We start from the raw sequence: 55,573 nt of genomic DNA, 5'->3' as shown, positions 1-55,573 counted from the left end.
AGCATCGATTTCCACGCATAGGCGCCCGCCAACCGGTTCGGTCCAAGCCTCGCCTCGGCCATCGTCCGGTCGCTGGTTTCGTGCGTCGGCTGCATCGACGCGATCGTGCCGAACTTGCCGAAGCGCGGCAGATCCTCGGGCGCGACGATCTGTGCATGCTCGATCCGCCAGCGACGATCGCCGGTGTACGTTTCACTCTCGACCTGGATCGCGTCGAGCACCATCTGATTGGCCCTGTCGCCGATCGCGTGGACCGCGACCTGATAACCGTCCATCGCCGCACGGCTCATCTGGTTCTGCAACTGGTCGTCGGTCAGGAAACCGAGCCCCGACTGGCCGGGCGCATCGGTATAGGGCTTGAGCAACCACGCACCGCGCGAGCCGAGTGCACCATCGGCATACAATTTCACGCCACCCATCCGGAGGTGGTCGCTGTACAGCCACGGCGTCGGCCCCTTGCCGCCGATCCGGCTCGCGGTCTCGACGCCCATCGCATAGCTCATGATGCGGACGCGAAGCCCGCCGATGTCCGCCATCCGGCGATAGGTGAGCCAGTCGTCGAGCGTCGTGCCCATGTCGGCGACCGCGGTCACGCCGTAGCCAAGCAGGATACGTTGCGCCGTCAGGAACGCGGCATCGCGCTCTTTGGGCAGTGGCTGCGGCACGACCTTCTCGATCAGTCCTTGCGCGCCGTCGACGAACACACCCGCGGGCGCGCCGCCGGTCTTCTCGATCCGCCCGCCCGCCGGAGATACGGTCGAGCTGGTGACCCCGGCCTCGCGCATCGCCTCGCGGTTCGCCCAGCCAGCGTGCCCGTCCGCGCGCGACAGCCAGATTGGGTGGCCGCCGGAGACGGACTCCAGGTCGGCGGCGGTCGGGAAACGACCCAGCCCCCACGCCTCCTGGTTCCAGCCGCGGCCCAGGACCCATTTGCGATCGGGATTGCCGGCAATGTAGGCGGCGATCCGCGACTTCGCCTCGTCGAGCGACTTGGTCATCGACAGATCGAGCGACAGCGCGCCAAAGCCCATCTCGATCACATGGCCATGCGCGTCGACGAAGCCCGGCAACACGGTCTTGCCGCCCATGTCGACGCGCCAGTCGTACAGCGGCTTGCCGGCGTTTTTCTTAAGTTCCTTGCGGCTTAGCTTCGGTGCTTCCTCGCCGGGAGGGACGAGACGCGTGACGCGACCATCCTTGTCGACCAGGATCGCCTTGAAGTGGATCACGCGTCCGCCGTCCGTAATGGTGACACCGTTGACGTTGTCGACGATCCCGTCGGCAAGCGCGGCGGTCGGGAGCAGCGCGACGACCGCTGCGGAGATCAGGTAACGCTTCACTTCGGCAATCTCCGTACCAGCGCGCTCGTATCCTGGCGGGCGCCGCCCATTGCCTGAACATCGGCGTAGAATTGATCGACCAGAGCCGCGACCGGCATTACAGCGCCGTTGCGCCGCGCCTCGTCTAGGGCCAGCCCGAGATCCTTGCGCATCCAGTCTACCGCGAAACCGAAGTCGAACTCGTCCTTCGCCATCGTCGGCCAGCGATTGACCATCTGCCAGCTCTGCGCCGCACCGCCCGAGATCGCCTCGAACACCTTGTCGAGATCGAGGCCGGAATTCTGCGCGAACCGCAGCGATTCGGCGACGCCCTGAATCACGCCGGCGATCGCGATCTGGTTGCACATCTTGGTGGTCTGGCCCGCGCCCGCCTCGCCGACGTGGACGATGCGCGCTGCATAGGCCTGCATGAAGAGTTCGGCCTTCGCCATCGCTTCGGCCGAACCGCCGCACATGATCGAGAGCTTGCCGTTCTCCGCGCCAGCCTGTCCGCCCGATACCGGTGCGTCGACTACCAGCGCACGCTCACCCGCGAGGCGCCGCGCGATCGAGGCCGAGACGGTGGTGTGATCGACGAACACGGCGTCGTCGCGCATCGCCGCGAACGCGCCGTCCTCGCCTAAAGTGACCGAGGCCAGATCGTCGTCGTTGCCGACGCACGTGAACACCGCTTCGGCGTCCTTCGCTGCGGCGGCCGGCGTGTCGGCAACCTTGCCGCCATATTTATCGGCCCATGCCAACGCCTTGGCCTCAGTCCGATTATAGACGGTGACGTCGTGCCCTGCCGCGGCGAGGTGTCCCGCCATCGGCGCGCCCATGACGCCGGTTCCGATGAATGCCAGTTTTGCCATAGCGTCCGCGCATAAGCGGTGTTTCCCATGCGCGCCAGATGGTCTAGCGGGTCGGGCATGGCTACCCACGCTGCCGTAGCGGCACCCACCCTCCCCGTCTCGATCGACGACGTCCGCGTCGCGCATGAGCGAATCCGCGACTCGATCGTCCGCACCCCGACGCTGGTCAGCAAGACGCTGAGCAAGATGACTGGCGCGACGGTGTATCTGAAGTTCGAGAACCTTCAGTTCACCGCGGCGTACAAGGAGCGGGGCGCGCTCAACACGCTGTTGCAGCTGTCGGCCGAAGCGCGCGCCAAGGGCGTCATCGCTGCGTCGGCGGGCAATCACGCGCAGGGCCTCGCCTATCATGCTAACCGGCTCGGCATTCCGACGACGATCGTGATGCCGACCAACACGCCGACCGTGAAGGTCATGCAGACCGAAGGGCACGGTGCCAACGTCGTGCTGCACGGCGAGACGTTCGACGCAGCCTATGCGCACGCCCGTATCCTGGAGGGCGAGTGCGGCTTCACCTTCGTCCACCCGTTCGACGATCCGCGCGTCATTGCTGGGCAAGGCACCGTCGCGATCGAGATGTTGGAGGACGTGCCGCAGCTCGATACTCTAGTCATCCCGATCGGTGGCGGCGGGCTGATCTCGGGCATGTCGACGGTAGCGCGCGCGTTGAGCGAAGCGCCGGGCGGACACCCGATCGAGGTCGTCGGCGTACAGGCCGAGCTGTTCCCGTCGATGTACAACCGCATCAACGGCACGGACATGGCGTGCGCCGGCGATACGCTGGCCGAGGGCATCGCGGTCAAGGAGCCGGGCGCGATCACCTCGAAGATCGTTGCCGAGCTGGTCGATGACATCGTTCTTGTCAGCGAGCGCAGCCTGGAAGAGTCCGTCAGCCTGTTGCTCCAGATCGAGAAGACGGTCGTCGAGGGTGCGGGTGCCGCCGGGCTCGCCGCGCTGCTGTCGCATCCCGAGCGGTTCGCGGGGAAGACCGTCGGGATCGTTCTGTGCGGCGGCAATATCGATACGCGGTTGCTCGCCAACGTGTTGCTGCGCGATCTGGCGCGGTCGGGGCGGCTCGCGCGGTTGCGGATCCGGTTGCAGGACAAGCCGGGTGCGCTGTTCCATGTCGCGCGGATCTTCGACCAGGAACGCGTCAACATCATCGAGATCTATCACCAGCGCGTCTTCACGACGTTGCCGGCAAAGGGGCTCATCACCGACATCGAATGCGAGCTTCGCGACCGAGCGCATCTCGATCGGCTGGTGGGGGCACTGCGGGCTGGCGGGTACGAAACGTCGACCGTCGAGCTGGCATAATCCCATTCTGATACGGTGATTTACCGCGTTAACCGACATTCGTGGTAAACCGATTGCACGTCGCCACAGGGCGGCCATATACGGGGCGACGCGGCTGATCGCGCCTGCCTGAAGGACTTTTCGCTCGGTGACCGCGCCTTTCCGTTTCCCGCGCTTTTTCGTCACCAGCCCTGCGCCGTGCCCGTATCTGCCGGATCGGCAGGAGCGAAAGGTGTTCACCGAACTAACCGGTCCGCATGCGAACGAGCTGAACGATGCGCTTGGGCGGATCGGCTTTCGTCGCAGCCAGGGCGTGGCGTATCGGCCGTCGTGCGCGGGGTGCATCGCCTGCGTTTCGGTCCGCGTGGTGACCGACGAGTTCGTCCCCAACGCGACGCAGCGCAAATTGCTGAAGCGGCTAGGCGATATCGAGGTTACCGCGTGCAAGGCGTGGGCGACCGACGAGCAGTTCCAGCTTCTGCGCCGTTACCTCGGGACGCGTCATCCGGGCGGCGGCATGGCGGGCATGGACGAGGACGACTATGCCGACATGATCGAGCACTCGCCGGTCAATTCGGTGATCGTCGAGTATCGCGAGCCGTCGGTCGACGGCGTTCAGGGCGCGCTGATCGGTGCATGCCTAACCGATCGCCAGGCGGATGGGCTGTCGATGGTCTACAGCTTCTTCGCGGCCGACGACGCGGCACGGCCGGGGTTCGGCAACTTCATCATCATGGACCACATCCTGCGCGCGCGCGATGCCGGGCTGCCGTATGTGTATCTCGGATATTGGGTGAAGGGCTCGCCGCGAATGGAATACAAGACGCGGTACCGGCCGCTTGAGGTGCTGGGGCCGGCGGGGTGGCGGCGGCTGGAGGATGCTGATCTGGTGACGCCGCCGGCGCGGGTTGCGGCGTTGGTTTAACCTTCTTGTTCTCCCGCGAAGGCGGGGGCCCAGTCTGGGTCCCCGCCTTCGCGGAAGAACAAATCTCAGTCCTCGCGCTGGACGACAACGTCGACGTCGAGTTCCTCGCCACCCTCGCCCAGTCGCGACCCCGCCACCGGCGCCGCGCCCGCCGCATCCAGCGCCATCGCCACGCGGACGTAATGCTCCTCGGGCGACATCCCCGTGCACGGATCGAACCCGACCCAGCCGAGCCCGTCGACGAATGCCTCCGCCCAGCCGTGCGGCGTCGGCAGATGTACGACTTCGTGATCGTTGTGATGATACCCCGACACGTACCGCGCAGGTGCGCCGAGCGAGCGCGCGGCGACGGCGAACATCTGCGCCATGTCCCGCGGCGTAGCGCTGTCCATGCGAAATGCCGCGGCGGCCGTCCGACCGGGTTCGGGACGTCCGGCGTCGAACGCAAACCGCTTATGGAACGCTCGGTTCAAACGATGCAACGCGCCGATCCGGTCGCGTGCGCCCTCCGCGGCATTGACCGCGAACTTGGCGATGGCCGTGTCGAGGACGGTCGCCTCGGTTGACCGGAGGAACAGCGCGGGCGGGAGCGTTTCGTGGACGCCATGCAGGACGCCGTCCGAATGGCTGGTCAGCACCTCGCCCTTGACGGTGATCTCGATCCCGTCGACCGGCCCTTCGGCATACAACATCGTCACCGCGTTGCCGAAGCCGTCGCGACCGGGTCGCAGCCGTGCGTCGCAATCGACGTCGATCCGCCACGACGCGACCGTCTGGTCATGCGTGTTCTCGGGCGTGAGGCGGAGCATCTGCACCAGCCGGCCCTGCGGCTGCGCGAAGCGGTAGATCGTGTGGTGGTCGATCGACAGCCGCATCAGAGGAACTTGAACTGACGGCCGATCGCGCCGTGCAGCAGCGCGTTCTCGGCGATGAATGCTTGCAGATACTGGTGCAGCCCGGAGGCAATGACCTCGCCCGATCGTGTCTTCGCCATCCGCGACGCGCGCATCCGGGCCATACGATCGGCCTCGCCGTGGTTGCCCGTCCGCTTGGCGAGCAGGTTGAGCACGTCGACCGTCTCCTCAACCGACGCGGCCAGACTACGCGGCAGTTCGGACCGTGCAAGGAGCAGGTCGATGACGTCGGCGGGACGCAAGCCGTCATTATAGAGCCAGCGATAGGCGGTGACGGCGGACACGGTCTGGAGGATCGTCGTCCACTGATCGCGGTCGATCGCGCCGCCCAGCCGTTCGCCCTCGGGCAGCAGGATGTGGTATTTGACGTCGAGCAGCCGCGCGGTGTTGTCCGCCCGCTCGACAGCCTGGCCGAGCCGGATGAACCATGTCGTCTGGTTACGGAGCATGCGGTGGACCGCGCCTTCGAAGCCGCGTGTCTCGTTTTTGACCGCCTCGACGAGGTTCAACTGCGAGGTCGTGCTGCCGGGCGTGGCGCGGTTCTCGAACAGCAACCATGCGCGATTGATCGCGGTCCACGCCTCGCGGGTCAGCGCGGTGCGCACCGCCTTGGCATTGTTGCGCGCCATGTCGAGACAGCGGACGATCGATCCCGGATGGCTCGAATCGAGCGTCAGGAACCGCACGACGTCGCGCTGGCCGATCTCCACGCCCGTCGCGGCGAAGGCCTCGTCGGTCTCGGTGACGGCCAAGGCGGATGCCCAGGCGGCGTCGCCCGAGGGTTGCGACGAGAGCACGTCGAGGCGGACGGTGGCTTCGACCAGCCGGGCGATGAAGTCGGCGCGCTCGAAATAGCGGCCGAGCCAGTAGAGCGAGGATGCGGTGCGCGAGAGCATCAGGAATTCCCGCCGGACGTCTGTGCACCGAGCGTCTGCGTCATGCCGCCCATCGTCTGCGTCATCCCGCCGGCGTTCATCCGCTGCGACTGGTCGGCCATGAGGACGAAGCTGTCCTTGGTGCCGCCGCCCTGGCTGGAATTGACCACCAGCGATCCCTCCTTGAGCGCCACGCGGGTGAGTCCGCCGGGGACGACCTGCACGCCCTTCGCGCCGCTCAGGACGAAGGGGCGGAAGTCGACATGCCGTGGGCTGAGGCCGCCTTGCGCCATCGTCGGGACGGTCGACAGCGCAAGCGTGGGCTGCGCGATGTAGCGATGTGGTTCGGCAATCAGCGCGGCGCGGAAGTCCTCGATCTCCTGCTTCGACGCGGTCGGGCCGACGAGCATGCCGTAGCCGCCCGAACCGTCGACCAGCTTGACGACGACGTCTTCGAGATTGTCGAGTACGAACTTGAGCGCCTGCGGTTCGCGGCAGCGCCATGTCTCGACGTTGCGCAGCTTGCACTCGCCGCCCGAGTAAAACTTCACGATGTCGGGCATGTAGCTGTAAATCGCCTTGTCGTCGGCGATGCCGTTGCCTGGCGCGTTCATGATCGCGACGTTGCCGGCGGCGTAGGCTGCGATCAGCCCGGGCACACCGAGCGCGGAGTCCGGACGGAACACGAGCGGATCGAGATAATCATCGTCGATCCGGCGGTAGATCACGTCGACCTTCACCCGCCCCGCGATCGTCCGCATCCAGACGATGTCGTCGTCGACCACCAGATCGGCCGCTTCAACAAGCTCGATGCCCATCGAATCCGCGAGGAAGCTGTGCTCGTAATAGGCGGAGTTGTAGTGGCCAGGGGTCAGCAGCACGCAGGTCGGGTTGGAGCCAGTTCCATGCGGCGCGACCGACTTCATCGTCTCGAGCAGCAGGTCGGGATAGCTGTCGACCGCGGCAACGCGGAACTCGCGGAACAGTTCGGGACAGAGCCGGAGCATCGCCTCGCGGTTTTCCAGCATGTAGCTCACGCCGGACGGCGTGCGCGCATTGTCCTCCAGCACGAAGAAATCGTCGGGGCCTGTGCGGACAAGATCGATCCCGCAGATATGCGCCCATACGCCGTGCGGTGGGCGGATACCGGCGATCTCGGGCCGGAACTGCGCGTTGCCGAGCACGAGGTCTTCGGGGAGGATGCCCTCCTTCAGGATCCGTCGTTCGCCGTAGATGTCGTCGAGGAACGCGTTGATCGCCTCGACCCGCTGAACGAGCCCTTCGGACAGTCGGGTCCACTCGTCGTGCAGGAATACGCGCGGGACGATGTCGAATGGGATGATCCGCTCGGCGGCCTCGTTTTCGCCGTAGACCGCAAAGGTAATGCCGAGCTGCCGGAACGTCGTCTCGGCGGCTTCCTGCCGGCGTCGCAGTTCGGCGTCGGGCGTGTCCTCGATCCACTTGCCGAGAGCCGCCAGTTCGGGCCGGGCGGTCGTGTCGCCCGGTGTGCCCATGATCTCGTCAAACGCTTGTTTCCCCATCGAAACGGTCAATTCCCCATCAAGCGTTGCGGTTCCATGCTGCAACGCATCGCTGCGCTGCACAAGTCCTTGTGTGTAAGCATTAGTAAGCTGACGGCCGTTCAATCCTCCCCCGCAAGGGGGGAGGTGGCACCGCAGGTGACGGAGGGGGCGGACACGGAACAGTGGTTTCGCTTTCCTCCCCCTCCGTCTGGCAAGTGCCAGCCACCTCCCCCTGGCGGGGGAGGATCGTGGGTTAAGCTCCCAACCCTTCGAGCAGACCTGGGGTCAGGACCTGTGGGAGGACCGTGGGTTCGGCCGCACCTGGGGCGTAGTATAGGTACAGCGGCACGCCGGCGCGGTTGTGAGCTTGGATGAAGCGGCCCATTACCGGGTCGCCGTCGGTCCAGTCGCCGATCAAGGCCGCGACCTTGTGCTTGGCGAAGGCGTCGCGGACGCCGTTCGTGTCGATCGCCGCCTTCTCGTTGACCTTGCACGTCAGGCACCAGTCGGCGGTGAAATAGACGAACACCGGACGCTTTTCGGCGCGCAGCGAGGTGAGCTTGGCCTCGGTAAACGCCTCGTCACCCGCGGTCGCTGCTTTCGCGGACACTGGTGGCGCGCGCGAGATCAGCACCGCGCTCCCGACGAACACGACGAGCAAGAGCACCTGCGCGACCACGCCGAACGACTTGCCCTTGCGCTGGCGCGAGCCACCGATCCACAGCACTGCGCCGACCGCCAGCACCGCGACCAGTGCAAGCGTCAGCGTGTCCACGCCGGTCTGGCGTCCGAGCACCCAGCCGAGCGCGATCGCGGTGAGGAACATCGGCACCGACAGGATGTGGCGGAACGTCTCCATCCATGCGCCGGGCTTCGGCAGCCACCGCCGCCACGACGGGATGAACCCGATCGCGAGGAACGGCAGCGACAAGCCGATCCCGAGCCCGCCGAACACGGCGAGCGCCGCCGGCCACGGCAGCACCAGCGCCGCGCCGAGCGCCGCACCCATGAACGGGCCGGTGCACGGCGTCGCGATGAACGCAGCGAGTGCGCCGGTCGCGAATGCACCGCTCGCACCGCTTTCGCCGGCAAAGCGCGGAGTCGGGACCTCGAACAGCCCGGCGAGGTTGAACGCGATCGCGGTGCTCAGCAGGAGCAGTGCGACGATCGCGCCGGGATGCTGCAACTGGAACGCCCAGCCGACCGCGGATCCGCCTGCACGCAAGGCCAGGATCGCGCCGCCGAGACCGAGGCACACCAGCACGACGCCCGCGGTGTAGGCCAAGGCCTCGCCCCGCGCGTCCTTCTCACTCGCGCCGCCGCGGGCGAGACTGAGCGCCTTGAGGCTGAGGATCGGGAAGACGCACGGCATGATGTTGAGGATCAGCCCGCCGAGCACTGCGCCGGCGAACGCGATCAGCGCAGTCAGCCAGAGGCTTTCGTCGCTGGCGCTGGCTGCGTCGTCGCCAGCCGCTTCGGCCACCGCGCCGGGCGTCGCCTTGACGCCGAGTCCCTGCCCGTCACCGATCCGGAGCACGCCCTCGATCGGTCCGCCGGTCTTGGCGTTGGTGGCGACCTTGGTGCTTATCGTCAGCCGGTCGCCGTCGCGCGCGATCGTCTGCGCCGCGCCATTCTCGATCGCGCCGGTGGTGACCGGGAAGAAATACGCCTTGTCGATCTTCGCGCCTGCGGGGAACGGCACCGCGATCCGCATCGTCCCGTTGCTCGCCGCGTAGGTCGCGCCGGTATCGAGTGGCTTGGGGATCGCCTGACGCCAGCCTGCGAACGCGGCCGCCTGCGATGGCGCGCCGTCACCGATCGTGAGGTCGAGCGACAACGCCTTCTCTTCGGGGACGCAGATCGTCGCCGAGCAGACGAGATAGCTTGTCTTCAGGCGGATCGGGAATTTCGACCCGGCCGCGAGCCCCGCAGGAACCTGGATCGTCACGAGCGGCGCATAGGGCGCCTCGTAGACATAATTCATCAGGCCAGCGATCAGCAGCGTCGTCGGCACCGGCCATTCGGGCTCGCCCGCCTTCGCGCCCGTCGGCAAGGTCCAGTCGAAGGTTGCCGGAAAGCCCGCATCGCCGGGGTTGCGCCAATAGCCGTGCCAGCCTGTCTCGGGCGTCGTCGCGAGCGCGATCGTCAGCGGCGCGCCGGCCTTCGGGTGATCGCTTTCGGCGACCAGCTTCATCATTAGATGCTGGCTGGAGCCGTTCAGCGATTCCGCAAGCGCGGGCGCACTCGCCAGCCCGCAGATGGCCAGCAAGACCGTCATGAGGACGCAACGTAATCCGCGCATGGCCATCCTTGTTTCGTTCATCGCGCAAAGCCATAGCGGTGACCTTGTCGTATTGCACTTCAAAGCGACGGCCTCGCTCGAGGGATGTCGCTGGCTAAAGGACTGTTCGTGAAAGCACTTATCGCCGCGCTTCTGCTGACCTCGGCCGTTTCGGTCTCTGCCCAGACGGCGGCGCCCCCCGCGGCGACCCCCACGACTCCACCGAAACTGATCGTCGCGATCTCGGTCGACCAGTTCGCCGCCGACCTGTTCCAGCAATATCGCAATCACTATACCGGCGGCTTCACGCGCCTGCTGAACGGCGCGGTGTTTCCGAGCGGGTATCAGAGCCATGCCGCGACCGAGACGTGCCCGGGCCACTCGACGATCCTGACCGGCATGCGGCCTGCGCATACCGGGATCATCGCCAACAACTGGATCGACCAGCGCGCCGGACGGCCCGACAAGGTCGTCTACTGCTCGGAGGACGAGCGCGTCACCGGCAGCACGCACGACAGCTACACCGTGTCCGACATGCACCTGAAGGTACCGACGCTCGGCGAGATGATGAAGGCGCGCGATCCACGGACGCGCTCGGTTTCGGTCGCGGGGAAGGATCGCGCGGCGGTGATGATGGGCGGCCACAAGGTCGACGAGCTCTGGTGGTGGGACGGCAAGACGTACGTTTCGTATGCGGGTCGCGCGGTGCCGCCGGCGGTGCAGCGGACGCGCGACGCGGTCGTCGCGCTCATCGCCAAGCCGCAGGCGGCGCTCCCCCTGCCCGGCTATTGCGCGGGCGTGAACCATCCGATCGTGATCGCGGGCAAGACGTACGGCCAGGGGCGCTTCGAGCGCGAGGCGGGCGATGCGAAGGGCTTCCGGGTTTCGCCCGCGTCCGACGCTGCGGTGTTCGCGATGGCGGCGGCGCTGGTGCAGGACATGAAGCTCGGCAAGGGTCCGCAGACAGACATCATCGACATCGGCGCTTCGGCGACCGATTACATCGGGCACACCTACGGCACGCAGGGGTCGGAAATGTGCATCCAGATGGCGCAGCTCGACAAGACGCTCGGCGATTTCTTTGCGGTGATGGATGGGACCGGGGTCGATTACGAGGTCGTACTGACCGCGGACCACGGCGCGCATGACGCGACCGAGCGCCAGCAGCAGCGTGCGATGCCGATGGAGGCGCACATGGACGAGAACGTGCTCGCCAAGCAGGTCGGCACTGCGATCGCCAAGGACATGGGGCTGCCGGGGAGCGTCCTGCTCGGGACCGAGGGCGACGTGTATATCGACGACACGCTGCCGGCGAAGACGCAGGCGAAGGTGCTTGCGGAGGCGTTGCGTCGGTATCGGGCGATGCCGCAGATCGCGGGGGCCTACTCGGAAGCAGAAATCATGGCGACGCCGATGGCGAAGTCCCCGCCCGAGACCTGGACGCTGATCGAGCGGGCGCGAGCGTCGTTCTATCCGGAGCGGTCGGGGCAGATGGTGGTGCTGCTCAAGCCGCGCGTGACGACGATCGTCTCCCCGGCAGGAGGGTATGTGGAGACGCACGGGTCGCCGTGGGATTACGATCGCCGCGTGCCGATCCTGTTCTGGCGCAAGGGGATGACCGGGTTCGAGCAGCCGCTGTCGGTGGAGACGGTGGATATCGTGCCGACCTTGGCGGCGACGATCGGGTTGCCGGTGAGCGGGCTGGATGGGCGGTGCCTGGATCTCGATCCGGGGGCTGCGAGCACCTGCGCTAACTGAGCGCTGCGCACCTTCACTGCAAAGCTTGTTCTCCCGCGAAGGCGGGAGAACATACTAGACGAGTATGGCGCCCCCTCGCCCGTTACTCTGGATCCTGACTTTCGTCAGGATAACGGAGGCGGGGTGGCGAGGGTATGATCGCTCACCGCGTCTCGAACGCCCGCAACCCGGTGCCAAGCCGGTTTGCCCCCAGCGCTAGCTTGTCGTGGCTGTAGTCCGCGAGGAACGCCGGGCTGCTGCCATCCCCCGGCGACAGACGTGCGTCGTTCCCCTCGACCCGTAGCCCGGTCGAGCGATACGTCTGCGCCTCTGCCGCGACCACGATCAGGCCGGTGTGGTTCTCCTTGTTGCGCCCCTGCACGAAGGTGTTGCGCGCGATCAGGCCGGTCGCGCCTTCGGGGAGGTCGATCATGTAGTTGGTCTTCTTGCCCGCGGTGTCGTCGAAACTGTTGTCGGTGATCGACACGTTGGGCACGCGCAGTTTGACGTAATGGCCGCCCGTACCGCGCTCGAACCGCGAGTTGATGATCGTCACGCTGCCCTTGTTGGCGAGGTAGATCGCATGCGAACAGCCGGGCGATTCGTCGCACTGGCCGAGCCCGGCGAAGGTGGAATGGTCGATCAGGATTTTCTGACCGGTCGGTTCGCCGCCGAGGATACCCTCCTGGCTGTCGAGGAACATCGCGTTGGTCACGGTCAGGTCGCCCATCTCGGTGCGGATGCCGGCGCCGTTGCCGTCCGACACGCGGTAACCGCGGAAGACGAGGCCGTCGACGACCGAGCCCTGGCCGCGCAGGACCAGCGCTGCCTTGTCCTCGCACGCGACTTTCTCGAAGATCGCGGTGCCGGGCTTGACCGCCTTGAAGGTGATGTGGCCGCCGGCCTGCACCGCGCATTGCCGGTAGGTGCCGGGCGCGATCAGGATCGTCGCGGTGCCGAGCCGGATCGACGAGACCGCCTCCTGCAACGTCGCGAACCCCTGCCCGTTGACCGTGAACGGTGCGGAACCTTGCGCGAACGCGGGAGCGGCGAACAGCGCGAGGGCGAGCAACGATCGTTTCATCCGAGATCCTCTTCGTTCCGCAGCGGCAGCCCGCCGGCGATAGCGGTTACGTGATCGCACGGAACGTCGCGCTTCGACCAGTCCGTCCGCCGCGCTTTGACGACGCCTGTCCCGTTATGAAGCATTGGAAAGAATGAACCGTGCTGGGTCGATCCCAGCGTCCGCATATTGCCGTGCCTGCGTCGACCGCATAATACCGCTACCGTAACAAAGCCGGCGGGGGGAACCGACCGGCGCGGGGGATCCAGATGCACGCCATGACGCCGACGGAGGTTTTCCTCCTCGCGATACTCATCATCTTCACCGGGCCGTACCTGGTGTGGCGGCTCGGGCGGACCGATTACTGGGCGCCGCTGGTGGTGGTGCAGATCTTTGGCGGCATCCTGCTCGGGCCGGGCGTGCTCGGCGCGGCGTATCCCGACTATTATGCGACGGTCTTCACGCCCGCGACGCTAGGGTCGCTCAACGGTATCGCGTGGTGGGCGGTGATGATGTTCGTGTGGGTCGCCGGTATCGAACTCGACCTCGGCGAGGCGTGGAAACGGCGCGGCGAGACTGGCGTCACCGCAGGGCTCGCGCTCGCAGCGCCGCTGGTGACCGGCAGCATCGCAGCGGTGATGATGTTGCGCTACCCAGGCTGGCGCGGGCCGGACGGCGCGACGTGGCAGGTGGTGCTCGGGATCGGCATGGCCTGCGCTGTCACCGCGCTGCCGATTCTGGTGCTGTTCCTCGAAAAGCTCGACGTGCTCCGCCAGCCGATCGGTCAGCGAATTCTGCGTTATGCGAGCCTTGACGACATCGCGATCTGGGGCGTGCTGGCGCTGATCCTGCTCGATTGGGAGCGCGTCGGGCGGCAGGGCGGCTTCCTGGTCGGGTTCGCGGTCGCGACGCTGATCGTGCGCAAACTGATGGCGCGGATCGAGGAGCGGGATCGCTGGTATGTCAGCCTGATCTGGCTTGCCGGCTGCGGGTTCGCGGCGGATTGGGCGGGGCTGCACTTCATGGTCGGCGCGTTCCTGTCGGGCGCGGTGCTCGATTCGAAGTGGTTCACGACCGCGAAGATGGACCAGTTCCGCCACTTCGTGCTGCTCGCGGTGATGCCGGTGTTCTTCCTGTCGACCGGGCTGAAGACGCAGTGGGCGGTCGGCGGCTATGCGGTGTTCGGTGCGGCGGCGTTGCTGCTGGTCGCGTCGGTCGGCGGCAAGCTCGCCGGGGTTCACGCCGCCGGGCGGATCCTGAAATGGCGCCCGGGCGAGGCGTCGGCGATCGGCTGGCTGCTCCAGACCAAGGCGCTGATCATGATTATCTTCGTCAACATCCTGCTGGATAAGAAGATCATTACGAATGAGACGTTCACGGCGCTGCTGCTGATGGCGCTGGCGAGCACGATGCTGACAGTACCGATCGTCGCGCCGAAGTTGAAGAGGCTGGTGGGGTTGGTGGGGAAGAGCGGGTGACGAAACACCTACGATCCTCCCCCGCAAGGGGGAGGTGGCGCCGAAGGTGACGGAGGGGGAGGCACGCGAAACCTCTGCGCCGTGTCCTCCCCCTCCGTCTGGCAAGAGCCAGCCACCTCCCCCTGGCGGGGAAGGATTACGTTAAGCGCCGGCGTTGAGGAGGTCGTGGCGTTTCAGGGCGTGGCGGAGTTGGTCGTAGCTCAGGCCTAGCGCTTCGGCGGTGGCGCGTTGGTTGAAGCGGTGCTCTGACAGCGCGCGGGAGAGCAGGTCGCGTTCGAAGCGGGATACGCGGGACTTGAAGTCCGAGGGGCCTTCTTCGCACGCGACTACCGGGTCCTCGCCTTCGTCCGGTTCGGCGGCGCGCGAGGCCACAACCATAGGTTTAGGCGCCATCGAGGCACCCGGCCGGTGCGGCGACTGGAACGGGTCGATCTCGATCGCATCGATCGGCCCCGCCTGTTCCCAGCGATACACCGCACGCTCGACGACGTTGCGCAGTTCGCGGACGTTGCCGGGCCAGCGATACGCGATCAGCGCGTCCATCGCCGCCGGGCCGAAGCCTTCCCAGCGTTCGCGCCCCAGTTCCGACGCCATGCGCCGGCCGAAATGCTCTGCCAGCACCACGACATCCCCGGTGCGCGCGCGCAGCGGCGGCAACGTCACCACCTCGAACGACAACCGGTCGAGCAGATCGGCGCGAAACTCGTGGCGATCGACCTTGTCGGGGAGATGCTCGTTGGTCGCGGCGACGATCCGCACGTCGACGCGCATCGGTCGCGACGATCCGATCCGCGTGATCTCGCCATATTCGACCGCGCGTAGCAGCCGGTCCTGCGCCGCCATCGACAGCGTACCGAGTTCGTCGAGGAACAACGTGCCACCATCGGCCTCCTCGAACCGCCCTACCCGCGCCTTGGTCGCGCCGGTGAACGCGCCTGCCTCATGCCCGAACAACTCCGCCTCGATCAGCGTCTCGGGCAGCGCCGCGCAATTCATGATCACCAGCGGCTGATCCCACCGCGGCGACAGGCGGTGGAGGCGTTCGGCCACCAGTTCCTTGCCCGTGCCGCGCTCGCCGATCACCAGTACCGGTCGATCTAGTGCCGCCGCCCGCGATGCGCGTTCGAGCGCGGCCATAAACGTGCCGGACTCACCGATGACCTGGGTTGTTCGCTCCATGGCGAAGATGTGGCGCGAATTCCCAACTCTTGGCAAGCTTCCGGTACCGACCCAGCGGCCAGAATCGCGCAAACCCCTGCAATTCCGCCATTTTCGAAACTGGCACGACAGATGCAATGCTTCAGGTAACCCGCCGAATAGCGGAACCAACCAGTCTTAAAGGGGACCCACCATGTTCAACACCAATATCGCCCGCACCGTCGCCGCCACCCTCTGCACCATCGTCGTCAGCGCAACCTGCGTCCTCGGCGCAGTCGGGCCCGCCATCGCAACCACCACAACGCCCATCGCGGTCCATACCGCAATCGTGGCATAAGACTCCCGACGGACTCGCTGAGAGCCTCGGGCCGACCCCTAGAGTAGGATTTACATGGGCATCTTTTCCCGCACCCGCGACATCGTCGCCGCCAACTTCGCCGATCTCATCGAGAAGGCCGAAGATCCGTCGAAGATGATCCGCATGATCATCCTCGAGATGGAGGAAACGTTGGTCGAGGTTCGCGCCTCCGCCGCGCGCACCATCGCCGACCAGAAGGAGATGCGCCGCCATATCTCGAAGCTGGAGCAGCTCCAGGACAACTGGACCGAGAAGGCCGAGCTGGCGCTGAGCAAGGACCGCGAGGATCTTGCCAAGGCTGCCTTGGTCGAGCGCCAGAAGGCATTCGACATGGCCGAGCAGTTGAAGGCCGAGGTCGGCGTGCTCGACGATGCGCTCCGAGCGTCGGAAGAGGACATCGCCAAGCTCCAGACCAAGCTCCGCGAGGCGCGCACCAAGCAGAACGCGGTGCAGACCCGACTGGAGAGCGCGAACAACCGCACCCGACTGCGCGAGATGTACAACGGGCCGAAGACGCACGAGGCGTTCAGCCGCTTCGACATCCTCGACCGCCGCGTCGACGAGGCCGAGGGCCGCGCGGATGCGATGGGGCTCGGGGTCGTCAAGACGCTCGAGGAGGAAATCGCCGAGCTGCGCAGCAACGACAAGGTCGATGCCCAGCTCGCCGCGCTGAAGGCGCGCATGAAGAAGGACGACTGAGATGGATGACTTTATTTCCGTCGGCGTGCCCGTCGTCTCGATCTTCATCGGCCTGCCGTGGGTGATCCTGCACTACATCACCAAGTGGAAGCAGGCGCCGCGGATCACCGAAGAGGACGAACGGCTGCTTGATGACATGCAACTGCTCGCACGCCGGCTCGAAGACCGCGTGATGACCGTCGAACGGATTATCGCCGCCGACAACCCCGACTGGAAGCCGGGTCTTGGCACCACTCAATCGCCGTATCTGTCGGACCGCCAGCCTGGTCGCCCGCTTGACCGCCCAATCGATCGGAGGAACTGAAGATGTCCGCCAGCCGCACCCAGTTTTATCTCGATAAACAGAATGCCAAGTGGAAAGGAGTCTGCGCGGGGATCGCCGACTATACCGGGATCGACGCTCTCTGGGTCCGGATCGCCGCGGTGCTCGTGACGATCACCGGTCCAGGCTTCCCGATCGTGCCTATCGCCTACATGCTGATTGCCTGGATGGCGCACACCAAGCCGTTCGGCCTCTACGAGACACCCGACGACGCGAAGTTCTGGCAGGGCGTCCGCTCGAACCCGAAGCGCTCGACCGCCGAGGTCCGCAGCAAGTTCCGCGACATCGACCGCCGCCTCGCGGACATCGAGACGCACTATACCAGCCGCTCAAGCAACAGCCTCGCGGCAGAGATCGACAGCCTGCGCTGAGACGCGGCGTCGATTCAAAAGGGGGAAATACCATGCCACCGGAAGCAGCACTCACACTGGGTATCATACTGGGCGCGCTGGCGACGCTGACGATCCAGGCCTTTGGTCGCCGCAAGGCGCGGATCGCGATCAAGGCCGCGAACCGGGATGCGGAACGCAGCATCGCGCTGCTCGACAGCGAGAATGCACGCCGCACCGGCCAGATCGACCGCTTGCAGGAGCGGATCCAGGTCCTCGAACGGATCACCACCGATCCCGCCGAGCGCACCGCCCGCGAAATCGAGGCGCTTCGCCTCCACGCGAACTGAAGGAATACGGCAATGGATTGGGGTTTGATCATACCGATCGTGGCGATTTCGATCGGACCGGTTGCCTGGGTTGCGAACAACTGGGTCCGCGCAAAGCATGGCTTCGAGCCAGAAGCGCGCCGCCGCAGGCGCGGGCGGGACGGCGATGTCGACGGCGAGCGCCAGGTATTGCTGCTCAGCAACGAGAACGAGCGCCTGACCGGGCAGGTTTCCCGCCTCGAGGAACGGATCGCGGTCCTCGAGCGCATCGCCACCGATCCCGCCGAGCGCACCGCTCGCGAGATCGAAGCACTCCGCGATCGCTGAGGACATCGATCATGGACGGATTTACGGTTTTCATGCTCGCGATCGTCTGCGTCGGCGCCCCCATCACGCTCGGGATCGGCAGCGAGATGTTCAAGAGCTGGTTGCGGCACAAGGAGACGATGGCCACCGCGCTGAACGCGCAGACCGCGGAGAAGGCGGCGCAATATGCCGCCCACACCGAACGTCTCGAACAGCGCGTCCGCGTGCTGGAACGGATCGCCACCGATCGCGGCATCAGCGTCGCCGACGAGATTGAACGGCTCCGGGTCGAACCAACCCCATCCCAGGCGGTACTGTCACCCGCATCCCCACCGATCGCGCTGACGGCCCGACACCCGAGCCTCGTTGAAGGAGAAACACGATGAACCCCTTTTCGATGGTCGTCTGCATCGTGCTGATCGTGATGGCCGCCAAGGTGCTGACCGCGCGCTACCGCGCGATGGGCGACGCCCCGGCCAAGCCGGCCGACAGCATCGATACGCTGCGGCTGCGCGACGAGGTGCTGCAGATGAAGGAGCGCATCCAGGTGCTGGAGCGCGTGATCACCGACAACCACAAGAGCGTCGATCTCGACCGAGAGATCGAACGGCTCCGCGACCGCTAGGAGGCGGACATGATCGAACCGAACGTCTATATCACCCTGGCGCTGGCGAGCCTTGCGGGGCTGGCGATGATCGTCGCAGGCGGATTGGCCGGATGGCGCGGATGGCTTTCGCTGCGGCGGATGGAGCTGGATCACATGCAGGACGGCCGAATGCCGGTCGCGGTGTCGACCGGGTCGCGGATCGAGATCGCAGACTTGAAGGAGCGGATCAAGAAGCTCGAGGCGATCGCTGCCGGGGTGGATCTTTAGGGCTCTTGACTGGAGGGCGGACCCCCCGGCGGAGGCCGGGGCCCAGCTGGAGAGGTGGCAGTAACGGAGGACCGCACCTCACCATCGCCGTCCCCCAACCGGGCCCCGGCCTTCGCCGGGGTGGTGGTATTCAACGATACGCGCTTTGGTTTTGGGCCCGGGTGTTGAAGCGCTACGGCCGACCCGCTACCCGACAGGAATGGCCACTCTCACCGACATTCGCGAGGAATATGACTTCCTCGAACCCGACGACCGCTATCGGCTGCTGATCGATCTCGGCAAAGAGCTCGAACCGATGCCGGATGCGCTCAAGACCGATGCGACGTTGGTGCGCGGATGTTCGGCTTCGGTTTGGGTGTATCCGACCACGACCGACGATGGTCGACTGCACTTCCTGGCGGATTCGAATGCGGCGATCACCAAGGGGATCATCGCTCTGGTATTGCTGACGGTGCAAGATCAGGTGCCGGATGCGATCGTCGCGACAGATATCAAGGCGGAACTGGCGCCGTTCGACCTGAGCAAGCAGCTGAGCTCGAACCGGACTCAGGGTATCCCGAACATGATCGCTTTGATTCGCGAGACGGCGGAGCGGTACGCCGGCTGAACCTTTCGATCCTCCCCCGCAAGGGGGAGGTGTCGCCGAAGGTGACGGAGGGGGAGGAACACCTAACGGAGGTTACCCCTCCCTCCCCCTCCGTCTGGCAAGGGCCAGCCACCTCCCCTGGCGGGGGAGGATCGTCAGGTTGCTGCGTATTCGGTGAGGTTCGCAACGACCTCGGTCACGTCCGCACCGGCCGGGACGAGCATCCACCGATCCGGCCGAGCGCCGTCGACCATCACCACCGCGTTCTTCGGGCACACGCCAAGACACTTCACCTCGACCACGCCGCGATCCGACTTGCGGTCCTTCTTGACGCCAAGTGCCTGACGCAACAGCTTCACCAGCGGCGTCCGGCCCTTTTCGCCAAACCCACCATCGAGCTTCTTCGAACACTTGCCGCAGACCAGAACGCTTCCCTGCCAGCGACTGGCGAGGACCCGGATCACGCCGGTTTCCACGTCCGCTGGTCTTCGGCCATCTTCAGAACCTCGTACGCTGCCTGCACGCCCTGGAACCGCTTCGCCGCGTCCTTATCGTTCGGGCGCACATCCGGATGATTCGCCTTCGCCATCCGCCGCCACGCCGCGCGGACGTCCTCGAACGTCGCGTCGGGCTCCAGATCGAGCACTTCCAGCGCGCGCATCTCGTCGCGCGATCGGCTGCCGTCGCCAGAGCCGGCCCAGGCGTAATGTTTGGGATCGGTATAGCCGTCCGCGGTGCGCGTCTCAGCCGCTTCGCGCTCGGCCGCTTCCTCGGCGCTCAGGCCTTCGAAATAATTCCAGCCGCGATTATATTCGCCGGCATGGTTCATGCAGAAATACCAGCGGTCGGGGCTGTTCGGCGATTTCGGCGCCGGGCAGTTGCCGGGCTCGTTGCAGCCATGCCGATCGCACAGCCGGACGGTCACCGCCTCGGTGCTCGCGCCATATTCGCGCCAGCGCGGAAAACCCCAGTCTGAAGATCGTGTCGTGCTTCGAGCCATAGCGGTCCGAGATAGGCGTCCCCACGGACAACGCAACCGCACGTAGCGGTCGCGACGTAAACTTGCCCGATCCGACAATCTTCCGCGTCGCAACATTCCAACTTGAGTCAGACACCGTTCATCGATTACTGAACATGAACTATTTGTCATGTGGCATGGATAGATGCGTCCGGTGCGGACGTATTCCCGGCCGACACCTTAAGGACAGGAGCCCTGGTGCCGACTCTCATTCCAAAGCTTACCACATGGCGCGCGGATCTTCCCGCCTCCATCGTCGTCGCGCTGGTCGCGCTTCCCCTCTGTCTCGGCGTGGCGCTTGCGTCGGGTGCGCCGCTGTTCGCCGGCATCATCTCCGGAATCGTCGGCGGTATCGCCGTCGGCCTGTTCTCGAAATCCCCGCTATCCGTCAGCGGCCCCGCCGCCGGCCTGACCGTGATCGTGCTGACCGCTATCGAGAGCATGCCGAGCTACCAGATGTTCCTGATGGCAGTCGTGCTGTCGGGCGTACTCCAGATCTGTTTCTCGCTCACTCGGGCGGGCATCCTCAGCGAGTTCGTACCGTCGTCGGTCATCACCGGCATGCTCGCTGCGATCGGCCTGATCCTGATCCTCAAGCAGATCCCGCACGCCGTCGGCTTCGACCGCGAGGCCGAGGGCATCTTCGAATTCACCACCGCGAACGGCATCAATACTTTCTCGCGGATCCTCGACAGCCTCAGCGCCGCGGTGACACCGGGTGCGATCCTGATCGCGTCGGTCAGCCTCGCTTTCCTGTTCTGGTGGGATGGCGCGAAGCCGAAGGACGGCCCGTTGCGCTTCGTCCCCGGCCCGCTGGTGGTCGTGTTGATCGGTATTTTCGGCAACATGCTGCTCGGTGCCGTGAAGCCCGACTGGCAGCTCCAGGCGACGCATCTGGTGCAGGTGCCGATCACGCAGACATTGTCGCAGTTCCCGTCGCTGTTCACCTTTCCCGATTTCTCCGGGATCACGATGGGGATCGTCTGGACCAGCGCTGTCACGCTGGCGATCGTCGCCAGCCTCGAATCGCTGCTGAGCGTCAAGGCGGTCGATGAGATCGATCCGCGCCGTCGTTCGACCGACAAGAACTGGGAGCTGATGGCGCAGGGCGGCGGCAACATCCTGTCCGGCCTGATCGGCGGCCTGCCCGTCACCTCGGTGATCGTCCGCTCGTCGGCGAACGTCGATGCGAAGGCCGAGAGCAAGCTGTCGACAATCCTGCACGGCTTCTGGCTGCTGGTCAGCGTTGCGCTGATCCCCGCGGTGCTGAACCTGATCCCGCTCTCGGCGCTCGCCGCGGTGCTGATCGCGACCGGCTACAAGCTGACCAAGCCCAAGCTCTATACCGAGCGCTTCAAGCAGGGCTGGACGCAGTTCATTCCGTTCGTCGTCACGGTGGCTGCGATCCTGTTCACCGACCTGCTCGAAGGCATCGTGATCGGCCTTGCGGTCGGCTTCGTGTTCGTCGTCGCGCGCAACTTCCGCACCGCGATCACCTTTGCCTGCGACGACGAGGATTGCCTCGTTCGCGCCCGGAGGAACCTGTACTTCATCCACAAATACGAGTTGCAGAAGTCGCTGGCCAAGGTGCCGGACAATGCAAACCTGCTGATCGACCTGTCGTCGACCAGCTACGTCGATCTCGACAATGTCGACATCATCAACGCGTTCATCAAGGGCGCCGCGTACCGTGGCATCACCGTGCTCATCCGCGGCGATCTCGCGCTGCGCACGGTCAAGCTGATCAACGCCCCCCAGACCGAGGTCCGTTTCGCATGAGGCAGTACAAGCAGCTCCTGCTCGCCAACAAGGCTTGGGCGGCCGAGATCATCGAGGAGAGCGCCGACTTCTTCCAGCGCCAGCTAGTCGGCCAGAACCCGGAGTTCCTGTGGATCGGCTGTTCGGACAGCCGCGTCGGTCCGGAGCAGATGACGATGACCCCACCCGGCAACATGTTCATCCACCGCAACATCGCCAACCTCGTCAACGACGACGACATGAACCTGATGTCAGTGTTGCAATATGCGATCGACGTGCTCGGCGTGCGGCACATCATCATCTGCGGGCATTATGCGTGCGGCGGGATCCGCGCGACGCTCGACGGCGGCACTACCGGGCCGGTCGACGACTGGCTCTCCACCGCGCGCTGCGTCTTGCACGACCATGCCGACGAGATCGACGCGCAGCCCGACCGCGAGCAAAAGGTCAACCGGCTGGTCGAGGTCAACGTCCGCGACCAGCTCGTCCGGCTCGCGCGCACCAAGACGATCCAGGGGGCGTTTGCGCGCGGCCAGGAAGTGCTGCTCCACGGCTGGGTCTACGACATCCGCGACGGGCTGATCAAACCGATGATGGAGATCGATTCGACGACCGTGCTCGAAGAGGTCGGTCGGCCGGACAAGGTGTTGGTGTAACGCGAGCAGGCCACTGCCACGTGACGAACCTACACCGGGGAAGGATCGTCGGGCGGCGGCTCACCCCGGCATCTTGAATCGCACTTGCTGCGACAGGCCGCCGCAACCCACGCCGCCATCGGGTCGGAAAGTCTTGCTCCAGCGCGCGCCCGCGACCGTTTGTACACCAGCCTTGGTGAACACGAACGGGGGATAACTCAGAACAGCGCGCTGGTTCAGCACCCGGCCATCGGCGTCGACATCGAACTGCGTCCTGGTCCAGCCTTCGAAACCCCACGCCATCGCTTCGTTCGGAAACACGCCCCCCGCCGACAGGAACCGCGGCGGTGCATCCAGGATAGCGCATTGATTGGCCGCGAGACCCGATCGGTCGAATGTCGCGCGCGCGGCCGCCGTATCCCCCGCCTGTTGCTGGAGTGACGCGAGCCGGATCAGCGCCCCCACCCGCAACGGATCGTTTGCGACGAGACGCTTGTCGTCCGCGACCTCCTGCAACAGCGGCAGCCGGCGCGTACGCGAGCGCGTCGCCTCCGCGATCATCAGCAGGATCGCAGCATGCGCCCTGGCATCGTCCGCATAGACCGGCATCGAGAGAAGCGGCGTCATCGCCCGCGCATAGCCACCCGACCGCCAGGTATCCGCGCTGGCCGTCGCGCGCGCGCTGATATCGAGCGGCAGCCTTGCGGAGGGCGGTGCGCCCTGCGCCTCGGCAATCGCCAGCGCGCGACGCGCGAACATGTTGGTCTCCTCGCGCCCGACCACCACATTATTCACCAGTTGATACAGCGGCGGCAGCGTGGCCAATCCATTCGGTCCGGACTTCGCCTCGGCCGCAGCGAGCGCCGCACGCTGCTGGACGACCGCAACTGCATCTGCCCCGCGCTCCTTGATCGGCAACGCCAAGCCCTTTGTTTCGAGCCACGTCGCCATGTCCGCGTCGAGGAATTTCATGATCGACGGGCGCTCGAACTCGGTCGAACAGCGCATCTCGATGCGCACGTTGTAGCGAAAGAATGCCGGTAGCGCCTTCGCTTGTTCGGGCGTCCACGACCAGTCGCGGACCGCACGTGCAAACTCCAGCGCGACCGCACCACCGCCCGCCGCGTAGATCGGCGCCACGTTCCGGACGACACCGTCGTCGCCGATCGAAAACTCCACGACGGCCATATCCGCCGGGCGTAGGTCGGCCTCGCCGCCACAGGGGGGCACATCCATCTGCACGGCTGGATCGAACTCGCCCTTACTCAGTCGCCCTGCGCCGGTCATCGCCATATACTCGCGCGCCTTGTCCGGCTTGCCCGCCAGCAGCGAGGCGATCGCCGCGTCCGACCGCGCAGAGACGTCGTTCGTATCGGTCTGCGACGTCAGGCCCCCGAGTTGCTTGACGGCATCGACCGCGTAGACCCGCGCCGGCTCATATGCGCCGCGATTGAGCAACAGGATCGCGTGGCGACGCGCGACCATCGCCTTAAGGTTGGCATCTGCCTTCGCCGACTTGACGAGGGCATCGACGCGCGCGAGCGCCGCATCTGCCGCCGCGGGATCGGTGAACGTCCTGGTTTCCGCCACCGCCAGTATCGAGGTCGCTTTGGTCGACGGGGTATCGGCAGCGCCCTCCGCGCTGGCATAGGCTTCGCTGGCGCCGGCGTAATCGAGCGCGTTCTGCGCGATGCGTCCCAGGTTGTAATATGCGCGCCACCGGTCCTCGGCCAATGTCGGGTCCGTCGCCGGCAACAGTGCGAGTCCGCCACGCGCGGCAACCACCGCATCGTCGGAACGATCGAGCTTGAACAGCGCAGCACTTTTGCGGACTAGCGCAACGCCGCGGCTGCGCGATCCGGGCTTGGTACGGGCTTCGAGCTTTTCCCACGCCGCCAGCGCCGCGACGGTGTCGCCCTTCGTATCGATTGCCGCGGCCGCGTCGAAATCTTGCTGGATCGTTGTTGCGGGAGCCTGCGCGGCTAGCGGGGCCGCTACCTGAACCGTCGCAGCGACGATCGCCGCCATGCTTGCGCCGAAAACCCCAACCCTGTCGAACCGCATCGCATCCCCCACGCGCCATTTGCGCGCAGTCTGCAATGGTTCGGGATAGGATGCCAGAGGGTCTGTAAGCCGGGTTCTGTCCATTTCCGATCCTTCGATACGGAAGTTAGGCGACCATTCCTCTAGGACGACGGTTGCCCGTCGCCTCAAGCAATCAACCCGGGTGACGAGCTGAAACGAAGCCCATGTGCCACCCCTATTCGATCTTGCTCCCGGTGGGGTTTGCCGTGCCGCCCCTGTTACCAGGCGCGCGGTGCGCTCTTACCGCACCCTTTCACTCTGACCGCCCCGACCGAAGCCGAGGGTTGGCCGTCTGCTCTCTGTGGCACTTTCCCTGAGGTCACCCTCGCCGGGCGTTACCCGGCACCGTCGTTTCGCGGAGCCCGGACTTTCCTCGCGTGTCTTGAAACACCCGCGGCCGCCCGACCCTCTGGCGAGGCGAGCCCTAGCGCGGGTATGGGCGATGCACCACCGTTTTTAGCGAGGGCGCCAATCCTCCCTGCCAGGGGGAGGTGGCTGGCGCTTGCCAGACGGAGGGGGAGGCAAGGGGCAACCTCTGTTCCGTGTCCTCCCCCTCCGTCACCTTCGGTGCCACCTCCCCCTGGCGGGGGAGGATGAGGATTAGTCGTCGCCCATCGGCTTGGGCAGCAACAACGCCAGCAGGATGCATCTGCATTCGGCATCGACTTCGCCGTCGACCAGTTCCGGTCGGAAGCGCCGCTGGAACGCCATCGTCGCCGCCATCCGGTTCTCGACGTCATAGCCGAAGCGCTCGAGCGCGAGGCAGAAGCCGCCTTCGGTCCAGCCCGGGTCCATCAAATTCTTGGTTGGTCGCGGCAATGCCAGCCGGCGCCGCGCCAGTTCGTGCCACGGGAATAGCTCGCCCGGATCGCGCTTGCGCACAGGGGCGATGTCCGAATGGCCGACGATGTTGCCGCGGGTGATCTCGTGGCGATCCTTGATCTCGGCGACCAGTTGCACGACGGAGGCGATCTGCTCGGGCGGGAACGGGCGATACCCGAACTCATGGCCTGGATTGACGATCTCGATGCCAACGCTCGCCGAGTTGACGTCGTCGACGTCGCGCCAGTGCGATTTGCCCGCGTGCCAGGCGCGCTTTTCCTCCGCGACCATTCGCAGGACGGTGCCGTCCTCCTCGACTAGGTAATGCGACGACACCTTCGCCTCGGGATCCCGCAACCGGGCGATCGCCGACGCGCCGTCCTTCATGCCGGTATAATGCAACACGATCATCGTGATGGGTAGCGAACGATCGTCGAAGTTGGGTGACGGGGTCTCGATGAACTTCAAGCCAGCTTCCCTTTTAGCCAACGGGCCAGCACCGATGGCGCAGTCTCGATCGCGGCGATCGTGACGCTGCATTGTGACGTCACCGCTCGACTGCATCAATAGCCTACGCGCGTAAGCAGACGCTTCGTGCGGGAGTTGGGCAACGAGCAGATACGCGATTCGGTTCGTCCCTCTTGCCGTCTGCTCGCATCCGGGCGAAAGCCGCTCGCGAAAAGGGAGTTGCCATGTCCGTGATGTCCGACCGCTGGATCCGCGAGCGCGCGCTGGGCGATGCGATGATCGAACCGTTCCACGAAGCGCAGCGCCGCGACGGGTGCATCTCGTACGGGCTGTCGTCCTACGGCTACGACGCGCGCGTTGCCGACGAGTTCAAGATCTTCACCAACGTCGACAGCGCAATCGTCGACCCGAAGGATTTTGCGGCAAACAGCTTCGTCGATCGCAAGACTGACGTCTGCATCATCCCGCCGAACAGTTTCGCGCTGGCCCGCACCGTCGAATATTTCCGCGTCCCGCGGGACGTGCTGGTGATCTGCCTCGGCAAGTCGACCTATGCGCGCTGCGGGATCATCGTCAACGTGACGCCGCTGGAACCGGAATGGGAGGGGCATGTAACGCTGGAATTCTCCAACACCACGCCGCTGCCGGCCAAGATCTATGCGAACGAGGGCGCGTGCCAGTTCCTGTTCCTCAAGGGGAACGAGCCTTGCGAGGTGAGTTATGCGGATCGTGCGGGGAAATATATGGGGCAGCGGGGGGTGACGCTGCCGCGGCTTTAGGGCTTGGGCTCGGGGATCGGGCGAGACCACCGCAGACGGTTGCTCAGCGTTAAACCTGATTTAATTGCTCCATGTCGCCGAACTGCGCGATTCCGCCGCGATGCTCCCTGCAACTTGGCAGGCACTTGTAGGCAGTGGGTAAACGGCGTGCCCTTCCAGCCAACCTCCCCGGCGGAGGCCGGGGTCCAAATGGTGAGGTCTCGGTGATGACGCTCACCGCTCAGTTGGCAGCGGCTCCCAACCGTGCCCCGGCCTTCGCCCAGCTAGTGAGATGCTTGTCGTCGTTGACGGGGTTTCCGGCAGCTAACAACCGTGAGGCCGCAAGCGGACAGAGCACGACACGTCGTCGGGCTGCCGCCTAATCGCAGTTCCTTCCCACCGCCGTCGTGGCGATCCGATCAAACGGTAAGGGACCTTACAGCTGATAGCTGTTCGCCGCTGTGCACATGCGATCAACCGCCTCCTCAGCTTGTTTCCCCGCGGAGGCGGGGAAACAAGCTGGGCTCCCGCCTTCGCGGGAGAACCAAATAGTACGCGACCTTCTCGGACGGCGCGCGTCAGTCGTCAGCGAGTCGCGATCTGCTGCGATTGTCGCGCCAGCGCACGGCTGGCCAGATCGTGAGACGACACCACCGCACCCGATGGCAGGTCCATTGCGACCGCTGGGCGATCCAGCACCGCCGCATACAACGCGCGTGCCTCCGACTCGCGGCCGGTACGGTGATAGACCGTTGCTAGGTTGAGCATCAGTTCAGGCCGCTGCGGAAAAATCTTTCGCTCGGCAACGATGCGCTGTTCCGCCGTCGTCAGGTCGCCGGCCGCGATCGCGATGTAGCCGGTGCGATCGGTTGTCGCGGACTGGCCCGCCAACGCCGGCGTCGCGGCACCCAAGGTTGCTAGAACGAACAGGACGGTCTTGCGCATCATCCATCTCCACTGACCTTCGCGTATCGGAAGGTTTCATTTTTGTGACAACGGTGTGTCACTTCGATGACTGTCATACAAGTACATTGATCAAGTTCGCCCAAGCGTGCTGATACTCGTCCGTCGCCAACCCTCCGCACGCGTTGCCGGTTCGCTCCAGCCGCCCGCAGGTCCCGAGCGCATAACGAAAAAGGGCGGCCCCGGAGGACCGCCCTTTGGACGTTCGAAACTGTAACCAGACGATCTAGAAGTCGTTGCGATACTGTTCGTTGCCGATGAAGCCGAGCTTGGTGATCGCGGACCGCTTGATAACGGCCAGCGTGCGATCGACCACTTCATACTTCGACTGCGGATCGGGCTGGAAGTGGAGCTCAGGCTCGGGCGACATGCCAGCGGACTGATCCAGATACTGGCGCAGCGTGACCTCGTCGACCGGCGAACCGTTCCACGCGACCGTCCCTGCGGCATCGATCGAAATCTTGTTCTTTTGGGGATCGACCGGATTCTGCGGCTGGTTCTTGCTGTTGACCGGAAGGTCGACCTTCACCGCGTGCGTCTGGATCGGGATCGTGATGATGAACATGATGAGGAGAACGAGCAGGACGTCGATCAACGGCGTCATGTTCATTTCCATCATCGGCGCGCCGTCTTCTTTGCCGCCGCTCATTGCCATTTTATGCTACTCCTAAATACGTCCGAGCGACCGTCAGCGTTCGGCATCAGCGTTCGCCATCAACGTTCAGTGGTGCCGCCGGGAGGCGGTTCGGAGATGAAGCCGACGCGGGCGAACCCGGCCTGCTGCATCGTGTAGATCGTCGCGCCGATACAGCGATACGGTGCATTCACGTCGCCGCGGATATGCGCCTCGGGCAGCTCCAGGCCAGCAGCGTTGACACCGCCCTGACGTGCGATCTCAGCTTTCAGCTTATCGACGGCGCGTTGCAGCAGCTCTTCATGCGTTACCGGCGAAAGACCCCAGTATACCTGGCACTGGCCGCCGGCCGACGTCACCGACAGCGAGACGTTCTCAGGCTTGGTCATCGTCGGATCGAAGCGAACGTCCGGCAGCTTCAGTTGCACCGCCTGGACCGCGACGGTCGTCGTTACCAGGAAGATGATCAGGAGCACGAGCATGACGTCGACCAGCGGCGTCGTATTGATGTCCGATATCGAACTCTCGGTGGAATCGCCACCAACACTCATCGCCATGTGCGAACTATCCTATCCATGTAATCGCCACCGGAACCGCCGGCGGCAATGAAGCGGGGCCGCCGCGAACAGCAGCCCCGCCTTTCGCGTCTTAGTTGGCGCGCGGTACGCCACCGGTCTGGCCGGCAGTCGTGGTCGTCGTGGCAGGCTTGGCCGGAACCGGCTTGGCAGTACCAGCGACCGACGGACGGACGGCGCCGTTCGAAGCCAGGAAGCCGAGCACGTCGTTCGAGAAGGCCGACAGGTCCTCTGCGATCGACTTGTTGCGGCGCTGCAGCCAGTTGTACGAAAGAACGGCGGGAACCGCGACGACCAGACCGAGCGCGGTCATGATCAGGGCTTCACCGACCGGCCCTGCGACCTTGTCGATCGATGCCTGACCCGATGCACCGATCTTCACGAGCGCGCGGTAGATGCCGATAACCGTACCGAACAGACCGATGAACGGCGAGACCGAACCGACCGTCGCGAGGAAGGCGAGACCGCCACCCAGCTTCGAGTTGATCGCGGCTTCCGAACGCGCCAGCGAACCGTGCAGCCAGTCATGCGCCTCGACCGGATCGGTCAGTCGCGAATGCTGCTCCTGAGCGGCCAGACCGTCGTCGACGATCTGCTTGTAGGCCGAGTTCTTCTCGAGCTTGGCCGAACCTTCGCGAAGGCTGTTCGACGACCAGAAAGCCTGACGGACGCGCTTGCCCTGGCCGATGATCTTCTGCTGCTCGAACAGCTTCGAGAACAGGATGTAGAACGAGACGACCGACATCAACACAAGGATGCCGAACACGGTCTGCGAGATCAGACCGCCTTCGCGAAGTGCGGCTTGCAGGCCGTACGGGTTGGCGTCGGCTGCGGCGGGCGCTGCCGCTGCAAGAATGGTGGTGATCATGTTCGCTTAGTCCTCTGACTGAATTTTATCTGGTGCGGTTGACGTAAGGTAGATCACTCTTGGGGCAGGACCCACCTGATGTTCAGCTGGTACGACGACGCTACGGCGTTGCCATTCTCGTCCTTGGCCGGCGTGAAACGCACCCTCGCCTTGGAGATCCGGCAGGTCGCATCATCCAGCGTCGTATTGCCGCTTGAGGACGTCACCGAACAGTCGGTCACGCGACCATCCGTACCGATGGTCAACTTCGCGGAAACGCGACCCTGAGCACCCTCGCGCTGTGCCGACGGCGGATAATTGTCCGCGCCGAAATACTGCCCTGGGTTACCCTTGAGACCAGCAGCCTGCGAGACACGTGGCGCTGCTGGCGGAGCCGGCGGTGCTGGTGGCGCGGGCGGCGACGGCGGTGCCGTCGGCTGGAACCGGGGAATGATGCTCGACGTCGTCAGCGCAGGCGCTGGTTGCGGCGTAACCACGACCGGCGGCGGCGTCACGACCGTGGTCGGTGGCGGCGGCAGGTTTGGCTGGTCAGGCGGCGGCGGCGGGGGCTCGTCGGGCGGAGGCGGCGGCGGTGGCGGCTCCACGTCGAACGTATTAAGCTTTTCTTGGGCCTTTTTCACGTACTGGTACGCGAGGCCGGTGACGAAAGCATAGCCCAAGGCCGCATGAATCAGCGCGACGATAACAATCGCGACGATTTTGCCTGAGGACATCTTCTGGTCAACATAGGCCATTCAGCAACGACACTCCCTTAATCTGCCTGCTCCGTACACATATGTCCGTACTGGGTACGCGACACATGCGTCTGCCGTTGGCCGGAATAACCACGGGGCAGTGCCCAAGTCCTATCGCCACGTTCTGCGACACGCAAACGCTTTGTCAGACGCAACAAACGTACAACCCTACGATGGCAGAATTATTTCTGTATCGTTCAGCTCGGGTGGCGTAGCTAGAACGCATGAATCGTCTCCTTCACGTTACGGCTTCGGCCCTCTCCATCATCGTCGCTACGACACCTATCAGCGCTGTGCATGCCACGGCCGCACCCCAGGTTTCCGCCGATAATGCGAGGCTTTCTCCCGGTGCAGCGCCGCGTAATGTGATTGGCGGCATTGGATATTCCGACATCGCCGACCTGGTTCTTGCCGCCCCCGTGATCGCCGACGCGACCGTCCGGTCGACGACCAAGATCAAGCCGGCCGAGGCACCGAATCTCGCTTCAGGTCATGTCAGACTATATGTCGAGGTCGATGTCACCGCGCTGATCCGCGGCGCCGATGGGTTGCCGCCGCGAATCGGGTACCTGCTCGACGTGATGCCCGATGCCGCTGGCCGCGTGCCCAAATTCAAGAAGGCGCGCGTACTGGTCTTCGCCCGACCGGTGCCCGGCGCGGTAAATCAGGTCCAGCTGGTCGCGCCCGACGCGCAGCTGGATTGGACGCCGACCGCAGATGCACGCGCACGGAAGATCGCCCGCGATGCACTGGCGAGCGATGCGCCGCCGGTTATCACCGGCATCGGCAACGCGTTTCACGTGCCGGGCGCGCTACCCGGTGAAGGCGAGACCCAGATCTTCCTGACGACCGCGGACCAACGCCCGGTGTCGCTGTCGGTGCTACGTCGACCTGGGGAACAGCCACGCTGGGCGGTTGCGCTGAGCGAGATCGTGGACGAATCGGCCGCGCCCCCTGCCCCGGAGACGCTGCTATGGTATCGGCTGAGCTGCGCCTTGCCGCAGACCTTGCCAGAGCGGAGCACGGGCTCGCTGGAGGCCGCCGACGCGACGATCGCGCGCGAAGATTATGCGTTCGTCCTGGCCGCGCTGGGCCCATGCGGACGGACTCGGACGAGCTGAGCCGCCCGCCAGGCACGCAGGCTAGCCGACGACCAGCAACTGTCCGGTGGTGGAGCGCGCCTGCTCGAGAAACGCGACCGCGGCGTCGACATCGGCGTGTTGCGCGTGCTCAGTGGGCGCGACTGCATTCACCCGCACCGCCGGCGCCAGTTCGATCGCAAGCGGGCCGATCGCCGCCCTCGCCTGTGCCATCGCCAGCGGATCTAGAGTCGCCGGGATCACCACGATCCGCGATTCGCCGAGCGCGCCGCGCACGAGCGCCGCAATATCCCCGCCCGGCTCCAGTTTCAGAAGCACGCGCTCAGCGGCGATGGCGGACGAGCGTGACGCCGATCGCCTCGTCGGCCTCGGCGATCGCGAGCTTCACGATCTTGACCTTCACCCGCAGCACGCGCGCATCCTGCAGGAATAACGTCTCGCAGATATGATCCGCGACGCCTTCGATCAGCGTGAAATGCACGCCGGGCGGCAGCGCGGTGGTCGCGGCGTTCTTGAGGTCGAGATAATTCTTCGAGGCCGACAACGGCGTGTCCGGCGCGAATCGTTTCGGGCAGACCATATCGACGGTCAGCGAAATCCGCAGCGGTTGCGGCAGGTGCGTCTCCTCCGAATAGATGCCGGTGAGAACCTGCACTTCGAGATCGTGGACTTCGAGTTGAAGACTGTCTTCCATCTGCGCGCCTCTAGCAGACGCACGGCGAGATGAAAGTCGGGTCTTCGGACGGACGACAGCGAAACACCGCTCCTCTCGATCCTCCCCCGCCAAGGGCAGGATCGTTAAGATGTCGTCCTCCATCACCCGGAGTATTCGTTGCCCAGGCAATCGCATCAGGATTACTCCGGTTATCCTTGCGTTCAGCGTCGCCACGGCTAAAGCGCGCTGCCCTTCGCGTCTATCCGGCGCTCTTGGGGCAGGAGATGCCGTTGATCACTCTCGTCCCCCTCGCCAACATCAATCCGACTGCAGTCGAGATGCTGCTCGATGCCGCTTTTGGTCCCGATCGGTTCACGCGCACGGCCTACACGATCCGTGGCGGCGCCAAGCCGGTCGCGGAGCTTAGTTTCGCGGCAATCGAGGACGGTGTGCTGGTCGGCTCGATCCAGTGCTGGCCGATCGCGCTGATAGACGAGGACAGCATGCTGCCCCTCATCATGCTCGGCCCGGTCGCCGTCACACCCGATCATCAGGGCGACGGCATCGGTCGCCGCCTGATGACCCACGCGCTTGATGCCGCGGTAGCGGAAGGCCTCGAGGATGCGCTCATGCTGATCGGCGACCCGGAATATTACGGCCGCTTCTTCGGCTTCTCCGCTGAGCGCACGGCACGCTGGGCGGCTCCCGGCCCGGTCGAGCGCCACCGCCTGCTCGCCCGCGGTGCTTCCGTCCCGGACACCGCTGGCATGCTCGGGCCGCGCGTCCCAGTCACCGCATCCGCGTAAGCGACCGCTTTACCTCCGCCCCCTGCCCGCCTAGTCCGCCGCCATGCCCATGGATCCCGTTCCCGATATCGCCTCGCTAAGCCTCGCCGAGATCGCCAAGCTCGTCGAGGAGGCCAAGCTGCCCCCCGTCGAGAAATGGAATCCGACGCATTGCGGCGACAGCGAGATGCGGATCGCGCGCGACGGGACCTGGTATCACCAAGGCTCGCCGATCGGGCGCCCGGCGATGGTCCGGCTGTTCTCGACGATCCTGCGGCGCGAGCCCGACGGCAGTCATGTCCTGGTCACCCCGGTCGAAAAGCTCGATATCGAGGTCGAGGATGCACCGTTCATCGCGGTGGAGATGAAGGCCGAGGGCAGCGGTCGCGATTCGAAGCTCGCCTTCCGACTCAATACCGGCGACCTCGTTACTGCAGGCCCCGAGCATCCGCTGCGCTTCGTCGAGGACACGACCGACGGAGATGGCGGCCCACGCCCCTACCTCGCCGTCCGTGGCGGGATGGAGGCGCTCGTCGTCCGCTCGGTCTATTACGAACTCGCTGAGCGCGCGATCGCCGACGATGCGACGCCGGCCGGCCTGTGGAGCGACGGTGCGTTCTTCCCGCTGGAGCCCGCTGCATGAGCCTGACGGAACGGATGACTACGGCGCTGGCAAAGGGCGCCGGGTCGCACATGATCCTGCTCACCGGCGACCAGCATGACGGCGATCTCACGGCTGCCGACACGCTGCTCCCCGCCGCGGTGCTGATCGCGGTGACCGACCGCGCCGATCCCGGCGTGATCCTGACTCAGCGTACCGACACGATGAGCCGCCACCCCGGCCAGATCGCGTTCCCCGGCGGTCGGATCGATCCCGGCGAAGACGTCGTCACCGCCGCGCTGCGCGAGGCTGAGGAGGAGATCGCCCTCCCTCGCGACAAGGTCCGGGTGATCGGCGAGGCCGACAGCTACCGCACCGTCACCGGTTTTCAGGTAACGCCCGTGATCGGGATCATCCCGCCCGACCTGGTCTTCACCCCGAGCGAGGCGGAAGTCGCCAGCGTGTTCGAAGTCCCGCTCGCGTTCCTGCTCGACGAGGCGAACCATGTCGAGGCGACGCTCGAATGGCAGGGTCACGACCGGCATTATTACGAGATCATGTGGAACGAGCGCCGCATCTGGGGTGCGACCGCAGCGATGATCGTCAACCTTGCCCGCCGCCTGAGGTGGTCTTGATACTCCCGGCGGCGCTATGGCGCGACCGTGACGGTCTCGGAGCACTGACCAAGGTTCTCGGCGCGGCGGAGGGCGAGTCGCGCTTCGTCGGGGGCGCAGTACGCGACACGCTGCTCGGGATCGACGTCGCCGATGTCGATATCGCCACCCGCCTGCCGCCGCAGGAGGTGATCGAGCGACTGCAGGATGCGCAGATCAAGGCGGTCCCGACCGGCCTCGCGCACGGTACGATCACCGCCGTCACCCCGGCGGGTCCGGTCGAAGTCACGACATTGCGCCGTGACGTCTCGACCGACGGCCGCCACGCGATCATCGCCTATACCGACGACTGGCGCGAAGACGCGGCGCGCCGCGATTTCACGATGAACGCGCTCTACGCCGATCCCGCGACCGGAGAGATCTTCGATTATTTCGGCGGCCTCGACGATCTGGCGGCGCGGCGCGTGCGCTTCATCGGCGACCCGTTACAGCGGATCGCCGAGGATCATTTGCGTATCCTCCGCTTCTTCCGCTTCCACGCGCGGTTCGGCACCGCGATCGACGAGGCGGGCCTCGACGCCTGTATTGCGCGCGCCAACGACCTGATGGCGCTGTCCCGTGAACGCGTGGCGAGCGAAGTCCTGAAACTGCTGGTCGCCGCCAACGCCGTGCCGGTCGTCGCCCTGATGGTCGAACGCGGCATCTTCCGGGCGGTATTGCCCGAGATAGACACCGAAGGGGCAGCACGTCTGGCGCTGCTCGCCGACCGCGAAACGGCGGCAGGCATCGTGCCGGATCCGATCCGCCGGCTTGCCGTGGCGATCATGCCTGCCGCCGCCGAGGCGGTCGGGGCGCGGCTGAAGCTGTCGAACGTCGATCGCAAGCGCCTGATGGCCGCCACTGCAGGACCCGGTGAGGAAGGTCCGCTAGCCTTGGCCTATCGTGTCGGCGTCGCCGGTGCGATCGACCGTCTTCTCGTTGCCGGCGACGACATAGCCGCGATCAGGGACTGGACGCCGCCTGCGTTTCCGTTCTCCGGCGGTGCACTGGTCGAACGCGGCCTCCGCAAGGGTCCCGATGTCGCGGCCATGCTTCGCCGGGTCGAGACTCAGTGGATCGCGGAAGGGTTTCCCGACGCGGGACGCCTAGCGGTCATCGCCGACGAGATGGTAGCGGACGTCTCCGCCTAGTTCGGGGCAGCGACGGACTGGATCATCGCATACGCCGCATCCGCCTCCAGCGGCCGCGCATAGAAATACCCCTGCCCGTAGGTGCAGCCCAATGCGGCCAGCGTCTGCGCGAGCTCGTTCGTTTCGATACCCTCGGCCGTCGTCCGCATCCCCAGCGCCTGCGCGAGGCTGAGGATCGCGCGGACGATCGACACGTTGTCGCGGTCGGCCAGCATCCCGGTCACGAAACTGCGGTCGATCTTGAGGATGTCGATCGGCAGTTTCTGGAGCGAGGCGAGGTTTGAATAGCCTGTCCCGAAGTCGTCCATCGCCAGGTTCGTACCAAGTGCCTTCAGCGCGTGCATCGTGACGGCGATCCGGTCCGGATCGGAGACGATCGCGCTTTCGGTAAGCTCCAGCGTGAACCGATCCCCGGTCAGCCCGGTCGAATCGAGAGCGGCCTGCAGCACCGGCGCGATCGCATCGCGCTGCAACTGGATCGCGGACAGGTTCACGGCCAGCCTGACACCGCACGGCCCGCCATTGGCCGCATCCCAGCGCGCCAGCGTCTGCGCTGCCTCCTCGATCGCCCATCGTCCCAGCGGTACGATCAGTCCGGATTCCTCGGCGACCGCGATGAACTCGGTCGGCGAATGCTCATTCCCATCCTGGTCGGTCCACCGCGCCAAGGCTTCGAACGACACGGTCCGCCCCGTCGCCAGATCGCAGATCGGCTGATACGCCAGGCGCAGATCGCGCTGTTCGATCGCGCGTCGAAGCGCGGTCTCCATGCCGAACTGCGCGCGCGCGATCGCAAAGTCCTGGACCTGGTAGAATTCCGCGCGACCGCTGACCTTGGCGCGTTTCACGGCGAACTGCGCGTGGCGGACGAGCTCGACGCTGTCGCCGGATTCGTCGGCACCATAGGCGATGCCGACCGAGCATTCGACGCTGATCTCGTAGTCGGTCAACCGGAACGGCGTCAGCAGCGTTCGGTGGATTCGCTCTGCAAGCGCCTGCGCCTCCTCGCGATCATTGTCGATCGACATCAGGATACCGAATTGATCGCCGCCGATCCGCGCCAGCGTGTCCCGCGCGCGCAACGCGCCCTTGATCCGACGCGCCACGGTAATCAGCAGTTCGTCGCCCGCCAGCGAGCCGAGGCACGAGTTGAGCCGGCCGAACCGATCGATGTCGATCGCCAGCACCGCGCTCGCTGTATGGTCTTCGAGGTCCTCGATCAGGTCCGCAAATCCTTCGCGGTTCAACAGTCCCGTAAGGCTGTCGGTCGTCATTTCGCGACGCAGACTCCGCTCGGTCTGCACCTGCGACGTCAGATCGATGAAACTGATGGTACAGCGATCGCGGAACACCGGGTCGGATCGCGCGATCGTCACGCGGTAATGCCGGCAGTCGATCTCGTCGCCCATGACCCAATCGAAATCGGACCTGATCTGCTGCGAGCCGAGAAAAGTACGGATCTGGTCGCCAAGTTCGGCGACCATTCGCGATCGCTCCGCGACAACGCCGAACCCGGCCAGACGATAGGCGCGGTTCATCGCGAACAGCTCGAGTTGACCGGCGTTCAGGACGACATGAACCGCAGGGATCGGCACGAGTTCGAGCCCGCGCGAGACCATATCGCTCGTCACGATTGGCTTTACAGTCTCTTCGAGGGCGGTCGATGGCATCCCCCCCGGTACCGCGCGTTCGTTAAAAGGCTCTGAAGGACCCTTAATGGGGCCTTTCTCATCCATTATCCGAATCGATTATCGCGCGGAAAGCCCGTCGGCGGCATCCGCCCGGCGGCTCCGCGGGCAGCGCGCCATGGCCCAAGGTCTGATTCGGTCCGAGTGCGGCCGGTGCCGCCGCCCATCGCCCAGCTGAGCCCTTCGGCAAAGACGAACGTGATCGCGTCCGCCAGTCCGCCGTCGCGATATCGCTGCAACTGCAGCCCCTGCCCGCGAGTCATCTCGACCAGTTCGGCGAACGGAAACACCAGCATCTTCCGATTGTCGCCGATCGCCGCGACATAGTCGTCGTTAGGGCCGATCGGCCGGACGATCTTCAGCTGCGCGCCTGGCCGGGGCGTCATTACCGTCTTGCCCTTGCGCGTCTCGGCGACGACTTCTGCCGAACTCACCGAGAAGCCGCGCCCGTCGGTCGCCACCACCAAGAGTTTGGGATGTTTGCTCGCGGGCAGCAACGCGACGATGCCGATGCTGCCGTCGAGATCGATCATCGCCCGCACCGGCTCGCCGAAGCCGCGGCCGCCGGGCAGCTTGTCCGCCGCCAGCGTGTAGAACCGCCCGTTCTCGGCGGCGAGCAACAGCTTGTCGGTGGTCTGTGCATGGAACGCATAGGCCGGGCCGTCGCCCTCCTTGAACTTCAGCGCCTCGGGGCTAGCCAGATCGTTGTGCCCCTTCATCGCCCGGATCCAGCCGCGCTGCGACAGGATCACGGTGATCGGCTCGCGCTCGATCATCGCCTCGAGCGGGATATCGCGCGTCGGCGCGTGCTCCTCGATCGTCGTACGTCGTTTGCCGAGAGGGGTCTCCAGACCATAGCGATCGCGGATCTTCGCCATGTCACGCTTCATCCGCGCGCGCTGTTTCTTCGGGTCGGCGAGCAATGCCGCCAGCGTCGCCTGCTCCTTGTCGAGCTTGTCGCGCTCGGTCTTGATCTCGAACTCTTCGAGCCGCCGCAGACTGCGCAGCCGCATGTTGAGGATCGCCTCGGCCTGGCGATCGGTCAGCGCGAACTCGGCGATCATCACCTTTTTCGGCTCGTCCTCGGTGCGGATGATCTCGATCACGCGGTCGAGATTGAGGTACGCGATCAGATAGCCGTCGAGCAGCTCGACGCGGTCGGCGATCTTCGCCAGCCGGTGCTCGGTGCGCCTGCGCAACACGACGAACTGGTGATCGACCCACGCCGCCAGTGCCTCGCGGAGCGACATGACTCGCGGGGTACGATCCTTGTCGAGCACGTTGAGGTTGAGGCTGATCCGCGTTTCGAGATCGGTCAGCCGGAACAGCCCGTCCATCAGGATCTGCGGATCGACCGTGCGGCTGCGCGGTTCGAGCACGATGCGGATTTCGGTATCCGATTCGTCGCGCACGTCGGCGAGGATCGGCAGGCGCTTGGCGTTGATGAGGTCGGCGATCTGCTCGATCAGCTTGCCCTTCTGGACGCCGTACGGGATCTCGGTGACGATCAGCTGCCAGCCACCGCCCTTCTCGCGCTCGGTTTCCCAGCGCGCACGGACGCGAAAGCCACCACGTCCGGTCGCATAGGATTCGCGGATCACCGCCGGCGGATCGACGACCAAGCCACCGGTGGGGAAATCGGGCCCCTTCACATGCTCCAGGATCGCGGCATCGTCCGCGTCGGGCGTGTCGATCAACACGATCGCCGCCTCCAGCAACTCGGCGGCGTTGTGCGGCGGTATGCTCGTCGCCATGCCGACCGCGATCCCGCTCGCGCCGTTCGCCAGCAGGTTCGGGAACAGCCCCGGGAACAGCTCGGGCTCGTGGTCCTCGCCATTATAGGTGGGGCGATACGCGACTGCGTCCTCGTCGAGCCCGTCCATCAGGTCGATCGCGACCTGCGTCAGCCGTGCCTCGGTGTAGCGGTAGGCGGCGGCGTTATCGCCGTCGATGTTGCCGAAATTGCCCTGCCCGTCGACCAGCGGATAGCGCATCGCGAACGACTGCGCCAAACGCACCATGGCGTCGTAGACCGACTGGTCGCCGTGCGGATGATATTTGCCGATGACGTCCCCGACGACGCGTGCGCACTTCTTGTACCCCTGCGCGGGATCGAGCTTGAGCAGCCGCATCGCCCAGAGCAGGCGCCGATGCACCGGCTTCATCCCGTCGCGCACGTCGGGCAGCGACCGCGCGGTGATCGTCGATAGCGCATAGACGAGATACCGCTCGGACAGCGCGCTGTCGAAGGGGGCGTCGACGATGGAGTCGAACGGATCTTTGAAATCGGTGGCCATTGCGCGCAGCGATAGCAGCCGGGAACGAAACGATCAAAGCATGAACGTACGAAGCGGCCTGCGCGTTCGATCACGACGATATGCCCGCATGACGCGGTCGATCGAGCCCGCTACACCAACCTTATGATCCGCCTCGCCTTTCTCGCGCTTGCCGCAATGTCCACGCCCGTCATAGCGCAAACGCCCGCTCCCCCACCGCCCAAGCTGTTGACCTGGCCCGACCTGACGAAGCGGCAGAAACCGACGCCCGATGCGACCGTCGACTATGGCATCGATCAGATGCAGAAGGTCGACGTCTGGCTTCCTAAGGGCAGGACCAAGGGGCCGTTCCCCGTGGTCGTGATGGTGCACGGCGGCTGCTGGACGACGAGCATCGCCGATCGCAGCCTGATGAACTGGATCGCCGACGACCTCCGCAACACCGGCGTCGCGGTCTGGAACATCGACTATCGCGGTGTCGACCGCACCGGCGGCGGCTATCCGGGGACGTTCGCGGACGCTGCGATGGCTGCGGACCAGCTCAAGGTCAACGCGAAGAAGTATAACCTCGACACGCGGCGTGTGCTGGCGATCGGCCACTCGGCTGGTGGCCACCTCGCGCTTTGGCTCGCCGCCCGCCCCAACATCCCCGCGTCGAGCATCCTCCACACCGCGCACCCACTCCGTATCCGCCACGTCATCAGCCTCGGCGGTCTGCCCGATCTCGAAGCCACCGCGACCAACGCCGACAATGGCTGCGGCACCGAAGTCGTCGCAAAACTGGTCGGCGCGCCTACCCCGCAGCACCCGGACGTCTACGCCGACACCTCGGTCCCGCGCCTGCTGCCGCTCGGCGTGAAGCAGGACCTGATCAACGGCCGCGAAGACCGGATCATCCCATTCGTCATGGCGACCGACTATATCGCCAAGGCCAACGCTGCCGGCGACACCGCCACGCTCCACACGATCCCGGCGACCGGCCATGTCGAACTGATCGCGCCGGAAACGCCCGCTTGGGCCGAAGCCAAACGCCTGATCTTGGCCTATTTTGGAAAAACCCAGTGACTCTCGAAGACGCCCGCGCACTCGACGCGACCGACCCGCTCGCCGAGTACCGCGACAAGTTCGCGCTGCCGGAAGGCGTGATCTACCTCGACGGCAACTCGCTCGGTGCGCTGCCCAAGGCCACGCCCGCAGCGCTCGCCGACGTCGCCACCCGCCAATGGGGTAACCGCCTCATCCGCAGCTGGAACGAAGGCTGGATCGACGCACCCCAGCGGATCGGCGCTAAGATCGCGCCCCTGATCGGCGCGGGCGAGGACGAGGTCATCATCGGCGACACGACCTCGACGCACCTTTTCAAGGCGTTGGTTGCCGGGCTGCGCAGCAATCCGGAGCGTCACACGGTCTTGAGCGAGGCCGGTAACTTCCCCACCGACCTGCACATCGCCGAGGGCGCAGTCGCCTGCGTCCCCGGCGCGCGGTTGAAGGTCGTCGCCCGCCAGGACCTCGCCGCAGCGCTCGACAACGACACCGCGGTGCTGCTGCTCACGCACGTCCACTACAAGACCAGCGACCGCTTCGACATGGCCGCCTGGACCGCGCGCGCGCACGATGCCGGCGCGCTCATGCTCTGGGACCTGAGCCACAGCGTCGGTGCGGTCCCGATCGACCTCGACGGCGCGAACGCCGATCTCGCGGTCGGCTGCACGTACAAATACCTGAACGGCGGCCCCGGCGCGCCTGCGTTCCTCTACGTAGCGAAGCGCTTGCAGGACGCGCTCGCCAGCCCGCTATCCGGCTGGATGGGCCACGCCGCGCCGTTCGCGTTCGAGGATGCCTACCGCCCCGCCCCCGGCATGAAGCGCTGGCTCGCCGGCACCCCCGCGATGCTCTCGACCGCCGCCCTCGAAACCGCACTCGACCTCTGGGCCGACATCGACCAGCACGCCGTCGCCACCAAGAGCGCCCAGCTGTTTGATATCCTCGCTGCAGCAGGCGACGCGCTTGGCCTCGACTGCGTAAGCGCCCGAGACCCCGCCAAACGCGGCAGCCACATCAGCTTTCGCCACCCGCACGCCTACGAACTGACCCAAGCCCTCATAGCCCGCGGGGTGATCGGCGATTTCCGCGATCCCGATATCCTTCGCCTCGGCCTGACACCTCTGTATCTCAGCCACGAAGACGTCTGGCGCGCCGGCGACATCCTGCGCGAAACGCTCGAAACCGAAGCCTGGCGAGACCCCGCCTTCGCCGAGCGCCTCGCTGTCACCTGACACCGCGCGAAGCCGCGATTGCACCCCCCGCACCCTTCGCCTATAGGCGCGGCCTATTCCGGCCTCGGCTTCGCGGTACATAGCGCGTAGGCTGGGGCCGCTCGATTTTCATCGCTCGATTTCCAGGGGACCGCGCATGGCTCGCCGCCGCCAGATCTACGAAGGCAAGGCCAAGATCCTCTACGAGGGTCCCGAACCAGGCACGCTGATCCAGTATTTTAAGGACGACGCGACCGCGTTCAATGCCCAGAAAAAGGGCACGATCAACGGCAAGGGCGTGCTCAACAACCGGATTTCCGAGCACATCTTCACGTTGCTCGATCATATCGGCGTGCCGACGCACTTCATCCGCCGGCTCAACATGCGCGAGCAGCTGATCCGCCAGGTCGAGATCGTCCCGATCGAAGTCGTCGTGCGCAACGTCGCCGCGGGTTCGATCTCGACGCGGCTCGGGATCGAGGAGGGCACCAAGCTGCCCCGCACGATCATCGAATATTATTACAAGGACGATGCGCTCGGCGATCCGATGATCTCCGACGAACACATCGCCGCGTTCGGCTGGGCAAGCCAGGAGGAGATGCACGACATCGCCGACCTCGCGATCCGCGTGAACGATTTCCTGTGCGGGCTGTTCGCCGGCGTCGGCATCCGCCTCGTCGACTTCAAGCTCGAATTCGGCCGCATCTTCGACAACGACTTCGGTCGCATCATCCTCGCCGACGAGATCAGCCCCGATGGCTGCCGCCTGTGGGACATGGAAACCAACGAGAAGATGGACAAGGATCGCTTCCGTCGCGATCTCGGTGGTGAAGTCGAGGCGTATCAAGAGGTTGCACGCCGTCTCGGCCTGCTGCCCGAGGGTGCGGACAATGCCGTCCTCGACCTCGAAAAGCATCGCAAGAACCGGGGCAAGTAAATGAAACTCAAGGTTTTCGTGACATTGAAGCCCGGCGTGCTCGATCCGCAAGGCCGGGCGATCCACCACGCGCTCGGCAGCCTCGGCTTCGACGGCGTGCAGGACGTCCGCCAGGGCAAGCTGATCGAACTGGAAGTCGCCGACGATACCGACGACGCGACGATCGACGGCATGTGCCGCAAGCTGCTCGCCAACACGGTGATCGAGAATTACCGGGTCGAGCGCGCATGAAGACCGCCGTCATCGTCTTTCCGGGCTCCAACTGCGACCGCGACATTGCCGTCGCGCTGAAGGCGGTGACCGGCGTCAAGCCGTTGATGGTCTGGCACGGTGATGCGGACTTGCCGGCGGACGTCGGCCTGGTCGCGGTCCCCGGTGGCTTCTCTTATGGCGACTACCTGCGCTCGGGTGCGATCGCGGCACGGTCGCCGATCATGCGCGCGGTTGTCGAGCAGGCAGGGAAGGGTTTGCCCGTGCTCGGCGTCTGCAATGGCTTCCAGGTGTTGACCGAAGCGGGGCTCTTGCCCGGTGCGTTGATGCGCAACGAGGGGTTGAACTTCGTCTGTCGCGACGTTGAGTTGACCGTCGAGACGGCAAGCTCGACGTTCACGTCGAGCTACACGGCCGGCGAGCGCGTCTCGTTCCCGGTCGCGCATCACGACGGCAATTACTTCGCCGATACCGAGACGCTCGACCGCCTCGAAGGCGAAGGCCGCGTTGCGTTCCGTTATGCCGAGAGCGTCAACGGTTCTGCGCGCAACATCGCGGGTTTGCTGAACGACAAGGGCAACGTGCTTGGCATGATGCCGCATCCGGAGCGTCGTATCGAGGCGGCGCACGGTGGCGTCGATGGTCGTCGTTTGTTCGAGGGTCTGCTCGAAGCCGTCAGCGCTTAACCAACTCCGTCACATCCCCCTTCCGTTCGCCCTGAGCGAAGTCGAAGGGCCTGAGACTCAGGTGCTTCGACTTCGCTCAGCACGAACGGAGGGGGACGTAGAAACTTCGGACCGTCAAACCCGAGTCCGGAAGGGCGAGAAGTCCGTCCCCCGGTCGTACACATCGACCCCTTCGCGCCGCTTCAACCAGCCTACTGCCAAATAGGTCAGCGGCGTAAGCAGCACCTCCCAAGATACCTTCAGCAAAAACTGGCTGACCATCACCATCAGCATCGCCTCTACGGGCCAATCAGGCGCGCCATAGAAGGCAAGCGGGTAGAAGATCAGGCTGTCGAAGGCCTGCCCGACGACCGTGCTGCCGATCGTCCGCGTCCACAGCATCCGCCCCTGCGTCCAAATCTTCATCCGCGCCAGCACGAAGCTGTTGGCGAACTCGCCGACCCAGAATGCGCAGATCGACGCGAAGACGATCCGCGGCACTTGGCCGAACACGGACTCGTACGCAGCTTGACCGGTCCATCCGGCATCGGGCGGCAGCGCGACGACGACCGCCGACATGAACACCATGAACAGCATCGCACCGAATCCCGCCCAGATGCAGCGCCGTGCGTACGCATAGCCGTACACCTCGGTCAGGACGTCGCCGATCACATAGCTGACAGGAAAGAAGAGAATGCCCGCGCCGAACGGCCATGCGCCGATGAACGGCAGGTCGATCACAGCGCGCTTGCCCGCGCCGATCACGTTCGACAGCAGCAGGATCGTCACGAACGCCGCCATTACGAAGTCGAAATACCGAAACTGCACCCCACCGACTGCATTCGCGTCGACCGGTTCGAGCCCGCGCGCCTGATCCGTTCCAATTTCCATGCTCGGCGTTATGATCGAGGTTCCAAGCCTGCACAATCCGCGCTAGTCGTCGCCGCAGCGCGCGCCCGTAGCTCAGCTGGATAGAGCAAGGAGCTTCTACCTCCTCGGTCGGGGGTTCGAACCCCTCCGGGCGCGCCAACTCGCAAGCCGCCCTTGTTGTGCTTTGAGCACCCTTAGGACCTCGCGCATCAGTGCCATGCTAGGCGCGATGATATCGATACCACAGTTTTGGTAGCCCCTTTGAGGTTTTCCGTACGCAGTTATCGGCTGCCGGACACAGCCTTCCCATATTTTAATTGTGCGATTAATCGGTCGCGTTTACTTGAATCGTTGTGACGTCTGTGATGGGTCACCGACGCGACGTCAGGATTGGGGACTTGACGCTGACGCTACGCAGCATACGGTACCGCTAACAAAAACGGAGGGGATAACATCGTGGAGATCGCATTCACGTCGACGGGGGCTTTGCCCGTCGATTGGGAACAGGCCGCGTTGCTCGGTCGTATCGACCTTGGTGACGGTCCGACGCCCGTGATCGTTCGCGGTGGCCGTGTGTATGATATGTCCGCCGTCGCGTCGACAGTCGCCGATCTGATCGCGGGTGGGGATTTCGATACCGATGCCGGCGCGAATCTCGGGGCCCTCGGCGACTTGAACCTGACGCCAGCGGCCGATGGCAAGACCCGTCTGCTCAGCCCTATCGACCTGCAAGTGGTCAAGGCATCTGGCGTAACCTTCGCCGTATCCGCGCTCGAACGCGTGATCGAGGAACGCGCGCGCGGTGACGCATCGGCAGCCACTGCGGTCCGCGCCCGCCTCGAAGAACGCGTCGGTGGCAGCATCCGCTCGGTCGTGCCGGGCTCGCCCGAAGCCGCCGCGCTGAAGGCCGCGCTGATCGAAGACGGCATGTGGTCGCAATATCTCGAGGTCGCGATCGGTCCCGATGCGGAGATCTTCACCAAGAGCCCGACGTTGTCGACGATCGGCTGGGGTGGCGAGATCGGCATTCGCTCCGACTCCACCTGGAATAACCCCGAACCGGAAGTAGTCCTAGTCGTCGACCGCACCGGCAAGACGGTCGGCGCGGCGCTCGGCAACGACGTCAACCTGCGCGATTTCGAGGGGCGCTCGGCGCTCCTGCTCGGCAAGGCCAAGGACAACAACGCGTCCTGCTCGATCGGGCCGTTCATCCGGCTGTTCGACGAGAATTTCGGCATGGACGACGTCCGCGCCGCGCAGATCGCGCTGACGATCGAAGGCGCAGATGGTTACCGCCTCGACGGTAGCAGCTCGATGGACCAGATCAGCCGCGATCCCGAGGAACTCGTTCGCCAGGCTATGAGCGAGCATCAGTATCCGGACGGCTTCGTGCTGTTCCTCGGCACGTTATTCGCACCGACGCAGGACCGCGACGAGCCAGGCCGCGGCTTCACGCACGCGGTCGGCGATGTCGTCACCATCTCGAACCCAAAGCTCGGCGCGCTGGTCAATCCGGTGACGACATCGAAGGATGCGGCGCCGTGGAACTACGGGATCGGCGACCTGATGCGCAATCTCGCGAGCCGGGGGCTGCTCGGCCATACCAAGAATCAAGGGGCGTAAGCGCGTGTTGCAGAAGACCGAAATGGCCGACCAGACGGCGATCTATCCGAGCCTGAAGGGCAAGCGCGTCCTGATCACCGGCGGCGCGTCGGGGATCGGCGCCGGTCTGGTCGAGGCGTTCGCGCGCCAGGGTGCATATGTCGCGTTCGTCGACATGGCTAAGGACGCCGCGGACGCGCTGATCGAGACGCTGACGCCCGACGTCGCGACCGCGCCGATATTCCTGCCGCTCGACCTGCGCGACGTCGATGCGCTGAAGACGACCGTCGCGACGATCGAGGACCGGCTCGGCGGGATCGACGTGCTGATCAACAACGCCGCGAACGACGATCGCCACACGATCGAAGAGATCACGCCTGCCTATTGGGACGAGCGGATGGCGACCAATTTGCGCCATTTGTTCTTCGCAGGGCAAGCCGTGGTGCCGTCGATGAAGCGTGCGGGCGGCGGCGTGATCCTCAATTTCGGGTCGATCTCGTGGCATCTCGCGCTGCCCGAACTGCTGATCTACCAGACCGCCAAGGCCGGCATCGAAGGCATGACCCGTGCGATGGCGCGCGATCTCGGCGGCGACGGCATCCGCGTCAACACGATCGTTCCGGGCAACGTCGAGACGCCGCGCCAGCTGAAATGGTACACGCCCGAAGGCGAGGCCGAGATCATCGCGGCGCAGTGCCTCAAGACCCGCGTCCAGCCTGCGGACGTCGCGGCGTTGGTGCTGTTCCTCGCGTCGGACGATGCGCGGATGTGCACCGGCCACGATTATTTCGTCGATGCCGGGTGGCGCTGAGATGAGCCACGAGGTTCCCGTCGAAACGACCGCGGAAAGCATCTGCGACGTCGGTGCGACGCTCGGCGAGGGCCCGATCTGGATCGCGCGCGACGCAGCGCTCTGGTTCGTCGACATCAAGTCGCCGTGCGTGCACCGGTTCGATCCGGCGACGGGAGCGCTCGACACCTGGAAGGCGCCAGACCAGATCGGCTGGATCATTCCGGCAGACGATGGCGGGTTTCTCGCCGGCGTCCGTGGCGCCCTCCACCGGTTCGATCCCGCGACCGGCGCATTCGACGAGATTGCGGTCGTCCATCCCGAGACTCCTGGCAATCGTCTCAACGATGCCGCGCGCGATGCCACCGGGCGCGTGTGGTTCGGGACGATGGACAATGCCGAGGCCGAGGACACCGGCCACGTCTATCACTGGCATGACGGTGAATTGACCAAGACGGAGATCCCGCCCGTCGCGATCACCAACGGCCCGGCGATCTCGCCCGACGGCCGCACGCTGTATGCGGTCGACACGCTCGGCAAGCGGATCGACGCCTACCCGATCGACGCGGACGGTAATGTCGGCGAGCCACGCCTTTTCCTGACGATCGGACCGGACGATGGCCATCCCGATGGTGCGATCTGCGATTCCGAGGGCGGAGTCTGGGTCGGGTTCTTCGGCGGTTGGGCGGCACGCCGGTTCGCGCCGGACGGCACCTGCACCGACGTCGTCCGCTTCCCAGTCGCGAACATCACCAAGATCGCGCTCGGCGGTCCCGACGGTCGTACCGCCTATGCGACGACCGCCGCGAAAGGCCTCGACGACGAAGCGCTCGCAGCCCAGCCGCTCGCTGGAAACCTGTTTACCTTCCGCGTCGCCATTCCCGGCGTCCCGGTCGAACCCGTCACACTTTAGTGCAACCCATTTTACGACACCCCATTCACGATAAGCGTCGCCGTTAGAGCGCCGTCACGGAGAGGAAAACCAATGACTATAGCGGCAGAATCCGCGCCCCAAGTGAACCGAGCCCTGATTGCGATGATCGTCATCGTCGCGACCATCGGCGGGTTCATGTTCGGCTATGACTCGGGCGTCATCAACGGCACGCAGGCGGGGCTCGAGAGCACGTTCGCGCTGTCGTCGCTCGGCACCGGCTTCACCGTCGGTGCGATCCTGATCGGCTCGTCGGTCGGCGCGTTCATGGCCGGGCGGCTTGCCGACAACCTCGGCCGCCGCAACGTCATGATGATCGCCGCCGTCCTCTTCATCGTCAGCGCGCTCGCTGCGGGTGCGGCAACGTCGGCGACGATGTTCGTGCTCGCCCGCATCGTCGGCGGTCTCGGCATCGGTGCCGCCAGCGTGCTCGCCCCGGTCTACATCTCCGAAGTCGTCCCCGCGAACGTCCGCGGCCGGCTTTCGAGCGTGCAGCAGATCATGATCATCACCGGCCTGACCGGTGCGTTCGTTGCCAACTGGTATCTCGCCCGCATCGCGGGATCGTCGACCGCGTTGTTCTGGCTCGATTACCCGGCATGGCGCTGGATGTTCTGGATGCAGGTCATCCCCGCCGCGATCTATCTCGCGACGCTGTTCCTGATCCCCGAAAGCCCGCGCTTCCTGGTTCTCAAGGGCCGCTACGACGAGGCGCAGGTCGTCCTTACCCGCCTTTTCGGTGCCGCCGAGGCCACGCGCAAGGTCGCTGAGATCCGCGGCTCGCTGTCGGTCGACGCGCATCGCCCCAAGCTGTCCGACCTGATCGACAAGGCGAGCGGCAAGATCCGCCCGATCGTCTGGACCGGCATCGGCCTCGCGATCTTCCAGCAGTTCGTCGGCATCAACATCGTGTTCTACTACGGCTCGGTGCTGTGGCAGTCGGTCGGCTTCAGCGAGAGCGATGCGCTGCTCATCAACATCCTGTCGGGCTCGCTGTCGATCATCGCCTGCCTGCTCACGGTCGCTTTGGTCGACAAGGTCGGCCGCAAGCCGCTCCTGCTGATCGGTTCGGCCGGCATGACCGTCGCGCTCGCGATCGTCGCGATCTGCTTCGCCAGCGGCGCGATCGTCGAGGGTTCGCTGCACCTGTCGGATCGCAACGGCCTGATCGCACTGATCGCAGCCAATGCGTATGTCGTGTTCTTCAACCTGAGCTGGGGCCCGATCATGTGGGTCATGCTCGGCGAGATGTTCCCGACGCAGATCCGTGGTTCGGGCCTTGCCGTCGCCGGCTTCGCGCAGTGGTTCGCCAACTTCGCGATCTCGGTGAGCTTCCCGACGATGGCGATCTCGCTCGGCCTGTCGCTCACCTACGGCTTCTACGCCCTGTCCGCGTTCGTCTCGTTCTTCTTCGTCTGGAAGATGGTTTCGGAAACGCGTGGCCGCGAACTGGAAGACATGGTGGGGTGAAGCCGACCACCGGACCGCGGCTTGGGTCGTGGTCCGGTTAGGTCCGATGGCTCATGCCGAAGTTGGACTTGGCCTGTGTTGTGTCAGACAGCCAACGACCCCACCCCCAACCACCCCGGCGGAGGCCGGGGCCCAGTTGGCAAGGCGGAAGTAACGGCGGACCTTCCTCCGTCAGCAACGTCCCCCAAATGGGCCCCGGCCTCCGCCGGGGGGGCGTGAGATAAAGTCACTCGAAGACCTGAGCTTCAGACGCCCCTGCCTTTCTACTTCACTTAGCAGGCTTGCGTCACTCCAGCGAAAGCTAGGGTATTTCACAGGCAGAGGCGCCCGTCACAGTAAGATCCCAGCTTCCGCTCGGATGACGGGGGCAGGGATCGGCTTTGCGGGACTAGCGTGTGTAGATTGCCTGGACGGGACGAGTTGCGAAGGTCCTCCGCAACGTTGCCAGCATCCTCGCCACTTCCTCCGTTATCTTCGCTTAGGCGGAAAACCATACCGGTTCCCCCTGATAGCGCAGCGTTAGGCGGTCGTAGGGACCCGCCTGCGTAAGACAACGATCAGTCACAAGACGAAGAGCGAGGCACAGGCCCCGCCCCCCGCACTCTCAGTGGTTATGTCGAGGCGTCTTCGCGGAAATCCCGCGATACTTCACCGCGAAATCGAGCACGCCGCCCTCGGCGAGCTGCCCGGTCTTCTCGCGGTACAGCTCCTCCCACGGCGTATTGCTCCCGGGCACCGGTGGCAGGCCCTCGCCCTTCCGTCGCGCGATCTCGTCGGGCTCGATCAGCGCATCGCAGGTGCCCGCAACCAGATCGATCCGCACCACGTCGCCCGTTCGGATCCACGACAGTCCGCCGCCGACAGCACTTTCAGGCGACACGTTCAGGATCGAAGGACTGTCCGACGTCCCCGATTGCCGCCCGTCGCCAAGCGTCGGCAGCGCCAGCACGCCGCGCTGGATCAGCGCGTCGGGTGGCTGCATGTTGACGACTTCCGCCGAGCCCGGCCAGCCGATCGGCCCCGCGCCGCGGATCACCAGGATACAGCCCTCGTCGATGTCGAGCGCAGGATCGTTGATCCGGTGGTGATAATCGTCCGAGCCCTCGAACACGATCGCCCTCGCCTCGAACCGATCCTCGGCGCCAGGCGTCGAGAGATACCGCGCACGGAATGCCGGCGAGATCACCGACGTCTTCATGATCCCGAAATCGAACAGATTACCCTTCAGCACCAGGAAACCGGCGCGCTCCATCATCGGTGCGTCGAACGGCTTGATCATCTCGCGATCGCGCGTCTCGCGCCCCGCGATGTTCTCGCCGATCGATCGCCCGGTGACGGTCAGGCAGCTCGTATCGAGTTTCCCGCCCGCGATCAGCTCGTGCAACACCGCGGGCACGCCGCCAGCGCGGTGAAACCGCTCGCCGAGATACTTGCCCGCCGGCTGCATGTTGACCAGCAACGGCAGGTCATACCCATGATCCGACCAGTCCTCAGGGTACAGCGTCACCCCGGCATGCTGCGCCATCGCCATGATATGCGGCTGCGCATTGCTCGACCCGCCGATCGCGCTGACCACGCGGATCGCGTTGAGGAAGCTGTCGCGCGTGAGAATCTTCGACGGGCGCAGATCCTCATACGCCATCTCGACGATCCGCCGTCCGGTCTCGTACGCCATCTGCCCGCGCTCGCGGTAGGGCGCAGGGATAGCTGCGCAGCCGGTCAGCGACAGACCCAAGGCTTCCGCCACCGCGTTCATCGTCGAGGCGGTGCCCATCGTGTTGCAATGCCCGGCGGACGGCGCGCTGTCGGTGGCGCGGTTGAGGAATTCTTCCTCGTCGATCTCGCCCGCGGCCAGCTTGCGCCGGCTGCGCCAGATCACCGTTCCCGATCCGACCAGCTCGCCGTCATGCCAGCCGTCGAGCATCGGCCCGCCCGACAGCACGATCGCGGGGATATCGACGGTCGACGCCGCCATGATCCCCGACGGCGTGGTCTTGTCGCACCCGGTGGTCAGCACGACCGCGTCGATCGGATAGCCGTACAGCGTCTCGACCAGCCCCAGATATGCCAGGTTGCGATCGAGCGCCGCGGTCGGCCGCCGGCAGTTCTCGAAGATCGGATGGACCGGAAACTCCATCGCGATGCCGCCTGCGTCACGGATCCCGTCACGGGTTCGCTTGGCGAGTTCGAGATGGATGCGGTTGCAAGGGCTCAGGTCACTGCCCGACTGCGCGATGCCGATGATCGGTCGCCCCGAGCGCAACTCCGCCGGGGTAAGCCCGTAATTCATGAAGCGTTCGAGATAGAGCGCGGTCATGTCCGAGCGGGCGGGATCGGCGAACCAGTCGCGCGATCGGAACGGCTTCACCGGTACACGGTCCACTGCAAACTCTCCCGAACGCGGTTGATTATCTGATGGGAGCGCTACCGCGACGGTCGTCGGTCGGTCAAGCGCCAGTCGATGCTATGCGTGAACGCGAGATGGTGGTCGGCGACGCGGCGCAGCGTCCGACTGACGGCGCACCAGCGTGTAATCGAGAACGACATGGCCGTTCGCATCCTTGCCGCCGCTGCGACGATTGAAGATCGCCGAGACGAGCAGTTCGACCGCCGCGCGCGACATGTCGGCGATCGGCTGGTGGATCGTCGTCAGTTCGGGCCAGATCGTCGTCGCGAGCGCGCTGTCGTCGAACCCGCACACCGTCAGGTCGCCCGGCACGTCGAGACCCCGCCGATGCGCGACCGCGACGGTCGCCGCCGCCATGTCGTCGTTGCTGGCGAAGATCGCGGTGGGCGCGTCCTTAGCGTCGAGCAATTGCTCGGCACCGTCGAGACCGGAGCGATAGGTGAACAAGCCGCCCACCACCAGCGACTCGTCCGGCGCCAGACCGGCATCGGCGATCGCCGCGAGATACCCCTCGTGACGAAGCCGGCTTGCGGTCTGGTTCGGGTTGCCGATAATGAATCCGATCCGCGAATGACCAAGTTTAACAAGGTGTTCGGTCATCGCGCGGGCCGCTTCGAAATCGTCGATCGTGACCGCTGCCGATCCTTCCGGTGGGGACCCGGTCGCGACGACCACGGTCGGCACGCCGGCCTCCGTCAGCACGTCGAGCACCGCGCGCGAATCGCACAGCGGCGGCGGCAGGATGACGCCGTCGATCCCGCTCTCGATCATGTGCCGCGCAACCTCGATCTCATGGTCGCCGATGTCGCATTTCTCGACGATCAACTGCACGTCGCTGCGGCTTGCCTGTTCGAGGCTGCCGACCAGGAACTCGCTCAGATACGCAGCGCTCGGGTTGCTGTAGAGCAGGCCGATCCGCATCTGCCCGCCGCCGGCCAGGCTGCGCGCGGCGCGGTTGGGCGCGTATCGAAGCGTATCGATCGCGACGTTGACCGCCTCGCGCGTCGCCTCCCGGACCTTCGCTTCCCCGTTGATGACGCGCGAGACGGTCATCGGTGAAACGCCTGCGAGAACCGCGACGTCGGAAATGGTGGGTGCGCCGCTTCTGCGGCCCGAAGTGTTGCGCGGCTTGCGCGTGGCGAGGCTCATGCCGCGCTTTTTAGCAGGTGATTGCAATATTATCAGCATGTAATCTCGATCAACGTAGTCGTATACTCAGAGAACATAGCGCCGCGGCGGTTCGCGCTTGCGTGTTATCGCTCCCAAGATTAGTCGGACAATCGGTTTTGCCGTACCGGGCAGCAAGCACACAGGGGACGGACAGGGAGTGCACGTGCGATACGATCTGATCCGTACACTCTACCCAAGCCATGGCCTCGGTGTCACATTGCCGTCCGTGACTGCTGCTACACACTGGAACCTGGTTCGCCTTCGCACCACATTGGAGCAGGTAGCCGAGAGTGATAGCGCGACCTTTGCGGCCGCCGCGCATCTTAGCCGACGATTTCCCGACGCACCGCCGTTCCGGTTGGCGCGTCCCTCGATTTGATTTGGAGAACTGACATGGACGGTACCTTCCCGATCGGCGCGCGCGCCGTAGACAGCGACGTCACCTTCCTCGCGATCGACCCGTCGACCGACGCGAAAATCGAGCCTGCCTTTGCCGTTTCGAGTGAAGAAGACGTCGCGGAAGCCTGCAAGCTCGCCGAAGCAGCGTTCGACATTTTCCGCGAAACCGATCCCGAAACGCGCGCGAAATTCCTCGAGACGATCGCCGACGAGATCGAGGCGATCCACGAGCCGCTCGTCGCCCGTGCGATCCAGGAGAGCGGCCTGCCCCGCCCACGTCTCGAAGGCGAGCGCGGCCGTACCACCGGCCAGCTCCGCCTGTTCGCCAAGCACCTCCGCGCCGGCACCTGGGCCTCGGTCATCATCGACGAAGCGCAGCCCGATCGTAAGCCCGCCCCCCGCTCCGACCTTCGCCAGCGCCGCATCGCGGTCGGCCCGGTCGCGGTGTTCGGTGCATCCAACTTCCCGCTCGCCTTCTCGGTCGCTGGCGGCGACACCGCCTCCGCACTCGCCGCCGGTTGCCCGGTCGTGGTCAAGGGCCACCCTGCGCATCCCGGCACGTCGGTGATGGTCGGCAAGGCGATCCAGGCCGCAGTCGCCAAGTGCGGCCTGCCCGAGGGCGTGTTCTCGTTGGTCCAGGGTCCGGCGAACGAACTCGGCGCAGCACTCGTCAAGGACGCGCGCATCAAGGCGGTCGGCTTCACCGGCTCGCGCGGCGGTGGCCTTGCGCTGGTGGCACTCGCCGCAGCGCGCCCCGAGCCGATCCCGGTCTATGCCGAGATGAGCAGCGTCAACCCGGTGATCCTGTTCCCAGAGGCGCTTGCGGCGCGCGGCGAAGCGCTTGGCAAGGCCTATGTCGGCTCGCTGACGATGGGCTCGGGCCAGTTCTGCACGAACCCCGGCATCGTCGTCGCGGTCGACGGTCCCGACCTCGACACCTTCGTCGAAGCCGCCGCTGCTGCGCTTGGCGAGGCTGCGCCACAGGTCATGCTCACCCCCGGCATTCACGCCAGCTACGACAAGGGCGTCGCCGCGCTTGCCGGTCATGACGCGGTCGAGACGCTCGCCCGCGGCACCGAGGCCGAGGGCGCAAACCGCGGTCGTGCGGCGTTGTTCTCGACCACCGGGAAGGCGTTCGTCGCCGACCCGGCGCTGTCGCACGAAGTGTTCGGGGCTGCCTCGATCATCGTCCGTTGCGCCGACCTCGCCGAGGTCCGCCAGGTTCTGGAGCAGGTCGAGGGTCAGCTGACGATCACGTTGCAGATCGACGAAGGCGATTATGCCGACGCTGCGACGCTGGTGCCGGTACTCGAGCGCAAGGCCGGTCGCATCCTCGCGAACGGATGGCCGACCGGCGTCGAGGTTGCTCCTGCGATGGTGCATGGCGGGCCTTTCCCCGCGACGTCGGACCCGCGCACGACCTCGGTCGGCACGGCGGCGATCGAGCGCTTCCTGCGCCCGGTCTGCTACCAGGACCTGCCCGATGCGTTGTTGCCGAAGGCGGTCAAGTACGACAACCCGCTTGGTCTTCCACGCACTGAAGGCTGATCGGAAGAGAGAAGGAAGGGCGCGCTGCCGAACGACAGCCCGCCCTTCCGTGTTCTCCCGCGAAGGCGGGAGCCCAGTCTGGGTCCCCGCCTTCGCGGGGAAACATTTTTAGGTTCGAACGCGGTTTACTGGCCACCATCCCGGCTTACCGGCCACCACCCCGGCGAAGGCCGGGGCCCAGTTGGAAAGGTGGTCGTAACGAAGGGCAACGCTCCGTTAGCGACGTCCCCCAGCTGGGCCCCGGCCTTCGCCGGGGTGGGGCTAAGTGGGTATGCCCGGATCGATGCGCGATCCGCCACCTCCCCCAACACCCCTAATCATTGACAGGCGTGCGCGCGATACCCACTAGTCCGGCATGACAACGCCTGACTCGTCGCGCACCATTTCCCTGCCCGCAGACCTTGGCAGCTACATCGACGAATTGATCGACGGAGGGCATGGCGACGCCGCCGCCATCGTCCGCACCGCGCTCCAGCAGATGCGCGACCGCGACGCCCTTCAAAAGCCCGCCGAGATCCTGATCGGCGGCGGCGAATGCGGGATGCTCGTCCGCCAGCGCGATTGGAGCGCGACGTCACTCGGCCCGATCGACTCGTGGCCCGCCGAGCTCCGCGTCACGCTCGCCAACATCCTCAACTCGCCCGTCGCCAAGGTCGTGATGTGGGGGCCCGAGCACATCATGCTCTACAACGACAGCTACCGCGCCGTCGCAGGAGACCGCCACCCCGCCGCGCTCGGCAGCCCGGTCGCGACCGCGTTCCCCGAAGTATGGGACTGGAACCGCGCCGTCCTCGAAGCTGGCCTGCGCGGCGAGACCGTCGCCTACCGCGACCAGCCGATCCTGTTCC

The 55,573-nt window shown here is 65.4% G+C and carries 57 protein-coding genes, 1 tRNA gene and 1 other RNA gene (2 of these 59 cut by a window edge); 34 read left to right on the top strand and 25 right to left on the bottom strand.

Annotated features, from left to right (window positions below):
- Both AC1ME3_RS13605 and AC1ME3_RS13600 read right to left on the bottom strand, forming a co-directional pair.
- Nucleotides 1-1,340 carry the 5' portion of an amidohydrolase gene (locus tag AC1ME3_RS13605; RefSeq protein ID WP_480953564.1) on the bottom strand. The gene continues 346 nt to the left of window position 1, outside the view, so the window shows 1,340 of its 1,686 coding nt (coding positions 1-1,340); it begins with the start codon at nt 1,338-1,340; its stop codon lies beyond the left edge, outside the window.
- Nucleotides 1,337-2,191 (bottom strand): NAD(P)-dependent oxidoreductase, encoded by an 855-nt coding sequence (locus AC1ME3_RS13600; protein WP_480953563.1) that lies wholly within the window; start codon nt 2,189-2,191, stop codon nt 1,337-1,339. The genes AC1ME3_RS13605 and AC1ME3_RS13600 overlap by 4 nt, the downstream gene beginning before the upstream one ends.
- 57 nt (nt 2,192-2,248) lie before the next feature.
- On the opposite strand from AC1ME3_RS13600, the gene AC1ME3_RS13595 reads away from it, so the two are divergent.
- Nucleotides 2,249-3,508 (top strand): threonine ammonia-lyase, encoded by a 1,260-nt coding sequence (locus AC1ME3_RS13595; protein WP_480953562.1) that lies wholly within the window; start codon nt 2,249-2,251, stop codon nt 3,506-3,508.
- A 127-nt stretch (nt 3,509-3,635) separates the two neighbouring features.
- A complete protein-coding gene (locus tag AC1ME3_RS13590; protein ID WP_480953561.1) occupies nt 3,636-4,412 on the top strand; it encodes an arginyltransferase in 777 nt (258 codons plus the stop codon).
- Between the two features lie 65 nt (nt 4,413-4,477).
- On the opposite strand, the gene AC1ME3_RS13585 is transcribed toward AC1ME3_RS13590, so the two are convergent.
- The 4 genes from AC1ME3_RS13585 to AC1ME3_RS13570 form a co-directional block, all read right to left on the bottom strand.
- Nucleotides 4,478-5,287, bottom strand: coding sequence for a transglutaminase family protein (locus tag AC1ME3_RS13585; RefSeq protein ID WP_056048451.1), 810 nt, complete (start codon nt 5,285-5,287; stop codon nt 4,478-4,480).
- The gene (locus tag AC1ME3_RS13580) at nt 5,287-6,222 is read right to left on the bottom strand and encodes an alpha-E domain-containing protein (protein WP_056048449.1); all 936 of its coding nucleotides are present in this window, start codon (nt 6,220-6,222) and stop codon (nt 5,287-5,289) included. Before AC1ME3_RS13580 ends, AC1ME3_RS13585 begins: the two co-directional genes overlap by 1 nt.
- On the bottom strand, nt 6,222-7,742 hold the full coding sequence (locus tag AC1ME3_RS13575) for a circularly permuted type 2 ATP-grasp protein (protein ID WP_480953560.1): 1,521 nt from the start codon (nt 7,740-7,742) through the stop codon (nt 6,222-6,224). Before AC1ME3_RS13575 ends, AC1ME3_RS13580 begins: the two co-directional genes overlap by 1 nt.
- Nucleotides 7,743-7,977: 235 nt before the next feature.
- Nucleotides 7,978-10,026 carry a protein-disulfide reductase DsbD family protein gene (locus AC1ME3_RS13570; protein WP_480953559.1) on the bottom strand — a complete coding sequence of 683 codons (2,049 nt, stop codon included), beginning with the start codon at nt 10,024-10,026 and terminating at the stop codon, nt 7,978-7,980.
- 84 nt (nt 10,027-10,110) lie between these two features.
- On the opposite strand from AC1ME3_RS13570, the gene AC1ME3_RS13565 reads away from it, so the two are divergent.
- Nucleotides 10,111-11,763 (top strand): alkaline phosphatase family protein, encoded by a 1,653-nt coding sequence (locus AC1ME3_RS13565; protein ID WP_480953558.1) that lies wholly within the window; start codon nt 10,111-10,113, stop codon nt 11,761-11,763.
- A gap of 142 nt (nt 11,764-11,905) precedes the next feature.
- Here the strand turns inward: AC1ME3_RS13565 and AC1ME3_RS13560 are convergent, their stop codons facing one another.
- Entirely contained in the window at nt 11,906-12,826 is a 921-nt protein-coding gene (locus tag AC1ME3_RS13560) for a right-handed parallel beta-helix repeat-containing protein (RefSeq protein ID WP_480953557.1), read from the bottom strand.
- Between the two features lie 248 nt (nt 12,827-13,074).
- Here AC1ME3_RS13560 and AC1ME3_RS13555 point away from each other — a divergent pair, with 248 nt between their 5' ends.
- Nucleotides 13,075-14,283: a cation:proton antiporter gene (locus AC1ME3_RS13555; RefSeq protein ID WP_480953556.1), complete on the top strand. Its 1,209-nt coding sequence runs from the start codon at nt 13,075-13,077 to the stop codon at nt 14,281-14,283.
- A 141-nt stretch (nt 14,284-14,424) separates the two neighbouring features.
- Here AC1ME3_RS13555 and pspF read toward each other — a convergent pair whose 3' ends face one another.
- Nucleotides 14,425-15,462, bottom strand: coding sequence for a phage shock protein operon transcriptional activator (gene pspF, locus AC1ME3_RS13550; protein WP_480953555.1), 1,038 nt, complete (start codon nt 15,460-15,462; stop codon nt 14,425-14,427).
- Nucleotides 15,463-15,634: 172 nt separating this feature from the next.
- On the opposite strand from pspF, the gene AC1ME3_RS13545 reads away from it, so the two are divergent.
- The 10 genes from AC1ME3_RS13545 (at nt 15,635) to AC1ME3_RS13500 (ending at nt 19,265) form a co-directional block, all read left to right on the top strand.
- The gene (locus tag AC1ME3_RS13545; RefSeq protein ID WP_480953554.1) at nt 15,635-15,778 is read left to right on the top strand and encodes a hypothetical protein; all 144 of its coding nucleotides are present in this window, start codon (nt 15,635-15,637) and stop codon (nt 15,776-15,778) included.
- A 54-nt stretch (nt 15,779-15,832) separates the two neighbouring features.
- Nucleotides 15,833-16,498, top strand: a complete 666-nt coding sequence (gene pspA / locus AC1ME3_RS13540) for a phage shock protein PspA (RefSeq protein ID WP_055878009.1) — start codon at nt 15,833-15,835, stop codon at nt 16,496-16,498.
- 1 nt (nt 16,499) lies between these two features.
- The gene (gene pspB / locus AC1ME3_RS13535) at nt 16,500-16,802 is read left to right on the top strand and encodes an envelope stress response membrane protein PspB (RefSeq protein ID WP_480953553.1); all 303 of its coding nucleotides are present in this window, start codon (nt 16,500-16,502) and stop codon (nt 16,800-16,802) included.
- A gap of 2 nt (nt 16,803-16,804) precedes the next feature.
- Nucleotides 16,805-17,191, top strand: a complete 387-nt coding sequence (pspC, locus tag AC1ME3_RS13530; RefSeq protein ID WP_480953552.1) for an envelope stress response membrane protein PspC — start codon at nt 16,805-16,807, stop codon at nt 17,189-17,191.
- 32 nt (nt 17,192-17,223) lie between these two features.
- Nucleotides 17,224-17,499 carry a hypothetical protein gene (locus AC1ME3_RS13525; protein WP_480953551.1) on the top strand — a complete coding sequence of 92 codons (276 nt, stop codon included), beginning with the start codon at nt 17,224-17,226 and terminating at the stop codon, nt 17,497-17,499.
- Nucleotides 17,500-17,511: 12 nt separating this feature from the next.
- Nucleotides 17,512-17,805, top strand: coding sequence for a hypothetical protein (locus AC1ME3_RS13520; protein ID WP_253070602.1), 294 nt, complete (start codon nt 17,512-17,514; stop codon nt 17,803-17,805).
- An 11-nt stretch (nt 17,806-17,816) separates the two neighbouring features.
- Nucleotides 17,817-18,170, top strand: a complete 354-nt coding sequence (locus AC1ME3_RS13515) for a hypothetical protein (protein ID WP_480953550.1) — start codon at nt 17,817-17,819, stop codon at nt 18,168-18,170.
- On the top strand, nt 18,167-18,409 hold the full coding sequence (locus tag AC1ME3_RS13510) for a hypothetical protein (RefSeq protein WP_480953549.1): 243 nt from the start codon (nt 18,167-18,169) through the stop codon (nt 18,407-18,409). Before AC1ME3_RS13515 ends, AC1ME3_RS13510 begins: the two co-directional genes overlap by 4 nt.
- A 9-nt stretch (nt 18,410-18,418) precedes the next feature.
- Complete coding sequence (locus tag AC1ME3_RS13505; protein WP_056482364.1) at nt 18,419-18,658, top strand: hypothetical protein; 240 nt, start codon at nt 18,419-18,421, stop codon at nt 18,656-18,658.
- A 199-nt stretch (nt 18,659-18,857) separates the two neighbouring features.
- Nucleotides 18,858-19,265, top strand: a complete 408-nt coding sequence (locus AC1ME3_RS13500; protein WP_480953548.1) for a SufE family protein — start codon at nt 18,858-18,860, stop codon at nt 19,263-19,265.
- A 134-nt stretch (nt 19,266-19,399) separates the two neighbouring features.
- On the opposite strand, the gene AC1ME3_RS13495 is transcribed toward AC1ME3_RS13500, so the two are convergent.
- Nucleotides 19,400-19,705: a (2Fe-2S) ferredoxin domain-containing protein gene (locus AC1ME3_RS13495; RefSeq protein ID WP_480955837.1), complete on the bottom strand. Its 306-nt coding sequence runs from the start codon at nt 19,703-19,705 to the stop codon at nt 19,400-19,402.
- Nucleotides 19,705-20,244 carry a J domain-containing protein gene (locus AC1ME3_RS13490; RefSeq protein ID WP_056482372.1) on the bottom strand — a complete coding sequence of 180 codons (540 nt, stop codon included), beginning with the start codon at nt 20,242-20,244 and terminating at the stop codon, nt 19,705-19,707. The genes AC1ME3_RS13495 and AC1ME3_RS13490 overlap by 1 nt, the downstream gene beginning before the upstream one ends.
- A gap of 216 nt (nt 20,245-20,460) precedes the next feature.
- On the opposite strand from AC1ME3_RS13490, the gene AC1ME3_RS13485 reads away from it, so the two are divergent.
- Complete coding sequence (locus AC1ME3_RS13485) at nt 20,461-22,041, top strand: SulP family inorganic anion transporter (protein ID WP_480953547.1); 1,581 nt, start codon at nt 20,461-20,463, stop codon at nt 22,039-22,041.
- Nucleotides 22,038-22,676, top strand: coding sequence for a carbonic anhydrase (locus AC1ME3_RS13480; RefSeq protein WP_120300044.1), 639 nt, complete (start codon nt 22,038-22,040; stop codon nt 22,674-22,676). Before AC1ME3_RS13485 ends, AC1ME3_RS13480 begins: the two co-directional genes overlap by 4 nt.
- A 60-nt stretch (nt 22,677-22,736) precedes the next feature.
- Here the strand turns inward: AC1ME3_RS13480 and AC1ME3_RS13475 are convergent, their stop codons facing one another.
- The 3 genes from AC1ME3_RS13475 to AC1ME3_RS13465 all read right to left on the bottom strand — a co-directional run bounded on the left by AC1ME3_RS13475 (nt 22,737) and on the right by AC1ME3_RS13465 (nt 25,973).
- Nucleotides 22,737-24,719 (bottom strand): hypothetical protein, encoded by a 1,983-nt coding sequence (locus tag AC1ME3_RS13475; RefSeq protein WP_480953546.1) that lies wholly within the window; start codon nt 24,717-24,719, stop codon nt 22,737-22,739.
- Nucleotides 24,720-24,768: 49 nt separating this feature from the next.
- Nucleotides 24,769-25,153, bottom strand: an RNA gene (gene rnpB, locus AC1ME3_RS13470) — RNase P RNA component class A.
- A 187-nt stretch (nt 25,154-25,340) separates the two neighbouring features.
- Nucleotides 25,341-25,973 carry an N-acetylmuramoyl-L-alanine amidase gene (locus tag AC1ME3_RS13465; RefSeq protein ID WP_480955836.1) on the bottom strand — a complete coding sequence of 211 codons (633 nt, stop codon included), beginning with the start codon at nt 25,971-25,973 and terminating at the stop codon, nt 25,341-25,343.
- 281 nt (nt 25,974-26,254) lie between these two features.
- On the opposite strand from AC1ME3_RS13465, the gene dcd reads away from it, so the two are divergent.
- Complete coding sequence (dcd, locus tag AC1ME3_RS13460) at nt 26,255-26,809, top strand: dCTP deaminase (protein WP_055878967.1); 555 nt, start codon at nt 26,255-26,257, stop codon at nt 26,807-26,809.
- A 564-nt stretch (nt 26,810-27,373) separates the two neighbouring features.
- Here the strand turns inward: dcd and AC1ME3_RS13455 are convergent.
- The 5 genes from AC1ME3_RS13455 to AC1ME3_RS13435 form a co-directional block, all read right to left on the bottom strand.
- Complete coding sequence (locus AC1ME3_RS13455) at nt 27,374-27,736, bottom strand: tetratricopeptide repeat protein (RefSeq protein WP_480953545.1); 363 nt, start codon at nt 27,734-27,736, stop codon at nt 27,374-27,376.
- A 241-nt stretch (nt 27,737-27,977) separates the two neighbouring features.
- Entirely contained in the window at nt 27,978-28,406 is a 429-nt protein-coding gene (locus AC1ME3_RS13450; RefSeq protein WP_480953544.1) for an ExbD/TolR family protein, read from the bottom strand.
- Between the two features lie 59 nt (nt 28,407-28,465).
- Nucleotides 28,466-28,942, bottom strand: coding sequence for an ExbD/TolR family protein (locus AC1ME3_RS13445; RefSeq protein WP_056058193.1), 477 nt, complete (start codon nt 28,940-28,942; stop codon nt 28,466-28,468).
- Nucleotides 28,943-29,033: 91 nt separating this feature from the next.
- Nucleotides 29,034-29,828 (bottom strand): MotA/TolQ/ExbB proton channel family protein, encoded by a 795-nt coding sequence (locus AC1ME3_RS13440; RefSeq protein WP_480953543.1) that lies wholly within the window; start codon nt 29,826-29,828, stop codon nt 29,034-29,036.
- 53 nt (nt 29,829-29,881) lie between these two features.
- Entirely contained in the window at nt 29,882-30,562 is a 681-nt protein-coding gene (locus AC1ME3_RS13435; RefSeq protein WP_480953542.1) for an energy transducer TonB, read from the bottom strand.
- Between the two features lie 224 nt (nt 30,563-30,786).
- Between AC1ME3_RS13435 and AC1ME3_RS13430 the strand changes: the two genes are divergently transcribed.
- Nucleotides 30,787-31,683 carry a hypothetical protein gene (locus AC1ME3_RS13430; protein ID WP_480953541.1) on the top strand — a complete coding sequence of 299 codons (897 nt, stop codon included), beginning with the start codon at nt 30,787-30,789 and terminating at the stop codon, nt 31,681-31,683.
- A 21-nt stretch (nt 31,684-31,704) separates the two neighbouring features.
- Here the strand turns inward: AC1ME3_RS13430 and AC1ME3_RS13425 are convergent, their stop codons facing one another.
- Together AC1ME3_RS13425 and AC1ME3_RS13420 are read right to left on the bottom strand one after the other, a co-directional pair.
- The gene (locus AC1ME3_RS13425; protein WP_480953540.1) at nt 31,705-31,980 is read right to left on the bottom strand and encodes a Rossmann fold domain-containing protein; all 276 of its coding nucleotides are present in this window, start codon (nt 31,978-31,980) and stop codon (nt 31,705-31,707) included.
- A gap of 4 nt (nt 31,981-31,984) precedes the next feature.
- Nucleotides 31,985-32,356 carry a dihydroneopterin aldolase gene (locus AC1ME3_RS13420; protein ID WP_332745228.1) on the bottom strand — a complete coding sequence of 124 codons (372 nt, stop codon included), beginning with the start codon at nt 32,354-32,356 and terminating at the stop codon, nt 31,985-31,987.
- A gap of 251 nt (nt 32,357-32,607) precedes the next feature.
- Between AC1ME3_RS13420 and AC1ME3_RS13415 the strand changes: the two genes are divergently transcribed.
- From AC1ME3_RS13415 to AC1ME3_RS13400, 4 genes are read left to right on the top strand one after another with little or no spacing between them, the layout of a single operon-like run.
- Nucleotides 32,608-33,123 carry a GNAT family N-acetyltransferase gene (locus AC1ME3_RS13415; protein WP_480953539.1) on the top strand — a complete coding sequence of 172 codons (516 nt, stop codon included), beginning with the start codon at nt 32,608-32,610 and terminating at the stop codon, nt 33,121-33,123.
- Between the two features lie 43 nt (nt 33,124-33,166).
- Complete coding sequence (locus AC1ME3_RS13410; RefSeq protein ID WP_480953538.1) at nt 33,167-33,745, top strand: DUF1285 domain-containing protein; 579 nt, start codon at nt 33,167-33,169, stop codon at nt 33,743-33,745.
- Nucleotides 33,742-34,338 carry a CoA pyrophosphatase gene (locus tag AC1ME3_RS13405; protein ID WP_480953537.1) on the top strand — a complete coding sequence of 199 codons (597 nt, stop codon included), beginning with the start codon at nt 33,742-33,744 and terminating at the stop codon, nt 34,336-34,338. Before AC1ME3_RS13410 ends, AC1ME3_RS13405 begins: the two co-directional genes overlap by 4 nt.
- Nucleotides 34,329-35,507 carry a CCA tRNA nucleotidyltransferase gene (locus AC1ME3_RS13400; protein WP_480953536.1) on the top strand — a complete coding sequence of 393 codons (1,179 nt, stop codon included), beginning with the start codon at nt 34,329-34,331 and terminating at the stop codon, nt 35,505-35,507. The genes AC1ME3_RS13405 and AC1ME3_RS13400 overlap by 10 nt, the downstream gene beginning before the upstream one ends.
- Here AC1ME3_RS13400 and AC1ME3_RS13395 read toward each other — a convergent pair.
- Nucleotides 35,504-37,126, bottom strand: a complete 1,623-nt coding sequence (locus tag AC1ME3_RS13395; protein WP_480955835.1) for a putative bifunctional diguanylate cyclase/phosphodiesterase — start codon at nt 37,124-37,126, stop codon at nt 35,504-35,506. The two genes, AC1ME3_RS13400 and AC1ME3_RS13395, sit on opposite strands and share 4 nt — an antisense overlap.
- A gap of 116 nt (nt 37,127-37,242) precedes the next feature.
- On the bottom strand, nt 37,243-39,492 hold the full coding sequence (gene parC, locus AC1ME3_RS13390; RefSeq protein ID WP_480953535.1) for a DNA topoisomerase IV subunit A: 2,250 nt from the start codon (nt 39,490-39,492) through the stop codon (nt 37,243-37,245).
- 123 nt (nt 39,493-39,615) lie between these two features.
- On the opposite strand from parC, the gene AC1ME3_RS13385 reads away from it, so the two are divergent.
- The 5 genes from AC1ME3_RS13385 (at nt 39,616) to purQ (ending at nt 43,559) form a co-directional block, all read left to right on the top strand.
- The gene (locus AC1ME3_RS13385; RefSeq protein ID WP_480953534.1) at nt 39,616-40,536 is read left to right on the top strand and encodes an alpha/beta hydrolase family protein; all 921 of its coding nucleotides are present in this window, start codon (nt 39,616-39,618) and stop codon (nt 40,534-40,536) included.
- Nucleotides 40,533-41,747, top strand: a complete 1,215-nt coding sequence (kynU, locus tag AC1ME3_RS13380) for a kynureninase (protein ID WP_480953533.1) — start codon at nt 40,533-40,535, stop codon at nt 41,745-41,747. The genes AC1ME3_RS13385 and kynU overlap by 4 nt, the downstream gene beginning before the upstream one ends.
- A gap of 136 nt (nt 41,748-41,883) precedes the next feature.
- Nucleotides 41,884-42,663, top strand: coding sequence for a phosphoribosylaminoimidazolesuccinocarboxamide synthase (purC, locus tag AC1ME3_RS13375; RefSeq protein WP_056050712.1), 780 nt, complete (start codon nt 41,884-41,886; stop codon nt 42,661-42,663).
- Nucleotides 42,664-42,894: a phosphoribosylformylglycinamidine synthase subunit PurS gene (gene purS, locus AC1ME3_RS13370; RefSeq protein WP_056050714.1), complete on the top strand. Its 231-nt coding sequence runs from the start codon at nt 42,664-42,666 to the stop codon at nt 42,892-42,894.
- Entirely contained in the window at nt 42,891-43,559 is a 669-nt protein-coding gene (purQ, locus tag AC1ME3_RS13365) for a phosphoribosylformylglycinamidine synthase subunit PurQ (protein ID WP_480953532.1), read from the top strand. Before purS ends, purQ begins: the two co-directional genes overlap by 4 nt.
- Before the next feature lie 114 nt (nt 43,560-43,673).
- Here the strand turns inward: purQ and AC1ME3_RS13360 are convergent, their stop codons facing one another.
- On the bottom strand, nt 43,674-44,429 hold the full coding sequence (locus tag AC1ME3_RS13360; RefSeq protein ID WP_480953531.1) for a queuosine precursor transporter: 756 nt from the start codon (nt 44,427-44,429) through the stop codon (nt 43,674-43,676).
- Between the two features lie 61 nt (nt 44,430-44,490).
- Between AC1ME3_RS13360 and AC1ME3_RS13355 the strand changes: the two genes are divergently transcribed.
- The 5 genes from AC1ME3_RS13355 (at nt 44,491) to AC1ME3_RS13335 (ending at nt 49,201) form a co-directional block, all read left to right on the top strand.
- Nucleotides 44,491-44,567, top strand: a tRNA-Arg gene (locus tag AC1ME3_RS13355).
- A gap of 294 nt (nt 44,568-44,861) precedes the next feature.
- On the top strand, nt 44,862-46,031 hold the full coding sequence (locus AC1ME3_RS13350) for a fumarylacetoacetate hydrolase family protein (protein WP_480955834.1): 1,170 nt from the start codon (nt 44,862-44,864) through the stop codon (nt 46,029-46,031).
- 22 nt (nt 46,032-46,053) lie between these two features.
- Complete coding sequence (xylB, locus tag AC1ME3_RS13345; protein ID WP_480955833.1) at nt 46,054-46,821, top strand: D-xylose 1-dehydrogenase; 768 nt, start codon at nt 46,054-46,056, stop codon at nt 46,819-46,821.
- Nucleotides 46,805-47,713: an SMP-30/gluconolactonase/LRE family protein gene (locus AC1ME3_RS13340; RefSeq protein ID WP_480953530.1), complete on the top strand. Its 909-nt coding sequence runs from the start codon at nt 46,805-46,807 to the stop codon at nt 47,711-47,713. Before xylB ends, AC1ME3_RS13340 begins: the two co-directional genes overlap by 17 nt.
- Nucleotides 47,714-47,785: 72 nt before the next feature.
- Entirely contained in the window at nt 47,786-49,201 is a 1,416-nt protein-coding gene (locus tag AC1ME3_RS13335) for a sugar porter family MFS transporter (protein WP_082452776.1), read from the top strand.
- A 604-nt stretch (nt 49,202-49,805) separates the two neighbouring features.
- Here the strand turns inward: AC1ME3_RS13335 and AC1ME3_RS13330 are convergent.
- Together AC1ME3_RS13330 and AC1ME3_RS13325 are read right to left on the bottom strand one after the other, a co-directional pair.
- A complete protein-coding gene (locus AC1ME3_RS13330) occupies nt 49,806-51,584 on the bottom strand; it encodes an IlvD/Edd family dehydratase (protein ID WP_480953529.1) in 1,779 nt (592 codons plus the stop codon).
- Between the two features lie 81 nt (nt 51,585-51,665).
- Entirely contained in the window at nt 51,666-52,757 is a 1,092-nt protein-coding gene (locus AC1ME3_RS13325) for a LacI family DNA-binding transcriptional regulator (protein ID WP_136190613.1), read from the bottom strand.
- Nucleotides 52,758-53,171: 414 nt separating this feature from the next.
- Here AC1ME3_RS13325 and AC1ME3_RS13320 point away from each other — a divergent pair, with 414 nt between their 5' ends.
- On the top strand, nt 53,172-54,725 hold the full coding sequence (locus AC1ME3_RS13320; RefSeq protein ID WP_480953528.1) for an aldehyde dehydrogenase (NADP(+)): 1,554 nt from the start codon (nt 53,172-53,174) through the stop codon (nt 54,723-54,725).
- Between the two features lie 355 nt (nt 54,726-55,080).
- Nucleotides 55,081-55,573 carry the start of a PAS domain-containing protein gene (locus AC1ME3_RS13315; RefSeq protein ID WP_480953527.1) on the top strand. It continues 2,627 nt past the right edge of the window, so the window shows 493 of its 3,120 coding nt (coding positions 1-493); the start codon lies at nt 55,081-55,083; its stop codon lies off the right edge, out of view.

This window comes from Sphingomonas sp. BL2 (assembly GCF_056680015.1).
The sequence above is the reverse complement of the archived record's forward strand: the minus strand, read 5'-3'. Positions and strand labels throughout refer to the sequence as shown.

Bases quoted from the DNA above. Each gene is read 5' to 3' on its own strand.
- AC1ME3_RS13600 (WP_480953563.1), bottom strand. From the start codon at position 2,191: ATGGCAAAACTGGCATTCATCGGAACCGGCGTCATGGGCGCGCCGATG.
- AC1ME3_RS13595 (WP_480953562.1), top strand. From the start codon at position 2,249: ATGGCTACCCACGCTGCCGTAGCGGCACCCACCCTCCCCGTCTCGATC.
- AC1ME3_RS13585 (WP_056048451.1), bottom strand. From the start codon at position 5,287: ATGCGGCTGTCGATCGACCACCACACGATCTACCGCTTCGCGCAGCCG.
- AC1ME3_RS13580 (WP_056048449.1), bottom strand. From the start codon at position 6,222: ATGCTCTCGCGCACCGCATCCTCGCTCTACTGGCTCGGCCGCTATTTC.
- AC1ME3_RS13575 (WP_480953560.1), bottom strand. From the start codon at position 7,742: ATGGGGAAACAAGCGTTTGACGAGATCATGGGCACACCGGGCGACACG.
- AC1ME3_RS13570 (WP_480953559.1), bottom strand. From the start codon at position 10,026: ATGCGCGGATTACGTTGCGTCCTCATGACGGTCTTGCTGGCCATCTGC.
- AC1ME3_RS13565 (WP_480953558.1), top strand. From the start codon at position 10,111: ATGTCGCTGGCTAAAGGACTGTTCGTGAAAGCACTTATCGCCGCGCTT.
- AC1ME3_RS13560 (WP_480953557.1), bottom strand. From the start codon at position 12,826: ATGAAACGATCGTTGCTCGCCCTCGCGCTGTTCGCCGCTCCCGCGTTC.
- AC1ME3_RS13555 (WP_480953556.1), top strand. From the start codon at position 13,075: ATGCACGCCATGACGCCGACGGAGGTTTTCCTCCTCGCGATACTCATC.
- pspF (WP_480953555.1), bottom strand. From the start codon at position 15,462: ATGGAGCGAACAACCCAGGTCATCGGTGAGTCCGGCACGTTTATGGCC.
- AC1ME3_RS13545 (WP_480953554.1), top strand. From the start codon at position 15,635: ATGTTCAACACCAATATCGCCCGCACCGTCGCCGCCACCCTCTGCACC.
- pspA (WP_055878009.1), top strand. From the start codon at position 15,833: ATGGGCATCTTTTCCCGCACCCGCGACATCGTCGCCGCCAACTTCGCC.
- pspB (WP_480953553.1), top strand. From the start codon at position 16,500: ATGGATGACTTTATTTCCGTCGGCGTGCCCGTCGTCTCGATCTTCATC.
- pspC (WP_480953552.1), top strand. From the start codon at position 16,805: ATGTCCGCCAGCCGCACCCAGTTTTATCTCGATAAACAGAATGCCAAG.
- AC1ME3_RS13525 (WP_480953551.1), top strand. From the start codon at position 17,224: ATGCCACCGGAAGCAGCACTCACACTGGGTATCATACTGGGCGCGCTG.
- AC1ME3_RS13520 (WP_253070602.1), top strand. From the start codon at position 17,512: ATGGATTGGGGTTTGATCATACCGATCGTGGCGATTTCGATCGGACCG.
- AC1ME3_RS13515 (WP_480953550.1), top strand. From the start codon at position 17,817: ATGGACGGATTTACGGTTTTCATGCTCGCGATCGTCTGCGTCGGCGCC.
- AC1ME3_RS13510 (WP_480953549.1), top strand. From the start codon at position 18,167: ATGAACCCCTTTTCGATGGTCGTCTGCATCGTGCTGATCGTGATGGCC.
- AC1ME3_RS13505 (WP_056482364.1), top strand. From the start codon at position 18,419: ATGATCGAACCGAACGTCTATATCACCCTGGCGCTGGCGAGCCTTGCG.
- AC1ME3_RS13500 (WP_480953548.1), top strand. From the start codon at position 18,858: ATGGCCACTCTCACCGACATTCGCGAGGAATATGACTTCCTCGAACCC.
- AC1ME3_RS13490 (WP_056482372.1), bottom strand. From the start codon at position 20,244: ATGGCTCGAAGCACGACACGATCTTCAGACTGGGGTTTTCCGCGCTGG.
- AC1ME3_RS13480 (WP_120300044.1), top strand. From the start codon at position 22,038: ATGAGGCAGTACAAGCAGCTCCTGCTCGCCAACAAGGCTTGGGCGGCC.
- AC1ME3_RS13475 (WP_480953546.1), bottom strand. From the start codon at position 24,719: ATGCGGTTCGACAGGGTTGGGGTTTTCGGCGCAAGCATGGCGGCGATC.
- AC1ME3_RS13465 (WP_480955836.1), bottom strand. From the start codon at position 25,973: ATGATCGTGTTGCATTATACCGGCATGAAGGACGGCGCGTCGGCGATC.
- dcd (WP_055878967.1), top strand. From the start codon at position 26,255: ATGTCCGTGATGTCCGACCGCTGGATCCGCGAGCGCGCGCTGGGCGAT.
- AC1ME3_RS13455 (WP_480953545.1), bottom strand. From the start codon at position 27,736: ATGATGCGCAAGACCGTCCTGTTCGTTCTAGCAACCTTGGGTGCCGCG.
- AC1ME3_RS13450 (WP_480953544.1), bottom strand. From the start codon at position 28,406: ATGGCAATGAGCGGCGGCAAAGAAGACGGCGCGCCGATGATGGAAATG.
- AC1ME3_RS13445 (WP_056058193.1), bottom strand. From the start codon at position 28,942: ATGGCGATGAGTGTTGGTGGCGATTCCACCGAGAGTTCGATATCGGAC.
- AC1ME3_RS13440 (WP_480953543.1), bottom strand. From the start codon at position 29,828: ATGATCACCACCATTCTTGCAGCGGCAGCGCCCGCCGCAGCCGACGCC.
- AC1ME3_RS13435 (WP_480953542.1), bottom strand. From the start codon at position 30,562: ATGGCCTATGTTGACCAGAAGATGTCCTCAGGCAAAATCGTCGCGATT.
- AC1ME3_RS13430 (WP_480953541.1), top strand. From the start codon at position 30,787: ATGAATCGTCTCCTTCACGTTACGGCTTCGGCCCTCTCCATCATCGTC.
- AC1ME3_RS13420 (WP_332745228.1), bottom strand. From the start codon at position 32,356: ATGGAAGACAGTCTTCAACTCGAAGTCCACGATCTCGAAGTGCAGGTT.
- AC1ME3_RS13410 (WP_480953538.1), top strand. From the start codon at position 33,167: ATGCCCATGGATCCCGTTCCCGATATCGCCTCGCTAAGCCTCGCCGAG.
- AC1ME3_RS13405 (WP_480953537.1), top strand. From the start codon at position 33,742: ATGAGCCTGACGGAACGGATGACTACGGCGCTGGCAAAGGGCGCCGGG.
- AC1ME3_RS13395 (WP_480955835.1), bottom strand. From the start codon at position 37,126: ATGGTCTCGCGCGGGCTCGAACTCGTGCCGATCCCTGCGGTTCATGTC.
- parC (WP_480953535.1), bottom strand. From the start codon at position 39,492: ATGGCCACCGATTTCAAAGATCCGTTCGACTCCATCGTCGACGCCCCC.
- AC1ME3_RS13385 (WP_480953534.1), top strand. From the start codon at position 39,616: ATGATCCGCCTCGCCTTTCTCGCGCTTGCCGCAATGTCCACGCCCGTC.
- purC (WP_056050712.1), top strand. From the start codon at position 41,884: ATGGCTCGCCGCCGCCAGATCTACGAAGGCAAGGCCAAGATCCTCTAC.
- purS (WP_056050714.1), top strand. From the start codon at position 42,664: ATGAAACTCAAGGTTTTCGTGACATTGAAGCCCGGCGTGCTCGATCCG.
- purQ (WP_480953532.1), top strand. From the start codon at position 42,891: ATGAAGACCGCCGTCATCGTCTTTCCGGGCTCCAACTGCGACCGCGAC.
- AC1ME3_RS13360 (WP_480953531.1), bottom strand. From the start codon at position 44,429: ATGGAAATTGGAACGGATCAGGCGCGCGGGCTCGAACCGGTCGACGCG.
- xylB (WP_480955833.1), top strand. From the start codon at position 46,054: ATGGCCGACCAGACGGCGATCTATCCGAGCCTGAAGGGCAAGCGCGTC.
- AC1ME3_RS13340 (WP_480953530.1), top strand. From the start codon at position 46,805: ATGCCGGGTGGCGCTGAGATGAGCCACGAGGTTCCCGTCGAAACGACC.
- AC1ME3_RS13335 (WP_082452776.1), top strand. From the start codon at position 47,786: ATGACTATAGCGGCAGAATCCGCGCCCCAAGTGAACCGAGCCCTGATT.
- AC1ME3_RS13325 (WP_136190613.1), bottom strand. From the start codon at position 52,757: ATGAGCCTCGCCACGCGCAAGCCGCGCAACACTTCGGGCCGCAGAAGC.
- AC1ME3_RS13320 (WP_480953528.1), top strand. From the start codon at position 53,172: ATGGACGGTACCTTCCCGATCGGCGCGCGCGCCGTAGACAGCGACGTC.